This is a genomic window from Allorhizobium paknamense (genome assembly GCF_030815125.1).
GTDB lineage: Bacteria > Pseudomonadota > Alphaproteobacteria > Rhizobiales > Rhizobiaceae > Allorhizobium > Allorhizobium paknamense.
Map to the genome: position 1 here is coordinate 56,937 of NZ_JAUSWH010000013.1, position 54,996 is coordinate 111,932.

Sequence of the window (54,996 nt, forward strand, 5' to 3'; positions counted from 1 at the left end):
GGCATGTTTGCTGCCGAGGTGCTTTATCTGTCCTTCACCACCATCGATAGCCTGCTTGGCACTTCCGGTTTCTTCTTCCTAAGCGGCCTGATCGTTGCGGCTCTGGCCTTTGCCGTGCTCAGGCTGGAGCGGCATTTCAAGGCGCGCCGGGTGCGGGAGGCTCAGTGATGATGTTTACCTATGACCGCCGTAACCGTCTCTTTCGCCTTCTGTCGGCAGCCATTCTGATTGCCGCCCTGGAAACGGTGGCGATCGGCGCCATGATCGAGCATCGCGCCCGCATTCTTCGAAGCGGCGCCGACGTGCTGCTGAAAACCACCGCTGTCGACCCGCGTGACCTGTTGCGGGGCGATTATGTGCTTCTGAATTACGGGATTTCCGTCATTCCGGAGGAGAAGCTGGTCGGAGAAAGGCCGTCAACGCCGGAACGCCTGCCGCTGAATGTGCGGCTGACGGCAGGGGCAGATGGCTTTTATCAGGTGGAGGAGGCGTCCTTCGAGACCTTGCCGGTCCGGTCCGGCAGCGTGATCCTGCAAACGGAGCCCTTCGATTTCATTCCAACCATGCTGACTGCGGGCGGCGTGCTGCATGTGCGCTACGGGATAGAGCGTTACTATCTGCCGGAGGGCGAAGGCAAGGAGATTGAGGCGGCCCGCAACGCCGGTGACGTCACGGTGGATGTGCGCGTTTCTTCTGGCGGGCAGCCGCAGATCCGGCAATTGCGCCTTGGCGGCAAGCCATTGCATAGTGAGCCGCTTTATTGAGGGATTGCCGGTTTTTGCCTGTCATTTTTCCTTTGCGTTGGCAAAGACGGGTGTTATAGAGACGCGCGCTCCGGCGGGGCCATGCAAATGTGCATGCGATCCTGAAGTGTTGCGGGTATGGTGAAATTGGTAGACACGCCAGATTTAGGTTCTGGTGCCGCAAGGCGTGGGAGTTCAAGTCTCTCTACCCGCACCAGGATTGCAGCTTGCGGCCCCTGGGCGATGGAAATGTCCGGTTCAGCGTTCTTTTTTCGCCGATAACAGGCGGAAAAAGGAGGCTGTAACCGGATTTTTCACAAGTGCCGCGACCGGGAAAAGGATTCCGGCGACGTGCTCACACCAACGACGGCTGTCCGGGCACGGTCGCCAAGAGACGAAGGTTTAAAACATGCAGGTTATCGAAACGCTCGCTGAAGGGCTGAAGCGCGAACTGAAGATCATCGTACCGGCTGCCGATCTGGAAGCCCGTGCCAATGAGCGCCTCGCCGAAGTCAAGGACAAGGTTCGCATCAACGGCTTCCGTCCGGGCAAGGTGCCGACCGCCCACGTCAAGAAGATGTATGGCAAGTCCATCATGGCCGAGATCGTCAACGAGATCGTCCGTGACCGTCCGGCCACCATCCTTTCCGAGCGCGGCGAAAAGTCTGCCACCCAGCCGGAAATCGCCATGACCGAGGACGAGGCAGAAGCCGACAAGATCCTGTCCGGCGGCGCCGACCTCGAATTCACCGTGGCTTACGAAATCATCCCGGCCATCGAATTGAAGCCGGTCGATGGTATCAAGGTGACCCGCGAAGTGGTTGATATTTCCGAAGAGGAAGTCAACGAGCAGGTTCTGAAGATCGCGGAAAACGCCCGTTCCTACGAGAAGAAGGAAGGCGCTGCCGAAAACGGCGACCGCGTCACCATGGATTACCTCGGCAAGGTCGATGGTGTTGCCTTCGACGGCGGCAAGGACGAGGATGCGGAACTGGTTCTCGGTTCGGGCCGCTTCATCCCCGGCTTCGAAGAGCAGCTCGTCGGCCTGAAGGCTGGCGACGAAAAGGTGATCACCGTCACCTTCCCGGAAGAATATCCGGCCAAGAACCTCGCCGGCAAGGAAGCCACCTTCGACATCACCGTCAAGGAAGTTGCAGCGCCTGCCGCTGTCGAGATCAACGACGAACTTGCCCAGAAGCTCGGCCTGGAATCGGCTGACAAGCTGAAGGAAATCGTTCGCGGCCAGATCGAAAGCCAATATGGCAATGTGACCCGCCAGAAGGTCAAGCGCCAGATCCTCGACCAGCTGGACGAGATGTACAAGTTCGAAGCGCCTTCCAAGCTGGTTGACGCCGAGTTCGAAAACATCTGGCGCCAGATCAACACCGATCTTGCCCAGTCCGGCAAGACCTTCGAAGACGAAGACACCACGGAAGAAGAAGCCCGCACCGAATACCGCACGCTGGCCGAGCGCCGCGTTCGCCTGGGTCTCGTTCTCTCCGAAATCGGTGAGAAGGCTGGCATCGACGTGACCGAGGAAGAAATGCAGCGCGCGCTTTATGCCCAGCTGCAGCAGTTCCCGGGCCAGGAGCGCGAGATCATCAACTTCTTCCGCAACACGCCCGGCGCTTCCGCTTCGCTGCGCGCCCCGATCTTCGAAGAGAAGGTCATGGACAAGCTGATCTCCGAGATCAACGTCACCGACAAGACGGTTTCCAAGGAAGAGCTGCTGGCCGACGACGAAGACGGCGACGACAAGCCGGTGAAGAAGTCTGCCAAGAAGAAGGCCAAGGCTGAAGAGGCTTCCACCGAAGGCGAAGAAGCCGCTCCGAAGAAGAAGGCTGCGCCGAAGAAGAAGGCTGCGGCCGAAGGCGACGCTGAATAAGCGTTGCAACACAAGGTTTTAAGAGGCCGCCCTTCGGGGCGGCCTTTTGTTTTTCAGTGATAATGCATCTTGTTTTCTGGCATTGTTGAGCCAAGTCTTCACCCAATATGGATTGGGTGAGCGCGTGACGACCGAGATTGAACCGCCGAAAATCAACAGGGCCGTTTTGCAGCAGGTCATCGCCGGATTGAGCGACGGCATCATTCTGCTGGAGCTGGATGGCAGCATTGCCTGGGCCAACAAGGCCGCTCTCGACATGCATCGCATCGCTACCAATGAGGAGCTTGGCGGCGATGTTGCTGGCTATCGCCGCAGGTTTACGCTGCGCTATCGCAACAATCATCTGCTGGACGAAGGGCAGTATCCGCTGGAGCGGCTGCTGGCTGGCGAGGAAATCACCGATGTGACCATTGAGGTCTCGCCCGTTGATCATGACGACGCCTGCTGGGTGCACACGGTTCGCAGCCTCGTCATCGAAGACGCGGGCGCCCGGCCGGACGTGCTGGTGCTGGTCATTCGCGATGAGACGCCGCGCTACGAAGCGGAAAAGCGCTTTGAAAGCGCGTTTAACGCCAATCCTGCCCCGGGTCTCATCTGCCGTCTGGAAGATCAGCGCTTCATCCGCGTCAATCAGGGTTTTATCGAAATGACCGGGCTGACGCGGGAGGACGTGATCGGGCGCACGGTGGAGGAGATCGGTCTGTTTTCCGATTGCGATTCGGGTGAGGATGCGCTGGTGAAGCTTTCCGAGGGCCGGATGATCCGGCATCGCGAGGCGCTGATCCCCATCCCCGAAGGTGATCGGCTGGTGATCGTCGCCGGTGAGCCGATTCCTGTGGGCGAAGAGGCCTGCATGCTGTTCACCTTTGCCGACCTCGACGGACGGCGAAAGGCGCAAAATGCGTTGCGGCAAAGTGAGGAGCGTTTTTCCAAATCCTTCCGGCTGTCGCCCGCGCCCACGGCGATTTCCAGACTTCAGGATTTCGTGCTGATCGAGGTCAACGAAGCTTTTCTGCAACTGTGTGGCCGCAAGCAGGTGGAGGTGGTGGGCAAAAGCGCCGCCGAATTGCAGCTTTGGGAGGATGCGAAGGCGCGCAAACAGCTTGAGCAACATCTGCGGGATAATGTGCCGGTACGCGATGAAGCCATGCGCATGAAGCTGAAGGACGGAAGCCTCGCCGAGTGCCTGGTGTCTGCCGAGCGCGTCGATATCAATGACGAACCTTGCGTGATCTGGGCCATGCAGGATGTGACGGAGCGCCGCCGCACCGAAGACGAGTTGATCGAGGCAATCGAGACTGTGATGGCCGACACATCCTGGTTCAGCCGCACCGTGGTGGAGCGGCTGGCAAGCCTGCGCCAGCCCACCCGCGCCCGGGCCAGTTCCGCCGGTCTTGAGGATTTGAGCGAGCGGGAAAAGGGCATTCTCGCCTTGATCTGCCGGGGCATGAGCGACGCGGATATGGCCGATGCGCTGCATCTGTCGCGCCACACCATCCGCAATCATGTGGCTTCCCTTTACAACAAGATCGGTGTGAACCGCCGTGCGGCGGCGGTGATCTGGGCGCGCGAGCGCGGCTTTTCAGGATCGTCGAGATAAACTGGAGGCAATTTTCGCTTCTCTGCGAAAAAAGGTCAGTATCTACTAACTCGCCTGGTATTTCCTGCTCTCAATATCCACCCTTGCCGCCGCTATCTCCTGATCATGCCGTTGTCGAACACGACGGCACAAACACAAAGGAGATTGACAATGGATAAGAACAGAGTTGAAGGCGCCGTTCGTCAGGTCAAGGGCTCCGTCAAGGAAGCCGCAGGCAAGATCACCGGCAACCGCGAACTGGAAGCCGAAGGCAAGGTCGAAAAGGCCGCCGGTCAGGCACAGAGCACGGTGGGCAAGGCCAAGGACGGCCTTCGCAAAGCCTTTAAATAAACCCAGACCGTTCGCTGCAAATTGAGGGAAGACATGTTTTTTCTGTCAAACGTCCCTGCATTTGCAAGCGGCTTTCCGGCCGAGTGCAGCCTATGCGCTGCACTCGAGGCGCTGCTTGCCTGGACGGAGGGACTGGAGGCCTGCCGCATTCGGGTGGTGGGCGAGGAGGGCAGGATCATCCTGACCGGCGAGGTCAGCTCGAAGAACGCGATGGAAACGGCAATCGTCGTGGCAGAGGTTTTTACCTGCCGGACCGTGGTGGCCGATCTCGCCGTTCGTCCGAGGATTTATGCCGTCCCGTCCCGGGTCCCGCCTGTCCAGGCGGAGTAGAGCATGCGCGTGAAGGTCTTCGGGCTGCGACCTGCGTGAAAGTGAAAGCGCATGGCCGGAAGCCGAGGACAGACAGGCGTTTTGCCTCTGATTGACCATGTTTTCCGCCCATATGCGCTGGGCGGAAAGTCCCGGAGCCTGATCCGGCCCGAGCGATGCAAGGGCCTCATGATTATGCTCAAAACTGAACGTTGGAGTGCGTTTGTCGTTATCCGAGCGAAGAACGCTCTGACACCCAAGAAGAAAGGACCTCACCATGAAGACCTTGATGTTTGTGACCGCTGCCTCTCTGGCTCTTGCTCCTGTCGCGGCTTTCGCCGCCAGCAGCCATCATCCGCATCACCGCGCCCCGCAGAAGGTGGTGGCCAATGAGCCGAAGCAGCGGCTTGGAACGCTGAACTGCCAGATCGACGGCGGCGTGGGCATGCTGATCGGTTCGAAGAAGAACGTCACCTGTGAGTTCCGTCAGCGGTCGGGTAAAGTCGAACGCTATGCCGGTTCGATCGGCAAGCTTGGCCTGGATGTCGGCATCACCGGCAAGACCTATATGAGCTGGGTTGTCGTGAATACGAAGCCGACCAGCGTCGGTGATGGTGCGCTTGCCGGCAGCTATGTCGGTGCTTCTGCCTCCGCTTCCGTCGGTGTCGGTCTTGGCGCCAATGCCCTTGTGGGCGGCAATTCCAAGAACTTTGCCCTTCAGCCCCTCAGCGGTGAAGCCGGTACAGGCCTGAATGTGGCCGCAGGCGTTTCCCGTCTACAGCTGAAGCTTGTCGGCTAATTCCGAACTTTAGAGCGGTTCCGTGTTTCACGGAACCGCTCTAATTTTTTGTTTTGACGCATTTCCGGACAGAAAACCGGTATCCACTTGTCCTGGAAATGCTCTAGAAAAACACCGGGGCGTGTCCCCGGTGTTCTTGTCAGGCAGACGCTTTTTTTGCGGGTAACTCACCCATGCGATTCCAGGCGTCGAGACCCGCAATCTTGTAGGCTTCGGCAAGCGTGGGGTAGTTGAAGGTATTTTCAACGAAATACTCCACCGTGCCCTTCAGGTTCAGCACAGCCTGGCCGATATGCACGAGTTCCGTTGCACCTTCACCGACGATATGCACACCCAGCAGGCGGCGGGTCTTCAGTGAGAAGATCATCTTCAGCATGCCGCTTTCCAGGCCCATGATATGCCCGCGCGAGGTTTCGCGGAAATGGGCAATGCCGCATTCATAGGGAATGCCGCGCTGGCGCACTTCTTCTTCCGTCAGGCCGCAGGTGGAAATTTCCGGCACGGCATAAATGCCGTAGGGGAAATATTGCGGCGGGTCCTGCGCCGGTGCGCGCACCGCATGACGGGCGGCAATGCGGCCCTGTTCCATGGAGGTGGAAGCAAGGCTTGGAAAACCGACGACGTCGCCTGCCGCATAGATATTCGGCACATCCGTCTGGAAGGTCTCGGGATTGACCTTGAGGCGGCCACGGCTGTCGGCAACGAGTCCACAGGCCTCCAGGTTCAGGGTATCGGTGGCGCCGACGCGGCCAGCGGCAAACAGCACCATTTCCGCCCCTAGAACGCGGCCGCTTTTCAGCGTCACGCGCACCTTGCCGCCCTCGTCCTTCTCCACCTTTTCTGCCGTCTGGCCAAAGATCAGCTTCATGTTGCGATCCCGCAGCTGATAGGTGAAATCCTCGACGATTTCCTTGTCGATGAAATCCAGCATGCCGTCACGCGGCTCCACCACGGTCACCACCGTATCCAGCGCGCTGAAAATCGTGGCATATTCGATGCCGATCACCCCGGCGCCGATGACGATCATCGAGCGCGGCACATCCTTGATGTGCAGGATATCGTCGCTGTCGAGAATGGTCTGGCCGTCGAAATCGATATGGGCGGGACGGTAGGGCCGGGTGCCGACCGCCAGCAGGATCGATGTGCCGCGCACATGCACCACCTCGCCATCATCCTTCGTCACTTCCAGCGTGTTGGCGTCCCGAAATTTCGCCATGCCGCGCAATTGCTGGACGCGGTTGCGGTTGAACTGGTGCTCCAGCACGTCCACTTCATGATCCAGCGTGATCAGCAGGCGGCGGCGCAGATCCTCCGCGCTGATCTGCTGCTTGACGCGGTAGGAACGGCCATAAAAGCCACGTTCGCGCCAGCCGGTGAGGTTCAGCACGGTCTCACGCAGCGTCTTGGAGGGAATGGTGCCGGTATGCACCGAAACACCGCCGACATGGCCACCGCGTTCGATAACCAGAACAGTTTTTTCGAGCTTGGCGGCCTGAATGGCGGCCCGGCGACCTGCTGGGCCGCTGCCGATCACGATCAGATCATATTGCTGCATGCGCTTTGTTCCTGTTCATGCCCGAGGGAGGAAATGTCCCGTGCCGAGGCATTTCTAGCAAATCTCTCTAACCTTTTCGTTAGTGCTCATGTTGCATTGCGTCAACAATTAGGATTTTTGCGCCATCGGCATCTTCAGGTGTTGAATCAACAACTGACTGATTTGATTCAATAAATCTGTGTAATCCTTTGGCATTCAATGTTTTTTGACTGTTTCGGGTTCCGGCCAGCTCCCGATGCCGCCTGTCCAGTCCTCAAACAGCTTTGAAAGCCGCAGCACCGTCATGTCGGCGAATCGCGGGCCGACGATCTGCAGGCCGATCGGCATGCCGGAAGCGGAAAAGCCGCAATTGATGTTGGCAGCGGGCTGTTCCGACATATTCCACGGCACGGTGAAGGCTATATGCTCGAAGGGGCGCTCTGGATCGTTGGTCGGCGAAGCCCAATCCGCCGGATAGGACACGACCGGATTGGTGGGGGAGAGCACGGCATCGACGGTGGTGAAAAGCTGCCCGCAGGCCCGGCGCATCTCGAAGGTCTGCCCGAAACCCTGCACGGCTTCCGCGCCGGTCAGGTCCGCCCCGCGCTTTGCCCATTCGTAGATATAGGGCAGGATCTTCTGCCGCCTTTCTTCCGGCAGGGGCGCAATATCGCCCCAGAATTTGGCGCGCCAGAACCTGTCCAGTCCATCCAGCATGGACCGCGTCAGGACCGGCGGGACTTCGATGATCGTGGCACCTGCCGCCTCGAACATCCGGGCCGCCTTTGTTACGGCTTCCTTGATTTCCGGCTCTGCGGGCAGGCCGCATCCGGCATCCAGCATCAGGCCGATCCGCAGGCCTTTGACATCAATGTCGAGATCCATCCAGTCGATCTCATTGGGCGGCAGGCTGGTGCCATCACGCCAATCCGTCCGCGACAGCGTGAACATCGAGAAGGCTGCATCTTCCACCCGCCGCGTCATCGGCCCGGCGCAGCGGCCGACATAATAGGGATCCACGGGAATGCGGCCATGGCTGGGTTTCAGGCCGAAAAGCCCTGTCCAGCCGGCCGGAAGCCGCACGGAGCCGCCGATATCCGTACCGATATGCAGGGGTCCATAGCCAGCCGCCCCCGCAGCCGATGCCCCGGCGCTGGAGCCGCCGGGATTGGTCTCAAGGTTCCACGGATTGCGTGACAGCGGATGAAAGCTGGAAAGGCCGGAGGAGAGCATGCCGTAATCCGGGCAGGTGGTCTTGGCAAAAATCACCGCCCCATCCTCCCGCATGCGGGCAGCCACCGGTGCATCCTGGGCCGCAGGCAAAAGCTCCGTTGCAGCCGTGCCGAGCGGCACCGGCGTGCCCTTTGTGGCGATCAACTCCTTGAGGCTGACCGGTACGCCATCCAGCGGACCGAGCGGCATGTTCTTCACCCAGCGTGAGGTGGATGCGGCAGCCTGCGCGCGCGCCGCTTCCGGATCATAGGCGTAAAGCGCCTGGATCATCGGCTCGAAGGCTGCGATGCGCGCTTCCACCGCCTGCCAATATTCACTGGGAGAAAGCGTCTTGCTCTGAAACAGGGCGCGCAGCGCCGGGATGGTCAGCGTAAGCAGGTCGTCGGAAGCAGAGGTCATGCGGGGCTCGAAAGGTTTGGGGAGGATGGGAGAAGCATTTCCGCCCGGTGACAGGCACTGAGGCGGGAGGGCTGAAGGACGCGCAGCGCCGGCGGCTCCACCGCACAACGCGGTATGGCCAGCGGACAGCGGTCGCGGAAGGCGCAGCCCAGCGAGGTATCGGCGGGCGCATGCCGGGCGGCTGGCGCGCTTCTGCCGCCGAAGCGGGAGATATCCGGCTCCGACTCTGCCAGAAGCCGGGTATAGGGGTGGAGCGGGCTTTGAAACACCGCCTGCGCCGGGCCGCTTTCCACCAAGCGCCCGCGATACATGACGCTGACATGGTCGGCCACGCAATCCACCACCGCCAGATTGTGGGTGATAAACAGAAAAGTGACCCCACGCTGCTCCTTCAGGTCCAGAAGCAGGTTCAGCACCTGCGCCTGCACCGAAAGATCGAGTGCGGATACGGCCTCATCGGCCACCACCAGCTTCGGCTCGGTCATCAGCGCCCGGGCTATGGCGATGCGTTGGCGCTGCCCGCCGGAAAACTGGTGCGGGCGAAGTTTTGCCTGCCCCGCATTCAGCCCGACGGCCTCCAGCAGCGCCACCACCCTGTCGCGGATCTCGGACCGCTTGAGCGGTTTTTCCAGCACATGCAGCGGTTCGGCCAGAATCTGCTCGACGCTCTGGCGGGGATCGAGCGAGCCGAACGGGTCCTGAAACACCATCTGGAAATCGCGACGCTTGCGGCGCAGCTCCTCTTCCTTCAGCCTAAACAGTTCCTCGCCGTCGAAAATCACATCCCCGGAGGTAGGCTGGTCCAGCGCCATGACAATGCGGGCGAGGGTGGATTTGCCACAGCCGCTTTCCCCGACAATGCCGTGGATTGTGCCGCGCTCTACCGTCAGCGACAGATCGTTCAGCGCGCGGGTGACCTGCGGTGTGCCGAAAAACGGGCGGCGGACATAATCCCGCCGCAGCATGCGCAGGTCGAGAAGCGGTTGCGTCTTCATGGCCTTTTCTCCCCGGTCAGGAAGCAGCGGCTGCCGCGCCCGGCCTCCAGCATCCGCCAGTCCGGCTCGGCCATCGTGCAGGCCTCGATGCGGTCGGGACAGCGGTCGGAAAAGCAGCAGCCCGGTGGCAGACGCCGGAAGCCCGGCACCGAGCCTCTGATCGGCTGCAGCCGATGGGAACCCTCCCGGCGGCGCGGCAGGGCGCGGATCAACCCGGCGGTATAGGGGTTGAGTGGCGTTGTCAGAACATCCCGCGTTGCGCCTTCCTCCATCTGCCGTCCGGCATAAAGCACCAGCGTGCGGGCGCACATGCGGGCAATGACGCCGAGATCATGGCTGATCAGGATCAGCGCCATTCGGTTTTCCTTCACCAGTTCCTGCATCAGATCCAGCACGTCGGCCTGCACGGTGACATCGAGCGCGGTGGTCGGCTCATCGGCAATCAGCAAGGCAGGTTTCAGGGCAATGGCGATGGCAATGCCCACACGCTGCCGCTGGCCGCCGGAAAGCTCGTGCGGAAAGGCCTTGGCCTTGTTGGCGGCATCCGGCAGGCGCACACGGTCCAGCAGCTTGAGAGCCTCGGCCCTTGCCGCCTTCCAGCTCAGGCCCCTGTGCCAGACCAGACCTTCGGCAATCTGATCGCCTACGGTCATGGAGGGATTGAGCGCCGTCAGCGGCTCCTGAAAGATCATGCCCATTCGATTGCCGCGCAGGCGGCAGAGCGCATCCTCCTCAAGCGTCAGCAGATCCTGATCTTCGAAACGGATGGTGCCGGTTGCTTTGGCCACCTCCGGCAAAAGCCCCATGAGCGCCAGCGAGAGCAGCGATTTGCCGGAACCGGATTCGCCGACAATGCCAAGCGTTTCGCCGGGGGCGAGGTTGAAGCCGATATCGCGCAAAATGGTGAGCGGCTCTTCCGCGCCAATGGCAATCGACAGGGTGTCAACAGTCAGCAGCGGCTTGCTCATCGGCCAGCCTCCCGGGGGTCGAGGAGATCGCGCAGGCCATCGCCCAGCAGGTTGAAACCGAAGACGGCGAGAGCAATGGCAAGCCCGGGAAACAGCGCCAGCCACGGAGCCTGGGAGAGATAGGTCTGCGAATCCGCCAGCATCTTCCCCCAGCTTGGGGCGGGCGGGGCCAGGCCGAGGCCGAGAAAGCTCAACCCTGCTTCCGTCAGCATCGCAAGCCCAAGCTGGATGGTGGCCTGCACGATGATCTGGTTGGCGATGTTTGGTAGAACATGATCGCGCGTGATGCGGAACTTTCCTTTGCCTGCGGCGCGGGCGGCCAGAATGTAATCACGCGCCCAGATCTGCCGCGCTGCCCCCACCGTCACCCGGCAGAAGACCGGGACCATGAAAACCGCAATCGCCAGAATGGCGGTAAAGCGGCCGGTGCCGAGAATGGCCCCCAGCATCATGGCCGAGAGGATGGGCGGAATGGCGAAGATCACGTCATTGGCGCGCATGATCACCGCCTCTGCAAAGCCGCCGCGCGCGGCGACCGTCATGCCGAGCATCGAGCCGAACGCGCCGCCCAGCGCCACGGCGGAGGCGGCGATGGAGAGCGAATTCCAGGCGCCGATCATCATCATCGAAGCGACATCGCGGCCCAACTGGTCGGAGCCGAACAGCCCGCCGATGAGCGGCGGCTTCAGCTTGTTGAGAATTTGCAGCTTGGCGGGATTGCCCGGCGTCCAGACCAGCGACAGCAGGGCAAAGCCGATGAGACAGATGATGATCGTTCCGCCGATCAGCAGGTTTGCGCGTTTCAGCCTCATGCCGCGCGCCCCCGAAGTCGTGGATCGAGCCAGAGATAGGCGAGATCCACCAGAAAATTGACGATGACGGTGAGGCAGGCAAAGAAAAGCACCACGCTCTGCATGACGATGATGTCGCGCTGCGACAGCGCCTGATAGGCAAGCCGCCCGAGCCCCGGCAGGTTGAAGACATTTTCCACCAGCACCGCACCGGCAATGAGAAAGGTGAATTGCAGCCCGAGAATGGTGATGATCGGCACCAGCGCATTCGGCACGGCGTGACGCCAAAGTGCTGCCCGTTTCGGCAGCCCCTTGGCACGGGCGGTGCGCACGAAATCCTCGTTCAGCACTTCCAGCACGGCGGAGCGGGTCACCCGTGTCAGCACGCCCGCCTGCGGCAGGGCAAGCGCGATGGCGGGCAGGATCAGCGCCTTCAGCGCCGGCCAGAAACCCGCCTGCCAGCCGGGAAAGCCGCCCGATGGCATGAGGCCGAGCGAAACGGAAAAGACCAGCACCAGCAAAAGCCCGACCCAGAAGCCCGGCACGGCAATGAACACCTGCGAGAGTGCGCCCGCCAGATGATCGGCCAGCCGGTTTCGCCGCGAAGCGGACAGGACGCCAAGCGGAATGGCGAGCGCCACGGAGAGGATGACGGCCAGGAAGGCAAGCGGCAGCGTAACCTTCAGCCGTTCTGCCATCAACCCGGCCACCGGCACGCCATAGGTATAGGAGCGCCCGAAATCCCCGGTCATGACGCCACCGAGCCAGGCGGCGTAGCGGGCGATCACCGGCTGGTCGAGGCCCAGTTCCTGCCTGAGGGCCGTCAGCGTTTCCGGGCTGGCCGAAGTGCCGAGCATGATGGCCGCCGGATCGCCCGGCAGCAGGTTCATCACCAGAAAAATCAAGAGTGATACGGCAAGCAGGGTCAGCACGAGGCTGGCCAGCCGCCTTGTCAGCAGAGTTGCCATGTTCACCGGCCTTATACGAAGAGTCACTGAAAATGACAGTTCGTATTCCCTTTTCGACTATCTCAAGCCTCCGATGCAATTGAGATAGTCGAAATCATTTCAAGGCGAGGACGCGTTTGCATCTTCGAGCTTTGGTATCAGTCTTTCCAGCGCACCTTCGAAAGCACGTTGGATGGAATGGGTTCGTCTTTCCAGAGACCGGTCAGCTTGGCATTCCACACGCCGAGTTTCGGCATGACGAAGAGATAAAGTGCCGGGACATCCTCAGCCAGAATGGTCTGCGCCTGACCGTAAAGCTTTTCCTGCTCGCCCGGATCGGTCGTGGCTTCCACCTGTTGCAGAACCTCGTTGAAGGCCGGGTTCTTGTAGTGGAAGTAATAGGGGTCGCGCGCATAGATATCGATATCCATCGGCTCGGCATGGGCAACGATGGTCATGTCGTAATCACCGGCCTTGAACACGTCGGAGACCCATTTTGCCGGAAATTCCGTTGGCTCGATGTTCATTGTCACGCCGATCTCCGCAAACATCGCCTGCATGATTTCGGCGCTGCGCGGCGCATAGGCCATTTGCGGCGTCTTGATGGTGAAGCTGAAACCGTTGGGGTAGCCTGCATCCGCCAGCAGGGCCTTGGCCTTGGAAGGATCATAGCCAAACTTGCCGGTGAGATCGATATAGCCGCGATCATTGGGCGTGTAATGGCTGCCAATCGGCGTGCCGAGACCGGACCATGCGCCTTCGACGATCATCTTGCGATCCAGCGCCATCATCAGCGCCTGCCGCACCCGCTTGTCGTTGAAGGGCTTGCGGTCATTGTTCATGCCCGCCACCACTTTCAGTTCGGTATTGCCGATGACGGTGGTCAGCTTGCTGTCATCCTTGAAGCCTTCCATCAGTTCCGGTGCGGCAAATTCGGGAATGGCATCGACATCGCCGGATTTCAGCGCGGCGGCCTGCGCCTGCGCATCGCCGATAAACCGGAAGGTCACCTTGTCCAGCGCCGGTTTGGCATCCTTGTCCCAGTAATCGGCATTGGCGGCAAGCTCAACCCGGTCGCCCTTGGCCCAGCTTACGAATTTGAACGGACCGGTGCCGATGGGCGTGGTCTTGTTGTCATTGGCGGTTTTAGGGGCGACCATCACGGAGGCGGGCCAGCCCAGCCAATAGAGCAGGCTGGAATTTTTCTGCTTCAGCTTGACGACCAGCCTTGCCTCGTCCGGCGCGTCGATACTGTCGATCTGGGCGAAGAACCGTTTTTGCGGATTGACGGATTGCGCATCGCGCGCCCGGTCGAGGGAAAATTTCGCAACGGCGGCATTGAAGGCCTCGCCGTCATGGAAGGTGACCCCCTTGCGCAGCTTGAAGGTATAGGTCAGGCCATCCGGCGAAATATCCCAGCTTTCAGCCAGTTGCGGAGCGATCTTGCCATCCTCGGTGATCGTCACCAGCCCTTCGAACACATTGGCCCAGGTCACCTGACCGATGGCCACGGGCGCGGCAATGGTGGGATCGAGCCCGGTGGGCTCCACCGACATGCCCAGCACCAGCGAGGTCTTGGCGGCAAAAGCGGAATGGGGGGCTAAAAGGCCTGAAAACAGGATCAGCCCGGCCACGGCGCTGGCCTTGAACAGGCGGCGTCTGGCGGAAAACATGCGCGTCATTGTCATTCCCCTCGATCCGGTTTGCAAAGAGGCACGCCCCTTTCCATCCGATCTTTTCATATCCTACACGTCTGCGGGCGCAATCTGTCGTCGCTTTGCCGCAGCGCACAAAGATTGGCACCAAAGACGGCGATACTCAACCTCGTATTTCATTTTCTGCGATGAGATGAATGTCTCATGCTTCCCTGTCTTCAGAGAGCTGTTCTATAAGATTCGAAAAAAGGGAACAGTTATGCCAGCTTTCAATCTGCGTGTTGCAGCGCTTGCGACGCCACCCATTCCTTCGGTTTTCGGCTGGGGACGCGCCTATGACGGCGCGCTCGGGCCGCTGATCGATCTGTCTCAGGCCGTGCCCGGCCATCCGCCGCATGCCGATCTGCTGTCGGCCTTGGGGGAGGCGGCCGCATCGCCTGCCGCCTGTGGCTATGGCCCCATCGAGGGGGAGGCGGATTTGCGCAATGCCTATTGCCGCCATCTCGCCGCGCTTTATCAGGCGGTGTTCGCGCCTGATCAGCTTCATGTCACCGCCGGGGCCAACCAGGCTTTCCTCTGCGTTGCGCTGGCGGTGGCCGGGGAAGGGGATGCGATTGCGCTGACCAATCCCTTCTATTTCAACAATGATACCACGCTGGCGATGATGGGCATTCGCACCGTCACCGTGTCCTGCACGGCGGATCAGGGCTTCCTGCCGGATCTTGCAGATGCAGAGCGGGTGCTGAAGACGGGCGTGAAGGCGCTGGCGGTGGTTTCGCCCAACAATCCCACCGGCGCCGTCTATCCGCCGGAACTGCTGCGGCAACTGGCGGCGCTCTGCCGGGCTCATGATGCCTGGCTCATCCTCGATGAGACCTATCGTGACTTCCTGCCGCCAGGCTCTGGCCGCCCGCACGACCTGTTCGAAGCCGATGATTGGGGCGATCACCTCATCCAGATCTACAGCTTCTCGAAATCCTTCGCCATTCCCGGCCACCGTCTGGCGGCCATTACCGCCGGGCCGGAGGTGGTGCGGCAGGTGATCAAGGTGATGGACAATTTGCAGATCTGCGCGCCGCGCGCCGCGCAAATCGCGCTCTCCCGCCTGCTGAACGGGCTTGATGACTGGCGCGCCGACAACGCTGCCGAAATTGCACGGCGCACGGCGGCGCTTCGGGAGGCCTTCTCCGGTCTGCCGGATTGGCATCTGGCATCGGTGGGGGCGTATTTTGCCTTTGCGCGCCATCCGTTTAAAGGTGTGCCCTCGGCTCAGGTCGCGGAGCAACTGGCAAAACGGGCAGGGGTTCTCGCCGTTCCCGGCAGCTTTTTCGGCGATGGTCAGGAGGATTATCTGCGGCTTGCCTTTGCCAATGTCGATTGCGCCACGATTGGCCTGCTGCCGGAGCGGCTTTCGGATCCAGGAAAAGTGTGATTGCGGTTTTCCGCCTGGAAAGGCGTAAAAATAAAAGCATTTGAAGGAGAGGTCATGAGTTTCGATCCCGAAAAACTGGAGGCGCTGCGCCGCAAATATGGTGGCGACAACAGCGGCGAAGTGTTCGATCCGCGTTTCAAGCGCGTGGCCAACCAGATTTTCAACAGCAAGGGCACGCGGCTTGCGCCCTATTCCGGTGTGCCGACCTTTCTGTCCGCACCTTACCTGCCCGTGAGCGGCGATGATCCTGATTTTCAGGATTTGCAGGTGGGCATTCTCGGTGTGCCGATGGATCTGGGGGTGACCAACCGCACCGGTTCACGTTTCGGGCCGAGAGCACTCAGAACCGTGGAGCGCATCGGCCCCTATCATCATGTGCTGGATTGCGCCCCCGTGCAGGACCTGCGTGTGGCCGATATTGGCGACGTGCCCTTTGCCAGCCGCTACCGGCTGGAAATGAGCCATGACGATATTGAAAGGCGCATCGGCCAGATGGTGGCGAAGGGGGTTGCGCCGCTTTCGGTGGGCGGCGATCACTCGATAACCCATCCGATCCTGAAGGCGCTGGGCCGCGAACGTCCGGTCGGCATGATCCATATCGATGCCCATTGCGACACCGGCGGCTCTTTCGACCAGACCAAGTTTCACCATGGCGGCCCCTTCCGCAATGCTGTGCTGGACGGCGTGCTGGATCCTACCCGCACCATCCAGATCGGCATTCGCGGCCCGGCGGAATATCTCTGGGAATTCAGCTATGAAAGCGGCATGACGGTCATTCATGCGGAAGAGATTTCCGCCCTCGGCATGCCCGCCGTCATCGCCAGGGCGCTGGAGGTGGTGGGCGATGGGCCAACCTATCTCTCCTTCGACATCGACAGTCTGGACCCCGCCTTCGCCCCCGGCACCGGCACGCCGGAAGTGGGCGGGCTGACCACGCGGGAAGTCCTTGAACTTCTGCGGGGTCTGAAGGGTGTCAACCTTGTAGGCGGCGATGTCGTGGAAGTGGCCCCGCAATATGACGCCACCACCAATACGGCGCAGGCGGGCGCGCAGGTGCTGTTTGAAATCCTGAGCCTGATGGTCTTCAGCCCGTCCATCGGTGGAAGATAAAGGCCGGTCTCTCCGTTACAGCGCCGTGCGTTTTATCCAAACGCACGGCGCTGTAACGCTTTGTTTTAAGCATTTCCGAACGGAAAACCGCAACTACACTTTTCTCGGGACAATGCTCTAAATCAGCCGCAGGCCTCTCAGGCTGGCATGGCCCTGGGCGCCGATGATGACATGGTCATGCACGGTAATGCCGAGCGGCTTTGCGGTATCGATGATCGTCTTGGTCATCTCGATATCGGCGCGCGAGGGTGTCGGATCGCCGGAGGGGTGGTTGTGGACCAGAATGATAGCGGTGGCGGAAAGCTCCAGCGCCCGCTTCACCACCTCGCGCGGATAGACCGGCGTATGGTCCACCGTGCCCTTGCCCTGCACCTCATCGGCAATCAGCGCATTCCGCTTGTCGAGAAACAGGATGCGGAACTGTTCGCGCGTTTCGTAAGCCATGGCGGCGTGGCAGTAATCGATGACGCTCGACCAGGAACTCAGTACCTGCCGCCCCTTGATCTCGCTTTTCAGCATGCGCTGCGAGGCCGTGGCGATCAGCTTCAGATCGAGAGCCACCATGTCGCCAATGCCCTTCACCTCCTGCAACAGGGAAAGTGGCGCGTTGAACACCCCGGCCAGCGTGCCGAATCGATCCAGCAGCGCCTTGGCAATCGGCTTGGTGTCGCGGCGCGGAATGAGGCGGAAGAGGATGAGTTCCAGCACCTCGTAATCGGCCAGCGCATCGTCGCCCTTGTCGCGAAATCTTTGCCGCAAGCGGTCGCGATGGCCGTGGTAATGCTGTTCTTCCGGCTTGGGGGCCGACTTTTTGACCGGCTTGGCCGTGGCTTGCGGTTTCTGGAACTGCTCGGCAAAAAAGCCGCGCTCGTCCTCCTCGAAATCCATCGGGCCATCCGCCCGCTCCTGATCGACAATCGGCAAGGCCTGCTCATCGGCCATGAAAGGAGACCGCGCCATGATGGTCAGCCTCGCAGCGGCGGCAGGCCGGGCCGGTCGAGACCGGCGGGAGAAAGGGTGAAAATTTCGCAGCCTGTGGCGGTAACGCCAACGGCATGCTCATATTGCGCCGTCAACGAGCGATCGCGGGTCACTGCCGTCCAGCCATCGGCCAGCACCTTCACATGCGGTTTGCCGAGATTGATCATCGGTTCAATAGTGAAGATCATGCCTTCCCGGATTTCCGGGCCTTCATCCGGACGGCCATAATGCAGGATATTCGGGGCATCGTGGAAAAGCTGGCCGACGCCATGGCCGCAGAAATCCCTCACCACGCTGCAACGCTCGGCCTCCGCATAGCTCTGGATGGCGGCGCCAATCGCGCCCGTCCGGGCGCCGGGGCGCACCGCGGCAATGCCGCGCATCAGGCATTCATAGGTCACTTCCATCAGCCGCTCGGCGGCGCGCTTGATCTCGCCCACCGGATACATCCGGCTCGAATCCCCGTGCCAGCCATCCAGCAGATAGGTCACGTCGATATTGACGATATCGCCCTCGCGCAGCGGCTTGTCTTCCGGCATGCCGTGGCAGACGACGTGGTTGATGGAGGTGCAGACGGAATAGCGATAGCCGCGATAGTTCAGCGTGGCTGGCAGTGCCCCGTGGTCCATGCCGAAGTCGAACACGAAGCGGTCGATGGCGGCGGTCGTCACGCCGGGCTTCACCATGCCCGCCAGTTCATCCAGGCAACGCGCCGTCAACTGGCAGGCCTTGCGCATGCCCTCGAAGGCATCCGGCCCGTACAGGCGAATTGCGCCGGTGTTTTTCAGCGGTGCGCTGGCGGCCTCGATGTAATTTACCATTCACTGCTATCCCAAGCTGTTTTCAAACCTACTCATATCAAAGGCATAATCGCCTCGTCCATGGCGATTGGTGAAAATGGGATGATTTGGTCGGGTTGGACCCGGCATTTCACCGCATAGGCCTCCACGCCCGCCGCCAGTGCTGCCCGAAACGCGCGCACATAGGCGGGATCGAGATCGCCGCACAGCGCCAGCCTGTCGCAATCCTCCCGCTGCACCACGTAGAGCATCACCGCGCGGGCGCCTTGTCTCGCCACTTGTGCCAAATCTTCCAGATGCCTGGCGCCGCGGGCCGTGACGGTATCCGGAAATTCCGCCAGACCCTTGTGGCGGATGAAATGCACGTTTTTCACTTCCACATAGCAATCCGGCCTGCCGGGGGAGGAGAGTTTGAAATCTATCCGGGACGACTCGCCCATGCGTTGCTCGGCCCTTACCGTTTCATAATGCGCAAGATCACTCACCAGCCCTGCGGCAATGGCCTCACGCGCCAGCCGGTTGGCAAGGGCGGCGTGTACGCCGACCAGTACGCCATCCGCCTCAATCAGCTCGAAAGCATGGGCATATTTGCGCTTTGCCGTATCATGCCGGGAAAGCCAAATGCGCGAGCCTGCCGTGGTGAGGCCGCGCATGGAACCGGTATTGGGGCAGAAACCGGTGATCTCCTCGCCGGTATCCAGCAGAGCGTCAAACAGAAAGCGCTTGTAGCGGCACTTGAGCCGCGCAGGCACGAGCGGCGGTGAAAACTCCATCAGACCCGGGCCAGAACATAGCTTCCCGGCGCATCGGCAATGGCATTCAGCGCGTCGCCGCCGGGCTTTCGGGCGTCCACCCGCTCATTGTCCAGCTTTTCGATCCAGGCCTGCCAATGCGGCCACCAGGAACCCGCCGTTTCACTGGCGGATACCAGCCAGTCTTCGTAGTCCGCAGGCCGTTTCTCTGAGGTCCAGAACTGGTATTTCTGCTTGTCCGGCGGATTGACGACACCGGCGATGTGGCCCGAGCCCGACAGAACGAAGGTGACAGGCCCGCCAAAGCTGGCGCTGCCGAGATAGACCGATTTTGCCGGTGCGATGTGATCCTCGCGGGTGGCGAGATTGTAAATCGGCACTTTCACATCCTTGAGCGACAGCGTCTTGCCGTCGAGCTGCATGCGGCCCTGGCTCAGATTGTTATAAAGATAGCAGTTGCGCAGATAGTAGGAGTGATTGGCCGCCGCCATGCGGGTGGAATCGGCGTTCCAGTAAAGCAGGTCGAACGCGTTCGGATCCTGGCCCTTGAGGTAGTTGTTGACGAAATAGGGCCAAATCAGTTCAGAGGAGCGCAGCATGTTGAAGGCGGTCGCCATTTTCGAGCCGTCCAGATAGCCCTGGCGGCGCATGCGCTCTTCCAGCCCCGTCACCTGCTCCTCATCCACGAAGACCTTGAGATCGCCTGCATAGGTAAAGTCCACCTGGGTGGTGAAGAGCGTGGCGCTGGCAATGCGTTTGTTGCCTTCCTGTGCATGCAGCGCCATGGCGGCGGAAAGCAGCGTGCCGCCCACACAATAGCCGATGGCGTTGACCTCGCGTTCGCCGGTTGCCTTTTCCACGGTGTCGAGGGCGAAATCCACGCCTTCGCGGATATAGGCAAGCCAATCCTTTTCCGCATGGCGCTCATCCGGGTTGACCCAGGAAATCACGAAGACGGTGTGCCCCTGGTCCACGCACCATTTGATGAAGCTTTTCTGCGGGTTGAGATCGAGAATGTAGAATTTGTTGATCCAGGGCGGGCAGATCAGCAAAGGCCGCTTCAGCACCTTTTTCGTGGTCGGTTCGTATTGAATGACCTCGCAGACATCGCTTTGCGCCACCACCTTGCCGGGGGTGACGGCCATATTGCGGCCAACGGCGAATTTGCTTTCATCCGTCTGGCGCATTTTCAGGTCGCCCTTGCCGGCGGCGATGTCTTCGGCCAGCATCTGCATGCCCTTGACCAGATTGGCGCCATGGGTGGACACCGTTTCCCGGAAGGTCTGCGGATTGGTGAAGAGGAAATTCTGCGGCGACAGTGCCGCCGTCAATTGCTTCACGTAGAAGCCAGCCTTGTGGCGGGTGTGTTCATCCAGCCCCTCGGTGTTGTCCACCAGCTTTTCCGCCCAGTCGGAGATAATCAGATAGGCCTGGCGCAGGAAATCGAAGAAAGGATTGCGCTGCCAGTCGGCATCGGCAAAACGCTTGTCTTTCACCGGCTCCGGTGCGGCTGCCGCATCCGTGCCGGAAAGCCGCGACAGGCTCTTCATCCACACGCCGAACAGCGAGTTCATCAGATGCGCCTGGGCTTCGACGGTGCGCTTGGGATCGGCCATCCAGTATTCGGCGACGCGGTTCATGGTCTTCACCATTTCCACCAGCGGTTCGGAGACAGGATCGACAAGCTCGCCCTTTTCCCGCGGGGCGATCCAGACGGAGGCGGCCTTGCCGAGATTCTCCATCGCACGCGCCATGTTCAGCGCCATGGCCTGCGGGTCTTTCACCACATAGGCTTCCATGCTCTGCGGATCGAATCCGGATGTGGTGTTGCCGCCGTTCTCAGCCTTGTCCGTGGCCATGGCTAACCCTCATCCTCCCTTGGTCGTTTTTTGATTTGCTTATACTGATCCTGCCCGAAAGCAGGGCCGAATGCCAGACTTGCAACCGCTGAAAAGCCGCGCAAACGGCTTTCACGCCGCGTAATCGTCTCGCCACCCCACAAAAGCCGGGGGGAATGCTGGGGATATCTTTTGAACCGGAATGCGCCCCTTCCATGGTCGAGGCGGCGGCTCGCCGGATTTTCCACTGAAAACCGGTGGCGGCGTCTTGGAAATCCTGCTTAAATTGCCGAGAGGCCAAAGGGCACGACAGAATCAGTCAAGGGACCGGTAAAGCAGATGAGGGCAACAGCCTCCTTCAACGATAACAAAAGCGCGATGCGTGTGGCCATGGTGATTGCCGGGCTTGCCGTGATGGCCGGTTGCTCCAGCACCAGCCAGACCACGCCGCCGCCTGCCCGCAATGCCAGCCTGAAGGTGAAGGTGGCGGGCGAGGCGGATGGCGCGCGTCCGGGCGCTGCCTATATCACGCCGGATGGTTATCCCGATTTCTCCCGTCCGCTGACGGCGGCGAATGTGCAGATGACCAATAGCGACGCCTCCGATCTGGAAAAGAAGCTGACCGCACTTTCGCAGATGCGCAGCGCCGGACGGATTTCAGAAGCGGAGTATAATCGCCGCGTTCAGGAAATGCGCAAGCTTGCCGCCGATCAGGGTGCCGCCACCGTACCGCCAGCCTCCAAATAAGGCTTGCCTTGCGGCATTTTTGGCCGCAAACCGGCATCAAAACCGCATGACATGCCTTGAGCCGCCGGAACGGCGGAAGCAAAGGTGGCCGTGACGTCAAAAAACCACCGCAAATCGTAGAGATTGCGGTATGGTGCAGCTTCTCCCCGATTTGCCGGACCCGTTTGCGGGGAGATTGTTTTGATAACGGGTCATCCGCAGCCGCAGAGCAAGAGGTGCCTGCGGTTCAACGAGGTCTGAGATGGAAGAGTTTCATAAAGTCCGGCGTTTGCCGCCCTACGTTTTCGAACAGGTCAACCGTTTGAAAGCCAGCGCGCGAGCCGCGGGCGCGGACATCATCGACCTCGGAATGGGCAATCCCGATCTTCCCACCCCGCAGGGCGTGGTGGACAAGCTGTGCGAAGTGGTTCAGGACCCGCGCACCCACCGCTATTCGTCCTCCAAGGGCATTCCCGGCCTGCGCCGCGCCCAGGCCGCCTATTATGCACGCCGCTTCAACGTGAAGCTCAACCCGGATACGCAGGTCGTCGCGACGCTGGGCTCCAAGGAAGGCTTCGCCAACATGGCGCAGGCTATCACCGCGCCGGGCGATGTCATTCTGTGCCCCGATCCTACTTATCCGATCCACGCCTTCGGCTTCCTGATGACGGGCGGCGTCATCCGCTCCATCCCCATTGAGCCGGATGAAACCTTCTTCCCGCCGCTGGAGCGGGCCGTGCGCCATTCCATCCCCAAGCCGCTGGCGCTGATCATCAACTATCCGTCCAATCCGACGGCGCGCGTTGCCTCGCTGGATTTCTACAAGGACGTGATTGCCTTCGCCAAGAAGCACGACCTGATCGTGCTCTCCGACCTTGCCTATTCGGAAATCTATTTCGACGGCAACCCGCCGCCTTCCGTGCTGGAAGTGCCGGGCGCCATGGATGTGGCGGTGGAGTTCACCTCCATGTCGAAGACCTTCTCCATGCCGGGCTGGCGCATGGGCTTTGCCGTTGGCAATGAGCGGCTGATCGCGGCGCTGGCGCGCGTCAAGTCCTACCTCGATTACGGCGCCTTCACGCCTATCCAGGTGGCCGCCACCCATGCGCTGAACGGCGACGGTTCGGATATTGCCGAAGTGCGCAATGTCTATCGCCGCCGCCGTGACGTGCTGGTGGAAAGCTTCGGCAAGGCCGGTTTCGAGGTGCCGCCGCCGGCAGCCACCATGTTTGCCTGGGCGCGGATTCCGGAAAAATTCCGTCATCTCGGTTCGCTGGAATTCTCCAAGCTGCTGGTGGAAAAGGCCGATGTGGCGGTTGCTCCCGGCATCGGCTTCGGCGAGCAGGGCGATGAATATGTGCGCATCGCGCTTGTTGAAAACGAGCACCGCATCCGCCAGGCAGCGCGCAATCTCAAGCGCTTCCTTTCCACAGCGGATGACACGCTGCACAATGTCATCTCGCTCAACGCCCATCGTTGATCTTCCCCCGGGCGGCCCCTTCGCGGCCGCCCTTTTCCTATTGAAATTGCAAAGCATATCAGGATCGTTTCATGGCTGATGCCCTTAAGATCGGCATTGCAGGTCTCGGCACCGTGGGTGCCTCACTGGCCCGCATCTTGCAAACGCGCGCCAATGCGCTGGCTGTTTCCTGCGGTCGCGCCATTACCATTCAGGCGGTCAGCGCCCGCGCCAAGGGCAAGGATCGCGGCTTCGATCTCACCGGCATCGCATGGTATGATGACCCGGTCGAAATGGCGGAAAAAGCCGATATCGACGTTTTTATCGAGCTCATGGGCGGTGCCGAGGGCGCTGCGGCGGTATCCGTGCGCGCCGCCCTCAAGCGCGGCCTGCATGTGGTGACGGCCAACAAGGCGCTGCTGGCTGCCCATGGCGTGGAACTGGCAAAGCTTGCCGAGGAAAAAGGCCTGCTTCTGAATTACGAAGCGGCGGTGGCAGGCGGGATTCCGGTGATCAAGACCCTGCGCGAATCGCTGACCGGCAATCATTTTTCCCGCCTCTACGGGATCATGAACGGCACCTGCAATTACATCCTGACGCGGATGGAAAAGGAGGGCCTGAGCTTTGCCGATTGCCTGAAGGAGGCGCAGCGGCTCGGCTATGCCGAAGCCGATCCGACCTTCGACATCGAGGGCAATGATACTGCGCACAAGCTCTCTATCCTGACCACGCTGGCCTTTGGCAACCAGATTGCCGCCGATCAGATCTATCTGGAAGGCATCAGCAATATTTCCATCGATGACATTCATGCTGCCCGCGATCTCGGTTATCGCATCAAGCTGCTGGGCGTTGCACAGAAAACGGCAACCGGCATCGAGCAGCGGGTGCATCCCACCATGGTGCCGCTCGATTCGGTGATTGCCCAGGTGGATGGCGTGACCAATGCCGTGGCCATCGAATCGGATATTCTCGGTGAGTTGCTGATGGTCGGCCCCGGTGCCGGCGGCAATGCCACGGCCTCCGCCGTGTTGGGCGACGTGACCGATATCGCCAAGAGCCGTCCGGGCGCGCAGCAGGTGCCGGTGCTGGGCCGCCCGGCGCATCTGCTGGAGCCCTATGCCCAGGCCGAGATGACCCGCCACGAGGGCGGTTATTTCATCCGCCTGACCGTGGTGGACCGCACAGGCGTCTTCGCCAGCATTGCCACGCAGATGGCCAATAACAACATTTCGCTCGAATCGATCGTCCAGCATTCCAAGACGCCTGCGGCGGGCGATCAGGCCAAGACCATCATCCTCGTCACCCACGCCACGATGGAAAGCGCCGTTCGCACGGCTGTCGCCGCGATCAAGGGTGAGGGCTATTTGCTGGGCGAGCCGCAGGTGATCCGGATCGAGCGACCGAAGACGGTATAATACCAAGGCTCGAAGATGCGTGAGCCTCCTCGCCTGGAAGGATTTCGAATATGTCAACGGCGTCCGGGGCTTGAGATATTCGTAAAAAGACATGCCAAGGGTTATTTTCAGTGACCCTTGGTCTAAGCCCTCTGCCGGGCGGTCTTGCTTTTCGCCGTCTGGTTCAACATATGCAAGGATATGCCGGAACAACTCGCCGATCCCGTTGAACGTGCCTTTTTGAACGTCGAAGCTTCGGCTTCCGGCCAGCGCTGGATGTCGCGGCTCGATCAGGCGGGGCTGAACCGGGCGCTGGCCATGTCGCAGTCCAAAGGCATTCCGGAACTGGTGGCGCGGGTTCTGGCAGGACGTGGCGTTGGCGTCCACGAGGCGGAAGCCTTTCTCGATCCCACCATCCGCAGCCTGATGCCGGACCCCTCAACGCTGACCGATTGCGATGCCGCAGCCGCGCGGCTGGTGGCGGCCATTGACCGACGGGAATCGGTGGCCATCTTCGGCGATTATGACGTTGACGGTGCGTCTTCATCGGCGCTGCTTTACCGGTTTCTCCGCCATTTCGGCGTGGAGAGTGAAATCTATATTCCGGACAGGATTTTCGAAGGCTATGGGCCAAATGCCAATGCCATCGGCCAGTTGATCGAGCGGGGCGCCAATCTCATCGTCACGGTGGATTGCGGCTCTACCAGCCATGATGCGCTGGCCGAGGCGGCACGGCGCGGCATCGATGTGGTGGTGATCGATCACCACCAGATGAGCCATGAGATGCCAGTGTGCCGGGCGCTGGTCAATCCGAACAGGCCTGACGATCTGTCAGGGCAGGGCCATCTCTGCGCGGCGGGGGTGGTATTTCTGGTGCTGGTGGCGACACAGCGGCTGCTGCGGCAGAAGGGGCATGCCGCGGCACGCTCTCTCGACCTGCTCGCCTGGCTCGATCTGGTGGCGCTCGCCACCGTCTGCGATGTCGTGCCGCTGAAGGGGCTCAATCGCGCCTATGTCGTGAAAGGGCTGATTGCCGCCCGTCATCAGCAGAATGCCGGGCTTGCGGCACTGCTGCGTGTGGCGGGGATCGGCGGACCGGTCACGCCTTATCATTTTGGTTTTCTGGTCGGACCACGAATCAATGCCGGTGGCCGAATCGGTGACGCTGCGCTGGGTAGCCGGCTGCTGACGCTGGACGATGCACCGCAGGCCGAAGAAATCGCCCAGCAACTGGATGATCTTAACCGCCAGCGTCAGGCCATGGAGGCGCAAATGCTGGCCGAGGCCGAGGCTGAGGCCATGGCTGAGTATGGCACGGGTGAGCGCGCCTCTGTCATCGTTACGGCGCGGGAAGGGTGGCATCCGGGCATCGTCGGCCTGTTGGCGGCAAGGCTTAAGGAACGTTTCCAACGTCCCGCCTTCGCCATTGCCTTCGATCCAACGGGCAAGGGAACAGGCTCTGGCCGCTCGATCAACGGCTTCGATATGGGCAAAATGGTGCGCGCTGCCGTCGAATCGGGCCTTCTGGTCAAGGGCGGCGGTCACGCCATGGCGGCGGGCTTGACGGTGGAGCGCGGCAATCTCGGCAGGCTACGCAGCTTCTTTGAGGAGCAGGCCAGCGAGAAAGTCATGGCGCTGGCCGCGAACCGCGCCCTGAAGATCGATGGCGCGGTAGGCGCATCGGGCGCGACGCTGGACCTGATCGATCTTCTGGAGACCGCAGGCCCCTATGGCTCCGGCCATCCGCAGCCGATTTTTGCGGTTCCCGCCCATCGTATTCGCGATTCGCGGCTGATCGGCACGGCGCATGTGAAGGTGACACTGGAAGCCATGGATGGCGCGCGCCTCGATGGCATTGCGTTTCGCGCCAAGGATACCCCGCTGGGTGACCTTCTCTTGTCGCGGCGCGGTGAAAGCGTGCATGTGGCAGGCTGCCTGAGCGCGGAATTGTGGCAAGGCACACGGCGCATCCAGATCCGTATTCTGGACGCTGCTCCCGGCTTCTGAACGAGCAGAATGACGCGTAACCGCGCCTGTCCGGCAGGCCAGTGTTATAAAGGATCAATCCAGTCGGAGAAGGAAGCAGTGGCACGCCCTAGGGGAGTCGAACCCCTCTTTTCAGAATGAAAATCTGACGTCCTAACCGATAGACGAAGGGCGCGTGCTTTGAGGCCGCTTATAGGCAGAGGATGTGACTCGCGCAAGCAAAAAGATGAGGTTTTTCCACAGGCTCATGGATTTTTTTCAGGCTCTGCGTGAAGGCAGTGAACACCACGCGTCACCCAAAGCGTCCGCATTGCTTCTGAAAGTTTCCAAGATTGCTATTTTGGGAAAGGCAGGCAGTGGCACGCCCTAGGGGAGTCGAACCCCTCTTTTCAGAATGAAAATCTGACGTCCTAACCGATAGACGAAGGGCGCGTGCTGCGTGGCGCTCTCATAGTCGTAACCGGCTTGGCCTGCAAGCAGAAAATGACAATGCTGGAATTTTTTTTGGAGGCGTTCTCAGACCACTTCAATGGTCGCAAAAGGCTCGCTGAAAAGCCACTCAGTTTCGAAGTGATGGAGAGAAATGGCACGCCCTAGGGGAGTCGAACCCCTCTTTTCAGAATGAAAATCTGACGTCCTAACCGATAGACGAAGGGCGCGTGGTGGCGCCCTTATAGTCAGCCGTTTTTTTCAAGGCAAGCGCGCTCAGACAAAATTTTACGGAAAAATGACAGGGCCTTGTATTGCCTTGGTTTCTGGTCCCAGTCAGCCCTGGGAAGGAACGCCAAGCCTCAGTTTTTGCGGAATTTAGCCAGGAATTTCTTGAGGAATCCGTCCTTGGTCATGGATTGCTGCTTCGGATCGCCCTCGATCTGCTCCATCTGGCTCACGCCGCCGGAATTGGCTTGAGCCTTCATGGCGGCTGGCATGGTCGCCTGCAATTGCGCCGGCACGCCCTCGCTCATCGGTTGGCCCTGCTGGTATTGCTGCAGCACAGCCTGTTGCTTGGGGCGGACCGCCTGACGGGCCTTATGCGGATCAGGTGCGAGACCAGCCTGAATCTCCGCCTTGGTAGGAGCGCGCATGGGCTGCTGAACAGGTTGCTGTGCCGGAACCATCGCCGTTTCCGGCCTCATCTGCGGATTTTGGGTCTGCACCGGCTGTGCCGGCGGCGACTGCACGCTGAAAACGCTTGCGACAGTGGCCTGAAAACGTCGAGTCGGCATGTTTTGCGGCACGATGCTGGAATTGGCCGCATCGGCCTCGGTCGGCGCTGCGGCATGCGGGGTAGAAACCGGCGCGGCGTCGCTTTGCACATTGGCAGCCAGATTTTCAGCCACCTCGGCAGGCAGAACCACGGGCTTTGCCGGTTTCTGCTGCGCGGTTTTAGGTGCCGCAGAGACGTAAGGGTCGCGATAGGGCTGTTTCAAGCCAGAGGCTGGTTTGGCGGCAGGGGTGTTTGCGGCCACTGCATCAGCGTCCCCAATAGCGCCCTGTTCCAGGGGCGGCAATTCGGCCTTTTGGGTGGTGCAGCCCGCCAGAACGGCGGTGGTTGCCAGAAGAAGTGCGGGCGCGATCCGGCCCTTTGCCTTGGTTTTCGACGTCATGTCCTATCCCATCCAAGCGTATCGGTCGCGGCGCTTGCCGGACCGGGCGGGTGTTTCATGACGCCGAGTGTGCCGGCGCAAGCTTGCGCCAGGCCGGTTTTCAAAGGGGGTGGTCTGTTTTACCAGCTGCCGGTGTTCGGCATGGAGCTCCACGGCTCGGCGGCGGGCAGGGCCTCGCCCTTTTGCAGGATTTCGATGGAAATACCATCCGGTGACTTCACAAAGGCCATGTGGCCGTCGCGCGGCGGGCGGTTGATGGTGACGCCGTTGTCGTGCAGCTTCTGGCAGAAGGCGTAGATATCATCCACCTCATAGGCCAGATGGCCGAAATTGCGCCCGCCCGTATAGGATTCCGGATCCCAGTTGTAGGTGAGTTCGAGGCAGGGGGCCTTGTTGTTCTGTGCGGCTTCGACATCTTCGTCGGCGGCCAGGAAGATCAGCGTAAAGCGGCCTTTCTCGTTTTCGATTCGGCGAACTTCGCGCATGCCCATCAGCGTGCAGTAGAAATTCAGCGAAGCATCGACATCGGTAACGCGAACCATGGTGTGCAGATAGCGCATTGGGGTCTCCTCTTTTGCCGACAGGATATGCATCTCTCCGGCCTCGTCTTCAAGGTGCCACGGTTTCGCCGTCTCGATCCGGTATTCATCCTGTTCAGGGTTCTGGCGGCGCGGATCAGCCTCGAACAAGCTCCATCAGCGAAAACCATGTCGAATAACTGAAACTGGGGCTTGCGCATCAGGGTTAACGGAATGTTAATCTAGGTTTCGGGAATCAGTGTAGCGGTATCCTTTTGGCGTGGTCGAGGGGCGACGGAAAATGGTGGATAGATTTTCATCGAAAGGCCTCGTGGAAATAACCGGGCTTGCGGATGAGCAGCCCATGGACCTCATTGAGATCACGGGCGTGGTGAAGTGGTTTGACGTGGCCAAGGGTTTTGGCTTCATCGTGCCCGATAATGGCATGCAGGATGTGCTGTTGCATGTCACCTGCCTGCGGCGTGACGGTTACCAGACCATTCTGGAGGGCACGCGTATCGTTGCCCTGGTGCATAAACGGGACCGGGGTTACCAGGCGTTCCGCGTGCTGTCCATGGACCAGTCCACGGCGGTGCATCCGTCGCAGTTGCCGCCTGTGCGCACCCATGTGCAGGTGACGCCTTCGAGCGGGCTTGAGCGGGTTCTGGTCAAGTGGTTCAACCGCACCAAGGGCTTTGGCTTCCTGACGCGCGGCGAGGGGACCGAAGACATCTTCGTTCATATGGAAACGCTTCGGCGCTTTGGCCTCACCGAATTGCGGCCCGGCCAGACTGTTCTGGTTCGTTTTGGCGAAGGGGAAAAAGGCCTTATGGCCGCCGAAATTCACCCTGATAATCCGGTGCCTTATGGACGCCCCCACTGAGAGACCATCATGACATCTCTTTCGAAAGGCGCCTTCGGGGCGCTTTTTTTCATATTGGCTTGTCTGAGCATTTCCGCGGCCTCTGCTGCCTTTAAAACAGGGCAGGCTATGATCCAGGATACGTCCGGTGGTCGGCATGTGTTGCAACTGGAATATGCGCTAAGCGCCTCCGAGCGGGCGCAGGGATTGATGAACCGGAAGACGCTGCCCCCCGATCACGGCATGATCTTCGATTTCGGCGAAAGCCGCGAGGTGATGATGTGGATGAAGAACACACCGTTGCCGCTGGATATGTTGTTTATCGATGAAAAGGGTGTCATCCGTCATATTGCCGCAAATACCACGCCTTTTTCGGAGGATATTATTCCTTCATCAGGAAGTGTGCGCTATGTCATTGAACTGAATGGCGGTCGTGCTGCGGCTTTGGGCATTCAGCCCGGAAGCCGCGTGGTGGAGGGCCTTGTGCCACCCCAGTAAATGTCCGTGTTTGAAAAGCCGTCCACTTCATCCACGATAAGAGGTGAAGTGGTGGTTTTTTGCAGTTGCGATTGATGAGTGAACCGTGTATCTCGCTCTCATTCGACGGTAACGGAGTGTAGCGCAGTCTGGTAGCGCATCTGGTTTGGGACCAGAGGGTCGGGAGTTCGAATCTCTCCACTCCGACCACCGGCGAAAGCCTGTTTACTGCATAATTTTCACCTTAAATCGGAATCGATTGAAGGTGAAAATTATGCAGTAGTTTTAAAGTGTTACAGCGTCCTTTGTACGTTTGATAAAACGCACGGCGCTGTAAGGTATGCCGACCAGAAGTTCTGAATGGATTTGTGAAACGGCGTGCTTTAAAACAAAGACGTAAAGCGTGTGATGCAGGTCTCGAAGATCGCTCTACGCTTCGATTGTCGCGGGGAGGCGGCCCCTCTTCGTTAATTGGGGAATGAAGGCATGTCTGCGAAGATCTACCGTCCGGCCAAAACGGCCATGCAATCCGGCAAGGCAAAGACCCATCTGTGGATTTTGGAATTCGACCCCTCCGCGCCGCGCCGGATCGATCCGATGATGGGTTATACAAGCTCTTCCGACATGCTGCAGCAGGTCAAGCTCACCTTTGAGACGCTGGAACAGGCTGAGGCCTATGCCAACAAATATGGCATAGAATACCGTGTCATCCAGCCCAAGGAAGCCATTCGTCAGTCCGTTTCCTATTCTGACAATTTCCGTTTCAACCGCATCCAGCCCTGGACACATTAAGGTCTGATGCTGGTTCAGGGTCTTGCGGCCAGCGGTTTTTAAAGCGCTGGCCGTTTTCATGTTATGACGCGTTTTAAAAGCGGCTCTTTTGCCGCTCACCGGCCCCTTAGCTCAGTTGGATAGAGCAAGTGCCTTCTAAGCACTAGGTCGCAGGTTCGAATCCTGCAGGGGTCGCCAAATATCAAATTCACCGATTGGGGAGCGAATGCTTCACATCACTTGCGGAAGGCCCGTTCACGACCCGATAGCGAGCTTCCACGAGATTATAAATTCCAAACGCAGCCAGCCCGGCTGCAACCACAATGTATACAACAGCTCCAAACGGCAGTTGTCTCAGTGACGACAGGGCATCCGATATACCTCCTGCCTGCTCGGGATCAACAGTGAAGCCAGCATAGGCAAAGAAGAAGCCTGTGATGGCGAAAACCAATCCGCGTGCGACAAGCCCATAAACGCAGACCATGCCGAGAATTCCGTTGGTATCAGGAAGGTGCAGATATCTTTCGAACTTGCGCGACAAGCCTTTCCATGACGTCACAACGCCACCGATGATGAAACCGATGCCAATAGCGGTCGCGACATAGGAGCCGAACGGCTGCGACATGACCCACTGCGCCAGCCCCTTTTCGCCTTCCCCCTCGCTACCCCGTATGCCGGACAGCGCCTGGCTGAGCGCATAGTATGCAAGGAAAACGTAGGTGATCGCACTGCCAAACATCGCAAGTCTGATCACGATTGCCTTCTTGTCTCTTCCATGACCGTCGCTATCAGCCAGCGATTGCGCAAGACGCCAGGCAACGAAACCAAGAAGGCCGATTCCGATGAGGGCTACCCATATTCGCCCGAACGGCTGCTCCAATAATTCCGAAACCGCCGACTTGGTATCGGCCTTGCCTCCAGCTACTCCGGAAAGCAGTGCCAGCCCCGCGACCAGTAGGAAGACAATTCCCCGGGCGACATAACCGGATCTCGCCAAAAGTTCGAACTTTGATCTTCGGGGCATGGTGGCATCCTTTGAAACCTCTCAGTTAGCTGGAAACGCGCCATGCCGTAAAAAGTTGTCGCCGTTCTCATAAACGGGTTTTGTGATGCAGTTTCATCCCGCTCCCGATCCGGAACAAGCTGCCGCCTTGAATGTTGTGATGGTGATAGAGCACATCACGGAGGGTGATTCATGACCAATGTCATCGAAATCAGAAAATCCCGGAAATCGCAGGAGCGGGAGGATATGCCGCCTGCGGGGCCGCATGCGCGTCCTGAGCTGACGGACAAGGAAAAGACGCCCGGAACGGGTGCATTGCCGGAAGACAGCCAGGAAGATGTAACGCCGGGCTCGGGTTAACGCTCAGCTCTTTATAAATAGCTTCAGGGAGAACATCATGGCTGAAACCGAAGCGCGCCAGCTGGCCGATGAATATTTGAGGCGCGGTGGCCAGCGCAAGGTCAAGATCGACGACAATATCACCGATGTCCGGGAGTGGGATGATGAGCCGCCTGAGGCGGAGCGTTTCTGGAAGGACAATATCGCGCCTCTGGCCGATAAGAAACGCAGGGAAATCGAACTTTTGCTGCCCACCATCAACGCGCGCTGACGGACGGACCAAGGGAAAGGCATAGATATCATGCCGCGCGTGCGGTTTTGCTGAAAATAAAGGTGGTGTCCGAGCGTGGCTTCGCTTGCTCAAGGTCAATAACGATGGGCCAGTTGCGCAGGAAGCGCAGGGTTAATCCAGTCGAGGAATGGTTCACTGAAAGGGCGATATCGCCGATATATCGCTCAACGGACTCGCAGCCGAACAGGACCGGGGTGCGAACCGACAACTCATAACCGTTGGAAAAGACAAGACGGGTGCCCGCCTTTCCCATTTCAATCGTTTCTATTGTGCTGCCCACCAAGTTTGCCAGATTCATCTTTCGCTCACGCCGTCGCTTGAGTTTGGCTGTCCCTACAAAGGACAGCCGGCTCTTGCTGGCTGCCCCACCCCGGCGACATCCACGCCAAAGGTTCCCCACATTCTTTTTGACTTTCCCGAACGATCAGGAAAATGCTGAAAGCGCTTCTTTCGGCGAAACGCTTGACTGCTTTCAAGTCGCATACTCAAAACGTGCTTTTGGCTTCTGCGCTTTTTCTTCAATACGATTCCGAACGTCGGCTGCCTACTGCACCCGATCGATCTTCTGAAAAAGTATTACTGATGCACAAATGAATAACTTGGAAATATCCCTCTAAACAAGAGGGGGCGTATGACCAAACTTGGGACGATTATATTGCGCTCCCATTAACCTAAAGAGCTAACCGTAGTTTTTTGATTCTTTGACGCAACTTGTTTCGATATTGTGCAATCAAAACACGAACTGTCCCAAAATGGCAATTATCTTGAGGTGCGTTCTGGAAAGACTTGATTCGGATGGCAGCAAACACCGCTTTCTCACGATGCGAGGAAACGACAGCGGGTTCGCATAAAAACCAAGGGGTTAAGGCTGATGTTCTTCGACTAGGCGGGGCAAACGATGACGGGCTTTCGCAACCCATAAAAAACCCGGGGTCAAGCCCCGGGTTTTATCATCACAAAAGGGTGATATGGTTAAGTTTAGAGCATTTCCAGAAAAACTGGAACCCGGTTTTCCGTCCGGAAATGCGTAAAAACGAAGATTTAGATCGCTCAATGTTTCCGTGAAACATTGAGCGATCTAGTGCAGGATCTGGCTCAGGAAGAGCTTTGTACGCTCGTGCTGCGGGTTGTCGAAGAATTCCGCAGGCGAGTTCTGCTCGACGATCTGGCCTTGGTCCATGAAGATGACGCGGTTAGCAACCTGCCGGGCAAAGCCCATTTCGTGCGTGACGCAGAGCATGGTCATGCCTTCTTCCGCAAGGCTCACCATCGTGTCCAGAACTTCCTTGACCATTTCCGGATCGAGCGCCGAGGTCGGTTCGTCAAACAGCATGATCTTCGGCTTCATGCAGAGTGCGCGGGCGATGGCCACGCGCTGCTGCTGGCCGCCGGAGAGCTGGCCCGGATATTTATTGGCCTGTTCCGGAATCTTGACGCGCTTCAGATAGTGCATCGCGATTTCTTCGGCGTCCTTCTTCGGCATTTTGCGAACCCAGATCGGTGCAAGTGTGCAGTTTTCCAGGATCGTCAGATGCGGGAAGAGGTTGAAGTGCTGGAATACCATGCCGACTTCACGGCGCACTTCATCGATTTTCTTCAGGTCATTGGTGAGTTCGATGCCATCAACAATGATGTTGCCGCTCTGATGCTCTTCCAGGCGGTTGATGCAACGGATCATCGTGGATTTACCGGAGCCGGACGGACCGGCGATGACGATACGCTCGCCACGCATGACTTTGAGGTTGACGTCCCGCAGAACGTGGAAATCGCCATACCACTTGTTCATGTTGATCAGCTCGACCGCCACATCGGTATCGGAAACGGAGAGCGCCTTGGTTTGTGCTTCTGCCATGATTTAGTCCTTTAATGTTTGTGGCCAGTGTCGAGATGCCGTTCCATGAACTGGGAATAGCGCGACATGCCGAAGCAGAAAACCCAGAAGATGACACCCGTGAAGATATAGCCGGTGACGGGCGTCGTCGGGGTAGCCCATGCGGGATCTGCCTGATTGAGGTTTGCAATGCCAAGAAGGTCGAACATACCGATGATGGAGACCAGCGATGTGTCCTTGAACAGGCCGATGAAGGTGTTGACGATGCCCGGAATGACCAGCTTGATCGCTTGCGGCAGAATGATAAGCCGCATTTTGTGCCAGTAGCTCAGCCCCAGCGAATCAGCACCTTCGAACTGCCCCTTCGGAATTGCCTGAAGGCCGGCGCGGATGACTTCAGCCATATAGGCCGAGGCAAAGATGGACACACCGATCAGCGCGCGCAGCAGCTTGTCGAAGGTCCAGCCATCCGGCAGGAACAGCGGCAGCATGACGCTGGCCATGAACAGCACGGTAATCAGCGGTACGCCGCGAATGACCTCGATGAAGGTCACGCAGAGAATCTTGATCACCGGCATGTTCGAACGGCGCCCCATCGCCAGGATGATGCCGACCGGCAGCGATACGACGATGCCGAAATAGGACAGGATGAGTGTCACCATCAGTCCGCCCCACAGCTGCGTTTCCACATGCGGCAGGCCGAAGCCGCCGGTGAGCAGGAAGAACGAGACGAGCGGCAGTGCAATGAACAGCGCCAAGGCGTTCCAGCCCTTGAAAGGGGCTTTCGGCATCAGCATAGGCACCAGCAGCACCGCGAACATTGCCATGACCAGCAAGACACGCCAGCGTTCGGGCTCAGGGTAACGCCCGAAGATGAACTGCTGGAACTTTGCGCCGATAAAGGCCCAGCATGCGCCGGATTGCCCGTCGGGCAGCACGCCGCCCTGGGCAATGGTCGAGCAAGCCGCGCGGTCGGTGCCGACCCAGACGGCATCGATAAATAGCCATTGCACCAGTTGCGGCAGGATGTAGGCGAGCGCTGCGATTGCAAGCAGCGTCAGCACGACATCTTTTGGCGTTGCCAGCAGGTTGGCGCGCAGCCAATGCGAAAGACCCCGCGTCTTTTGCGGGGCAGGGCGGGCCGACGTCATTTCACGGCGGACATAAGCAGGATTGTGGATCGACATGATCTTACCTCTCCACCAGAGCCATCTTGGCATTGAACCAGTTCATGAACACGGCCGTGGTGAGCGACAGGCTGAGATAGATGACCAGCCACAGCAAGACGATTTCCAGGGCCTGGTTCGTCTGGTTCAGCATCGTGCCGCCAACCGAGACGATATCGGAGAAACCGACCGCGACGGCAAGCGAGGAGTTCTTGGTCAGGTTCAGATACTGGCTTGTCAGCGGCGGGATGATGATCCGCATGGCCTGCGGAATGATCACCAGCCGGGTGGTGACGCCGGAGCGCAATCCAAGGGCGTTTGCAGCTTCTGTCTGTCCTTTTGGCACGGCCCTGATGCCGGCGCGGACGATTTCCGCAATGAAGGCTGCGGTATAGAAGGAGAGCGCCAGGAAAAGCGATATGAATTCCGGCCCCACCACGGTGCCGCCCGTCAGGTTGAACTTCCCGAGAATCGGGTAATCGAACGTTAACGGTGCGCCGAGAACAAGAAATACCGCCAGCGGCAGAAGAATGATCAGACCGAGCGCGGTGAGGCCATGCGGAAACTGCTGACCTGTCTTCGCCTGTCGTTTTTTCGACCATCTGGCCACAAGGACCGAAGCGATGATCGCAACGATCAGAGCCAAGCCTACGAACAGGCTGCCGTCGCCCCAGATCGCCTTGGGTATATAGAGACCGCGATTGTTGAGAAAGCTGTCGAAGGGCAGCGCTACCGATTGGCGTGCCTGCGGCAGAATGGCAATAACGCCCTTGTACCAGAACAGGATGACCAGCAGCGGCGGAATATTGCGGAAGATTTCCACATAGGTTTGCGCAAGCTTTGCGATCAGCCAGTTTTTCGAAAGGCGAGCAATGCCCACGATGAAGCCGATGATCGAAGCGGCGATAATGCCTAAAACCGCAATCTCGATCGTGTTCAGAATGCCGACGAGCAGAGCCCGCCCATAGGTGCTGTCGCTGGAATAGGCGATCAGCGACTGACCGATATCGAAGCCGGCCCGGCCTTTGAGAAATTCGAAACCGGAAGCGATATTTGCCTTTTCAAGGTTATGGATCGTATTGCTTGTCACCATCCATACAAAGGCAACAAGCGCTACGATGGTGATCACCTGATACAGAATGCCGCGAAACCGCGGATCGTACAGCAAGGATCCCGATGATGTTTTGCTTGGCGAATGCGAACTGAGCGCCTGGCCTGCCATTAAACCCTATCCCCTATTGCTCTTGAGAGCTTTTGCCGTTCACTCCGGGATGTCCTGGTCTTTATGGTTTTGAACCGGAATGGACCGAACTCGCCGGGTCACGGCTTTTTATTTTGCTCTTGATACTCAGAAGGCGGGCTTTCACCCGCCTTCCCAGTTCCATGCGGACCGATTTAGCGAATCGGCGGGGCGTATTGCAGGCCGCCCTTGTTCCACAGGGCGTTGACGCCGCGCTTGATCTTCAGCGGAGAGCCTTCGCCGACGGTACGGTCGAATACTTCACCGTAATTGCCGACCTGCTTGATGATGTTGTACGCCCAGTCGTTGCCGACGCCGAGGTCCGTACCGATCTTCGTGCCTTCTTCAACACCCAGGAAACGCTTGATTTCCGGGCTGCCGTTCACCTTCATGTCATCGACATTCTTGGAGGTCACGCCCAGTTCCTCGCCGGTCACCATGGCGTAATGAACCCATGAAACCAGGTGGAACCACTTGTCGTCGTTCTGGCGAACAGCCGGGCCAAGCGGCTCCTTGGAGATGATTTCCGGCAGAACGACGTTTTCGTCCGGGTTCTTCATCTTCAGGCGGATGGCGTAGAGACCCGACTGGTCAGTGGTGTACACGTCGCAGCGGCCTGCATCGAAGGCGCTGGTGGCGTCGGTTTCCTTTTCGAACACAACCGGGTTGTACTGCATGCCATTGGCCTTGAAGTAGTCGGCCATGTTCAGTTCGGTCGTCGTGCCCTGCTGGACGCAAACGGAAGCGCCCGAAAGCTCGGTCGCGGACTTCACGTTCAGCGACTTCTTCACCATGAAGCCCTGGCCATCGTAATAGTTGACCGAACGGAAGTTCATGCCGGCATTGTCGCGGCCGATCGTCCAGGTGGTGTTACGCGTCAGAACGTCGATTTCACCGGAGGTCAGCGCCGAGAAGCGGTCCTTGGCGGAAAGTGCGGTGAACTTGGCCTTCTTGGGGTCGCCGAAGATGGCGGCAGCAATACCGCGGCAATAATCGACGTCGATACCGGACCAGTCACCCTTGTCATCCGGATTCGAGAAGCCCGGTACACCCTGGCTTACGCCGCAGGTTACGAAGCCCTTCGCCTTAACATCGGCGAGCGTATCTGCCGAGGCGGCGGAAGCCCAAAGTCCGGCGACCGCAGCGCCCATTGCAACAGACAGGAGCGTCTTTTTCATTTATCCCAACCTTTTATCCATTTATATTTATTTAATCCCGGGCGAATGGATTATTCGCACATCCCTCCTCCGCCGCCGGGTGCTGGTCCCTGAAAACCAGCTGGAATGCATCACAGTCGTAAATGGATTGATGGTCAAGACTTTATGGGTGGAAATTGCGTCGAAAAGCGGCAATTTTCTATTTTTGCCTATAATTTGGTCTTTTTTAGCGAATTGTGGCAATTTATTGGTCAAAAATTAGTCACAGAATAACAGTTTTGAACCTTCCTATGTCGGTAAAGTTGAGCGGCGGTAATTCCGCGTGTGCTGATGCTTGACCGGGCGGATATGCAGAGGCAAAACGCCTGGGTCTTACGCGTTTTTATTGAAGGTTTTCTGCATGTCTGAAAAAAACGACTGGCTGGCTGAGGCCGGCGATAGTACCCGGCTTTGCCATCTTGGGCATGATCCCTTCAGTTATCATGGTATCGTCAATCCGCCGATTACGCGGGCATCCACGATCCTGTTTCCCGAAGCAAAGGGCATGGAAAACCCCACGCAGAAATACACCTATGGAACGCGCGGGACGCCAACGACCGATGCGCTTTGCGATGCGATCAATGCGCTGGAGGGCTCTGCTGGCACCATTCTGCTGCCGTCGGGCCTCGCTGCGATCACCATTCCCTTTCTTGCCTTCCTGTCGCCCGGCGATCATGCGCTGATTGTCGATTCGGTCTATGGGCCTGCCCGCCACTTCTGCGATACGATGCTGAAGCGTATGCAGATTGAGGTGGAGTATTTCGATCCGGCTTTGGGTGAGGGCATAGAGCGGCTGATGCGCTCGAATACGAGGCTCGTGCATCTGGAAGCTCCCGGCTCCAATACTTTTGAAATGCAGGATGTGGCTGCCATGTCTGCGGTGGCCCACCGCCATCATGCGGTGGTGACCATGGATAATACCTGGGCAACGCCGCTTTATTTCAAGCCGCTGGATCACGGGGTGGATATCTCCATGCATGCGGCCACCAAATATCCTTCCGGGCATTCGGATATTCTCATGGGCACCGTATCGGCCAATGCCGCACACTGGGAGCGGTTAAAGCAGGCCAATGGCGCGCTCGGGCTCTGCGGTTCGCCGGATGATTCCTATATGATTCTGCGCGGCTTAAGGACCATGGCCGTGCGCATGGCCCATCATGACCGGAGTGCCCGGGCCATTGCCGCCTGGCTGGAGGGAAGGGATGATGTGGCGCGGGTCTTGCACCCGGCGCTGGAAAGCTTTCCTGGCCATGCGCTTTGGAAGCGTGACTTCAAAGGAGCGGGCGGTATTTTTTCCTTCGTGTTGAAGGCTGCGGACAAGGCGGAGTTCAAGGCAAAGGGGCGCGCTTTTCTCGATGCCCTGCAACTCTTCGGGCTCGGCTGGTCCTGGGGCGGATATGAGAGCCTCGCGGTGCTGGTCAATCTCTCCGATCGAACGATCTGCAAGGCGCCCGAGGACGGTCCCGTCATTCGTCTGCAGATCGGCCTTGAGGATGTCGAGGACATTATTGCCGATCTCGAACGTGGCTTTGCCGCCGTGAAGGCGCTGGCATAGGCATTGATTTTACCCAGGTCATGCTTTGGCATGACCTGGGCAAATCACGAAGCGCGGTAGCCGTAGAGCCAATCCAGATCCCGGGCGAGACTATCGCCGGACCGCAGGGCCAGCACCAGATCCCGGCCCAGTCTGAAGGGCCCGTTGGCGTGATAGGCAAAGCGGTTCAGCGCCCCGCGATTGCGCACCTTGGCAAGGCGCTGCTGGCGTAATGTCTCGAATGCCAGAATGCCTTTCGTCGGGCCGGTCGCGCAGACCTGTGCGGCCAGTTCAAATGCGTCCTCGATGGCCATGGCTGCACCCTGAGCCGAAAAAGGCATCATGGCATGGGCGGCATCGCCGATCAGTACCAGATCCTTTTCATCATTGTGCCAGCGTCCGACCCCGGCCTGGAAAAGTGGCCAGAATGTCGGGGAGGGGGCGGTCAGCAGCATCTGTCGCAGGCCCTTGTGCCAGCCGCTGAAGGCGCGATCCAGCAGCGCGAGCTGGGTTTCGTCCGACCGTGCCGCCCAGCCCTCACCGGGATCGACGCCGGCGGCGATCGCCACGATGTTGAAGGCCTTGGCCTCGGTCAGGGGATAGGCGACGACATGGGCATGGGGCCCGAGATAGGCCGTCACGCCGCGACGGTCGAGAAAATCCGGGGCGTCGGTCTCGGGAATGGTGACGCGCCAGGCAATATTGCCGGAAAAGGTGATGTCGGGCGCTCCGGCCACGAAATTCCGGAGCTTCGACCAGACGCCATCGGCGGCCACCAGCAGATCGGGCCTGCTGCCCGTCAATCCCTGCCGCAGCACTTGCGCATCCGGACTTTCCACGCGCTGGTCCAGCACAAGCTGGCAGAGCGGGTTATGGGTGACTGCTTTCACCAGCACCCTTTGCAGGGTGGCGCGATGCAGCACGGCATAGGGCGCACCCCAGCGGCTTTCCGCGTGGTGACGCACGGGAACGCCTGCAAGTTTTTTCAGGCTCTGGCCGGAGCGCAGAACCACCTCTTCCGGCTCGAACCAGACAGCACGCAGCGGCTCCAGCAGGCCCAGCTGATCGAGGATGCGGGTCACGTTCGGGGAAAGCTGAAGCCCCGCGCCCACCTCTTCAAGCTGGGTGGTTTTCTCATAAATGCGTGAGGCTGCACCTCTCTGCGCAAAACAAAGAGCTGTCGTGAGGCCGGCGATACCGGCCCCGACAATTGCCAGATTCTCGAGGGTCATGACGGTCGCTGCCGCTGAACGGTCAGGCGGCCTTGACGTGATAGACGCAGCCCGGCGGGTTGGTTTCCGTCGGCTTCAGCGCGCTGTTATAACGGTAGAGCGTGGAGCAATAGGAGCAGACCTTTTCGTTCTCGTCACCGAGATCGATGAAGATATGCGGATGATCGAAGGGTGCGGAAGCGCCCGTGCACATGAATTCCTTCACGCCGATCTCAACGACCTGGTGTCCGCCGTCGTTCTGGAAATGGGGAATGGAATGAGCGGCCATGATCCTACCTTACACTTCGAATACGCCAATGAATTGCGCGGACCTTAATCACATTTGACGCGAAAGTGTAGAGGCAATAGAGAAGCTCGCGCACAGTTTTCTTGCGGCATTTTCGCACCCGCCGCCCAGATCCGGACGATGTGATGAACCTCAACGCTCCCGAATTTTCCAGTTTCCGGCATGACGGTTTGCAGCTTGCCTATTTCGACGATGGTGACCCGGCCGGGCAACCCGTTCTGCTCATCCATGGCTTTGCCTCCAGCGCCACCGTCAACTGGGTACATCCCGGCTGGCTGAAAACCCTGGGCGATGCCGGGTATCGGGTGATTGCCATCGACAATCGCGGGCATGGTGCTTCCGACAAGCCGCGCGATCCGGAGCTTTATCATCCCGAGACGATGGCGGGCGATGCGGTTGCGCTGCTCGATCATCTCGGCCTGCCTGATGCGCACATCATGGGCTATTCCATGGGCGCGCGCATTTCCGCCTTCCTGGCGCTCGGCCATCCGCATCGCGTGCGCTCGCTCGTGCTGGGCGGGCTGGGGATTGGCATGTGCACCGGCGTCGGTGACTGGGATCCGATTGCCGATGCCTTGCTGGCGCCTTCGCTGGACGATGTCACCCATGAACGGGGCCGCATGTTCCGCGCTTTTGCCGAACAGACGAAGAGTGACCGTCACGCCCTTGCTGCCTGCATTAGCACCTCGCGCGATCTCCTGACGCCGGAACAGATGGCGCGGATCGACGTCCCGGCGCTGGTTGCCGTCGGCACGAAGGACGATATTGCCGGTTCGCCGCAGGAACTGGCCGCGCTGATGCCACAGGCCCGCGCGCTGGATATCCCTGGACGTGACCACATGCTGGCGGTGGGCGACCGGGTGTTCAAGAAGGCGGTGCTGGAGTTTTACGCCGAACTGGCTTGATCATTCCCCCTTGAAGACCGGCGCGCGTTTTTCTCGAAAAGCGGCGCGCCCTTCCTGGTAATCGGCGCTTTCGAAGGTGGCGGCGCCGAGAATGGCGGCTTCTCGCAGCAGGTCCTCATCCTTTGCCTCGCTGGCCCTGAGCGCCAGCTTGGCGGCGAAAATGGAAAGCGGAGCATTGGCGGCAATGGTCTCGGCCAGTTTGACGGCCTCGGCCTCCAGCGTGTCCGCGCTGGTGATGCGGGTGAGAAAGCCGGAAGCCATCAATTCCGATGCCTTGAAGGCCGCCCCCGTATAGAGCAATTGCCGGGCAAGCTGGTGCCCGAACCCTTTCATCAGATCCTCGACGGCATCGGCAGGATAGGCAAGGCCGAGCCGGGCGGCAGGGACGGCGAAGACGGCGGTCTCATCGCAAAGCCTCAGATCGGCGGCCGCCGCAAGTCCGAGCGCTCCGCCGTAACAGACGCCGCGGATGGCGGCGATGACCGGGACCCGAACCTCGCGGATGGCGGCAAAGGCGGCGCTGTTTTCGGCTTCGTAAATCCGGGCCTGGGCGGCATTGGCCCGCACGGCCTCGAATTCGGAAATGTTGGCGCCGGCGCTGAAATCCGTGGTGCCGGCGCCGGTGAGAATGATGGCGCGGCTGCCCTGGTCCGTCAGCCATTCCATGGCATCGGGAATGGCGCGCCACATGGCCTGTGTCAGCGCATTCTTGCGCCGGGGATTGTCGATGATCAGCGCGCCTATTCCATCCTGGCTCGCCGTCTTGATGGCGCCTTCCGCGAAGACTCTGGCTTTTCGCATGCTTAACCCCATCTGGTATCGGTGCTCGATGATCTATATAATAGGGCGCACTCGTTAATCAGGAGCCTTAGATGGCCGCAAAAACCGAACTCGTCCAGCGCGACCATATCAAACAGATGGATCCGATCTGGGATAGCCTTCGCTCCGAAGCCCGTCTTGCCGCCGATCACGATCCGGTGCTGGCCGCTTTCATGTATTCTGCCGTGCTGAACCATCGCTCGCTTGAGGATTGCGTTATCTATCGCATTTGCGAGAGGCTCGATCATCCCGATCTGCAATCGGTGCTGCTGCAGCAGACCTTCGAGGAGATGCTGCGCGACTGGCCGGAATGGGGCGCGGTTCTGCGGGTCGATATTCAGGCTTACTATGATCGCGATCCGGCCTGCACGCGGTTCATGGAGCCGGTGCTCTACTTCAAGGGCTTCCATGCCATTCAGACGCATCGCCTGGCCCACTGGCTGTGGATGAAGGGACGCCGCGATTTTGCCCTTTACCTGCAAAGCCGCTCTTCCAGCGTGTTCCAGACCGATATCAATCCGGCAGCGCAGGTGGGACGCGGTATTTTCCTCGATCACGCCACCGGTCTGGTGGTGGGGGAGACGGCGCGCATCGGCGACAATGTCTCCATCCTTCATGGCGTGACGCTTGGCGGCACGGGCAAGGAGGGGGCAGATCGCCATCCCAAGATCGGCAACGGCGTGCTGATCGGGGCGGGCGCCAAGGTGCTTGGCAATATCGAGATCGGCATGTGCAGCCGGGTTGCCGCAGGGTCCGTGGTGCTGAAGCCGGTGCCTGCCGGCATGACCGTTGCCGGCGTTCCGGCAAAGATCGTCGGCGAGGCAGGCTGTGCCGAGCCTTCACGCAGCATGAACCAGTTTGTGCTGGCGGACGAGTGAGATCACGCCCTTTTGAAGGGCGTTCGACACCCCACCGGGTCTTTGCGTAAGCCCGTCCTTGGACGAAGTGAAGATTATGCTTTGAAACAAGACTGTTAAGTCATTTGCGCCCGGTTCGGCGGGGCGAAATGGCCTCTGACGGGTTTACATTCTCTCCGGGACCGTGCCACAAGCAGCGGCGCAAGGCGTCCCGCCATCGGGTGCGGATGCTTCAGACGATTGATCCCGGCACTTGCGGCGGCGTTAAAGACCGGGAACCGTTGCACGGGGGAGTGCGTCCTGTGTTTCGAAGCGGAATTCCAAACCCGCTGCATAATTCGGTGCTCAAGTCGATTTCGATGTCCGCAATTATGCAGTCGCCGCATCGATTGAACTTGACCTTGCCCCTCGGCGGGCCGGGGACCCATGATGGAGAGATGTGTGAAAGCAGATGAAATCAAGAAGCTGGACGCCTATTTCAAGCGGACGTTCAACAGCAACATGGCCGTGAAGGCTCGCCCCCGCAAGGACGATTCCGCCGAGGTCTATATCGGTGACGAATTCCTGGGCGTTGTCTTCAAGGACGATGAAGACGGCGATCTCTCCTACAATTTTTCCATGGCCATCCTCGACGCCGACCTTTGAAAAAGGTTGTAGAGGCGTGGCGAGAATTTCGCCGTGACCTTATCCTGTTAGGGCCGCAGGTGCTGCGGCCCTTTATTATTATGAAATTCAAAATCAACTTAAAAGAGATTTTGCGCCGCACAAATTCGCTTGACCTTTTTTACGCACCTGCCCTAAAGTCAGCCCGCCAACGAGGAAAAGGAGTGCTGGCATGTTCAACTTCGAAGAAGCGAACAAGAAAGGGAAGGAGGCTGTGGACGCCATGGTCAAGAACTATTCCGAAGTCGCCAAGGGGCTTCAAGCGATTGCTGTCGAAGCATCCGAATATTCGAAGAAGTCCTTCCAGGATCTGGCCACCCATGTGGAGAGCCTTTCGGGAGTGCGCAGCATCGAGACGGCCATGGAGCTGCAGGTAAACTTCGTCAAAAGCTCCTATGAGTCCATGGTTGCCGAAGCCACGAAGATGACGGAAATGTACGCCGATCTGGCCAAGACCGCCTACAAACCTTACGAGGCCCCGGTCGCCAAGGCGCCCGTGCCGACGCCTGCCGCCCATTGAAGGGTGTGAGACGATTTTCCGCTGACGGATATCGATTTTTCAATATTTTTTCCGGCCGCCCTTGCGCGGCCGGCTTGCATTTGGCCGGCCAGCACACCATTTGAGGTTTCGGTTATAAAAATTGAACGGCAAGCCCTGTATCCTTTTGCGGCAGGAAGCCCCGTTTTACCAGTAAAAATCAGGGGTCTTGCTGCTGCTGATTTTTCAACGGACGCTGTGTTCTGCGTATTTTTGAGCCGAAAAGCGGCTTGAGTCCCCTCCAACCCATGCCATCCACGCGAAAAACCCGTTTCGCAACCGGACAGTTGCCATGCTTGTGGCGGCTTTCTTTTTCAATTCTGTTGGCACTTGCCTGCGATGGGCTTAAAATTCTGGGAAAATGGACTACTTTAGACGTGAGAGGTCCAGCCATAAGGATTCGCCTTGGAGCAGGGCAATGCCTGGACGTCGGGAGAATGGACGGAAATGATCGCAAGACCGGTCGTCATGCAGAACCAGAATGGCGGTGAGACCCCGGGGCGGGGCACCTCCGTCATTACACGCACCAAGCCAAAGACCAAAAAGCCAAACTTGTATCGCGTGCTGCTTTTGAACGACGACTACACGCCCATGGATTTCGTCATCCACATTCTGGAGCGTTTCTTTCAGAAGGACAGGGAAGCAGCAACCCGGATCATGCTGCATGTACACAATCACGGGGTAGGGGAATGCGGCGTCTTCACCTATGAGGTCGCCGAAACCAAGGTAAGCCAAGTCATGGACTTCGCACGGCAGCACGAACACCCGCTGCAATGCGTCATGGAAAAGAAATGAGGATCTGACCGTGCCAACATTTTCTCCCAGCCTCGAAAAGGCACTTCACCAGGCACTCACCTATGCCAACGAGCGGCACCATGAGTATGCCACGCTCGAACATCTGCTCCTGGCGCTGATTGATGATGCGGATGCGGCAGCCGTGATGGGTGCCTGCAATGTCAATCTCGACGCCCTGCGCAAGACGGTGAGCGATTACGTCGATAACGAACTGGCCAATCTGATCACCGGCTATGACGAGGACTCAAAGCCCACCTCGGGCTTCCAGCGCGTCATTCAGCGGGCCGTCATTCATGTCCAGTCCTCAGGCCGTGAGGAAGTGACGGGCGCCAACGTGCTTGTTGCCATCTTCGCCGAAAGAGAAAGCCACGCCGCCTATTTCCTGCAAGAACAGGAGATGACACGATACGATGCTGTGAACTATATTTCTCACGGGATCGGCAAGCGGCCCGGTGCCTCGCAACCTCGCCAGCCGCGCGGCTCTGAGGACGAAAGCGAGACGAAGCCCGCGCGCGAGCAGGAGGAAGGTGCCGCGAAGAAGCAGCAGGATGCTCTCAAGGCCTATTGCGTCAACCTCAACGACAAGGCCCGCACGGGCCGGATCGATCCCCTGATCGGCCGGCATGATGAGGTCAACAGAACCATCCAGGTTCTGTGCCGCCGCTCCAAAAACAATCCGCTCTACGTCGGCGACCCCGGCGTGGGTAAGACCGCGATTGCCGAGGGGCTCGCCAAGCGCATCGTTGAAGGCAAGGTGCCGGAAGCGCTGGCCAATGCCACCATCTTCTCGCTCGACATGGGCACGCTGCTCGCAGGCACCCGCTATCGCGGTGACTTCGAGGAGCGCCTGAAGCAGGTGGTGAAGGAGCTTGAGGATTTTCCGGGCGCGGTGCTGTTCATCGATGAGATCCACACCGTCATCGGTGCGGGTGCGACATCGGGCGGGGCGATGGATGCCTCGAACCTGCTGAAGCCGGCCCTGTCCTCCGGCGCCATCCGCTGCATCGGCTCGACCACCTACAAGGAATATCGTCAGTTCTTCGAGAAGGATCGGGCGCTGGTCCGCCGCTTCCAGAAGATCGATGTCAACGAGCCGTCGATTGATGATGCCATCGAAATCATGAAGGGCCTCAAGCCCTATTTCGAGGACTATCACAAGCTGAAATACACCAACGAAGCGATCAAGACCGCCGTCGAGCTCTCGGCTCGCTACATCAGCGACCGCAAGCTGCCGGACAAGGCCATTGACGTGATCGACGAGACGGGTGCCGCGCAAATGCTGCTGCCTGCCTCCAGACGCCGCAAGCTGATCACCGAGAAGGAGATCGAAGCGACGATTGCGACCATGGCCCGCATTCCGCCGAAGACGGTGTCCAAGGATGACGAGATGGTTCTCGCCAACCTGGAGAAGGAACTGCGCTCGGTGGTCTATGGTCAGGACAAGGCCATCGAGGCGCTGGCAACCGCCATCAAGCTGGCGCGTGCCGGGCTGCGTGAACCGAACAAGCCGATCGGCTCTTACGTCTTCTCCGGCCCGACGGGTGTCGGCAAGACGGAAGTGGCCAAGCAGCTTGCGTCTTCGCTGGGCGTGGAACTGCTGCGCTTCGACATGTCGGAATATATGGAACGGCATACGGTTTCGCGTCTGCTGGGCGCACCTCCCGGCTATGTCGGCTTCGACCAGGGCGGCCTCTTGACCGATCAGGTCGATCAGCATCCGCATTCCGTCGTGCTGCTGGACGAAATCGAGAAGGCGCATCCGGACATCTACAACATCCTGTTGCAGGTCATGGATCACGGCTCGCTGACCGACCATAACGGCAAGAAGATCGATTTCCGCAACGTCATTCTGATCATGACGACCAATGCGGGCGCATCGGAAATGGCGAAGTCGGCCATCGGCTTCGGCTCCTCCAAGCGCAGCGGTGAGGATGAGGAGGCGTTGAACCGCCTGTTCACGCCGGAATTCCGCAACCGTCTGGATGCGATCATTCCGTTCGCGCCGCTGCCGACGGAGGTCATCCATCAGGTGGTGCAGAAGTTTGTCATGCAGTTGGAAGCCCAGCTTTCCGAGCGTGGCGTGACCTTCGATCTTGCGCCGGAAGCCGTGGCATGGCTCGCCACCCGCGGTTACGACGAAAAGATGGGCGCCCGTCCGCTGGGCCGTGTCATTCAGGAATATATCAAGAAGCCGCTGGCCAATGAGATCCTGTTCGGCAAGCTCAAGAAGGGTGGCGTCGTCAAGGTCGGCACCGAAATGAAGGATGGCGTGGAAGAACTGTCGCTGGAGGCGATTGCCGACCAGACGCCAGTGAAGCCGAAGGCCGAAGCCGAAGTGGTGCATGACGATCTGCCGGAAGACGGCGAGGTGATGACCAAGCCGGTGAAGGCCCGCAAGCCAAAGGCGGAAGCCAAACCTTCCGACGATACGCCGGATGCCGTTGCCGAAAAGCCTGCGAAGAAAAGCGCTGTGCCGAAGGTGTCGAAGAAGAAGTGAGACTTCTTTTTTAAGTTGCATGCCGGGTATGAAGATACCCGGCATTTAAAAGCGCATTACCGAGGATCTGCTCGGCCAATGCGCTTTTCCTTTATGTGAGTTGCTCAATGTCGTTATCGCAGACGGAAGAGTCGCAAACCCATTGGTTCCTCATGGGCATGCGCGGCCTCTTCAGCCTTCCCGCCATGATTCTTATGGTGTCCTTCATCGGCTTCAGCGCCTTTGCATTGGAATCCGGCGTCAGCCGTGAGGAAGCGATGTTCATGACTGCCATCGTCTGGGCGCTTCCCGCCAAGCTCATCCTGATCGGCATGATGTCGAGCGGCGCCAATCTTCTGGCCTGCTTTCTGGCCGTCTGCCTCTCCTCGATCCGGATGATGCCGATGGTTGCCTCTCTGGTGCCGGAAATGCGGGGGCGCCGCACGCCCACCTGGCTGCTGCTCTTCCTCTCGCATTTCGTGGCGATTACCGCCTGGGTCTATGCCATGGGCAATCTGAAAACGGTGCCAAGGGAAGGGCGCGTGGCCTTCTTTGCCGGCTTCAGCCTGACGCTGGTGGCCATTAATACCCTTCTCGTCGGCCTGTGTTACGGTCTGGTCTCCACCTTTCCGCCGCTGGTGGCCGCAACGCTGTTCTTTCTCACGCCGGTCTATTTCGTGGCTTCCATCTGGGCCACGGCCCAGCATTCGGTGGTCAAGGTGGCGTTCATTATCGGCATTGTCAGCGGGCCGCTGCTGGCGCTGGTCGCCCCCGGTTTCGACATCCTCATTGCCGGTCTCGGCGGCGGCACGCTGGCCTATCTGCTGGATCGCCATGTCATCCGCGCGCGCCGGGGCAAAAGGGTTGAAGCATGAGCGGGGAACTCTGGACCTATGTGGTGATCATCATCGCCGGTTGGCTGGCGACCGATATGTGGCGCTGGCTGGGCGTGATCGCCGGAAACCGGCTGCAGGACGATTCCGAAGCACTGCACTGGGTGCGTGCCGTCGCAACCGCGCTGGTCATGGCGGTGACGGCAAAGCTCATTGTCTTTCCCACGGGGGAGTTGGCCGGGTCGCCACTCTGGCTTCGGCTTGCCGCCACGGGCCTAGGCTTTGCGGCCTTTCTGCTTCTCGGCAAGCGGGTGATCGTCGGCGTCGTCGTTTCGCTTGGTACTCTGGCCTTAGGCCTGGCCCTCCTTTGAAATCATGGCCTCAGCCACCAGCCAGTCCCGCATAAGCTGTGCCTCAGGCGAAGGATTGCTCCGCTCCACCAGCCAGTACCCCTGATCCTGATCGCTGCCCTCATCGAAGAGCAGGATCAGCCTGCCGTCTTCGATATCCCTGCGGATCAGCGCCAGGGGGCAAAGCCCCACGCCAAGCCCCGCCAGAAGCGAACTGCGCAGCAGGTTGAAATCCGCAAACATCGGCCCCTGCTGCGGCGATGCCTCGACCCCAACCTTTCGGAACCAACGGCTCCAGCTTGCCGGGGACTTGTCATGCAGGAGCGGGGCGGTGAGCAGATCTCGCGGCTGATCGAACGGGCCATGCGCAGCGATGAACTCAGGCGAGGCCGCAGGGCGGGTTTCACCGCTGATCAGCAGCACGGCATCGGGCGAGGGTTGCCGCCCATGGCAGATCAGCAGATCGGTTCCGGCCTGTTCGGCGCTCTGCGCATCAGCGGAATAGCTGATGGAAACCTGCAGGTCGGGATGGCGTTTTTGAAAATCCGGCAAACGCTCCCCCAGCCAGTGATTGACGACGGAAGGCAGGCAGGACAGCGAGACATGGTGGCTGCGGGCCGGTTTGCGAAGCCGTTCCGCCGCCGTGGCAATCATGCCGAGCCCCGCGGAAACCTCCGTACCAAAGGCCCGGCCTGCCTTGGTCAGCGTTACGCCCCTTGCTTTGCGCGCAAACAGCGGCTGCCCCAGCCAGTCTTCCAGCGCGCGCACATGCTGGCTGATGGCCGCTGAAGTCGTGCCAAGCTCTTCGGCGGCGCGGGCAAAGCTTTCCAGCCGGGCAGCCGCTTCAAACGCCCGGATCGCGGCAAGGGGAGGCAGTTTCATGGCTCATGGGTAAGTCATACTTAGCCTGACCGCAAGGAGAAGCGCTCTTGTCCGGCGCTGAAATATCCGCAGATTGGTGACAATCTCGCAGTTAGAGCATTTCAGTGTTTCACGGAAACATTGAAATGCTCTAACTCTTTGTTTTTACGCATTTCCGGACGGAAAACCGGTTCCCACTTTTCCTGGAAATGCTCTATCTTTCGGAGTTCGCTCATGACTGCCATTGCCTCTGTTCCTGCCGATGCAGACCGCCGCCGGGCTGTAAAGCCTGTGCTGGTTTATCCGAACGGCACCTTGACCCCGCCCGATCTTTCGCTGCTTGCCGAGGCCAAAAAGGGCATGGAAAAGATTGATGAGGTGATCGTTCCGCCGCGTGATGGCCGCTGCTTTTCGGTTCCGAAAGGGCATTTCTTCCGCATTGTCAGCATTGAAGGCCCGCAGGTGGGTGATCTCAATCTATGGAACGCCCATGATCTGACCGAGCGCTTCTTCAGCGGCAAGACACGGGCGCTGCACGCCACCCATGTCTCCGTCGGGCACCGGCTGTGGAGCAATCTGCCCTCGCTGCGACCCATGGCGACGATCACCGAGGATACGCTTTCCTGGTACGGTTTCGATGCCGATGGCGGCGGTATTCACGACGTCATCGGCACGCGCTGCGATCCCTATACCAACAAGCTGCTGAGCGGCGGCGATTACCATCATTGCTGCCATTCCAACCTCTGCAACGCGCTGGCCGCCGCAAGGGGGATGAGCTTCCGCGAGGCAGAGCCGCATGTGCATGATGTGCTGAATGTCTTCATGTGCACCGGCTTCACCCGCGATACGCACCAGTATTTCATGAAGGCCAGCCCCGTCCGGCCCGGTGATTATCTGGAAATGTTTGCGGAAATCGATCTCCTCGGCGGCCTTTCCGCCTGCCCCGGCGGCGATTGCAGCGCCTCGCATTCCAGCGATGCCGCAGCCTGCTATCCGTTGAAGGTGGAGATTTTCCGCCCGGGTCTGGAGATGTTGAAGGACTGGCCGTTTCCTGAGCGCAATGCATACGTGCCGGGTTGAAAATCAAAAAGGGGGCGTTCGCCCCCTTTCATACCTCAAAGGCAGGCCTTGATCTTCTCGGCATTGGCTTTCAGCACCTCGATATCTTCCATGCCGCCGGTATGGGGTTTCAGCGGTTGGCCATCATGCCGGGGGATAACGTGGAAATGCAGGTGAAACACGGTCTGCCCCGCCGCAGGCTCGTTGAACTGCGCCACGTAAACGCCGTCGGCTTCGAAGGCGTCCTTGGCGGCGACGGCAAGCTTCTGTACCACGGGAATGAGCTTTGCCAGCACGGCGGGGTCGGCGTCCAGCAGGTTGCGGGAGCCTTGCTTGGGAATGACCAGCAGATGACCCGGCGCCTGCGGCATGACGTCCATGAAGGCCAGCGTATCCTCATCCTCGTAAAGCTTCACGGAGGGGATTTCGCCCTTCAGGATCTTGGCGAAAATATTGTTCGGATCATAGGCCGTGGTCATGGAAAACTCCTCTGTCGATCAAAGGAGTTAAGCCGGTTTTTCAAGCGGGATCAAGCCTTTCCGGCTATTCTTTCACCTGTAGCTCACCCTTGCGGAAGGGTGTATGCTCTTCCAGATAATCGCCCATGCGTTCTACATCCTCGCGCTCGCGGGCGAGGTAGTCGGCAATTGCGCGCCTCAGCCCCGAATGGGTGATGAAATGGGCGGAATGGGTGGTGACGGGCTCATAGCCGCGTGCCAGCTTATGCTCCCCTTGCGCCCCGGCCTCTACCTTCTTCAGGCCCTTGGCCAGTGCAAAATCGATGGCCTGATGGTAGCAGACCTCGAAATGCAAAAAGGGATGATCCTCGATACAGCCCCAGTGCCGCCCGAACAGCGTGTCGCCGCCGATGAAGTTGATGGCGCCGGCCACGTAGCGGCCATTGCGTTTCGCCATCACCAGCAGAATATCATCGGCCATGCGCTCGCCGATCAGCGAATAGAAGCTGCGGGTGAGGTAGGGCCGCCCCCATTTGCGGCTGCCGGTATCCATATAGAAGGTGAAGAACTGGTCCCAGATGTCTTCCGTCAGGTCCTTGCCGGTCAGCCAGTCGATGGAAAGACCGTTTTCCAGGGCGGCGCGGCGCTCCTTGCGCAGGTTCTTGCGCTTGGAGGAGGAAAGCTCGCCCAGGAATTCCTCATGATTGGCGTAGCCGCGATTGATGAAGTGAAACTGCTGGTCCGTGCGGTGCAGAAAATCGGCATCCTCGAAGCTTGCAAGCTCGCAGTCCGGCAGAAAGGTGACATGCGCCGAAGACACCTCCAACTGCCGCGCCACTTCCGCCAGCCCGCCCGCCAGTGCCGCACGGGCGCTGTCCGCGTCGATCTCCGGCGCAATCATCAGCCGGGGGCCGGTGGCCGGTGTGAAGGGAATGCTGGCCTGAAGCTTGGGATAGTAACGCCCGCCCGCCCGCTCCAGTGCATCGGCCCAGCCATGGTCGAAGACATATTCACCCTGGCTATGGCTTTTCAGATAGCAGGGAATGGCCCCCAGCAGGCTGCCCGCCTCGTCTTCCATCAGGATGTGATGGCCAAGCCAGCCGGTTTTCGCGGTGGCGGAGCCCGATTCTTCCAGGCTGCTCAGGAATTCATGGGTGTTGAAGGGATTGTAGACGCCGCCCGCATGGGTTCTGGCGGCGCCTGAAAGCCTGTTCCATCCGGCCCTGTCGATCTCGGAAAAGGATTTCGCGACCCGGATGGTAACCTCTTGGCGCATGCCTTCCCCTTTTCAGGCTCGGACCTCGCGCGGATCGAAGCCCTCGAACGTCATCTGATCCGCATGAGTATAGGTATGGCGCATCATGTTTTCATCCCTGACGGTCCAGGTAATCACCGGAATGTTTTTCCGCCGCTGAGCCTCGATGAAGCTGTTGGGCAGATGCGCCACGCAATAGGAGATGAAATCCAGCCCTAGTTGCATGGCCTCGTCATGGGCAAAGAAATCCTCCGGCTTTGCGCCCTCCGCGGTCAGGCCCACGGGGTAGGGGCAGTCCAGCGCCTTCAGTTCTTTCAGCAGATGATGGTCGAAGCTCATCAGCGCCACCTTGCCCTGATAGCCGGAAAGCACCTCCAGCACATCTTCGACAAAGCCGTCATCATCGCCTTCGCGGCCCTTGAGTTCGATGACCAGCGGCACCTGACCCTTGACCGTGTTCAGCATGTCCTTCAGCGTCGGCACCTTGTCGGCTGTGCCGCCAACCGCCATCAGCTTGAGTTCGGCGGAGGTGCGCGCCCGCACATCGCCGGGAATGCCGCACAGCCGCGCCATGTCGTCGTCATGGAACACCACCGGAACGCTGTCGGAGGCGTATTGCAGGTCGCATTCTATGGCGTACCCCGCCTCGATCGCCTGCTTGGCGGCAGACAGCGTGTTTTCCCACACCGTCTTGTTCAGGTCATGCAGCCCGCGATGGGCAACGGGGACGTTCTTGATCCAGCTTGCGTCGGTCACAGGGCAATTTCCAGGATGGCATCGATTTCAACGGCGGCATTGAGCGGCAGGGCGGCCATGCCGACGGCGGCGCGCGCATGCTTGCCCGCATCGCCCAGCACATTGGCAATCAGGTTGGAGGCGCCGTTGATGACGAGATGCTGCTCGACAAAGCCCGGTGCGGACGCGACGAAACCGTTGAGCTTGATGACGCGGGTAATGCGCGACAGGTCTCCGCCAAGGGCAGCCTTTGCCTGGGCGAGAATATTGATGGCGCAAAGCTCCGCAGCGCGCTGGGCGCCTGCGACATCCACATCCTTGCCGACAAGGCCGGTCACGCCAACCTTGCCGTCTTCCATCGGCAGTTGACCGGAAAGATAAAGCAGATTGCCGCTGATGACATAGGGCACATAATTGGCGGCGGGGGCTGCTGCCTGGGGCAGGGTGATGCCCAGGGACTGAAGGCGGCTGTCTATCGTGTCGGACATGATCATTCCCGATTTGCATTCCAGAGGAATCGTGGTGATAACTTGAAGAGGAAGCGGAACCGCCTCGCTTTTGACAGATGCGGACTTATATCATTTCGCCAGCAGGGTCATAGCGTTTGACGGACAACCCTGCCGGAACAAAATCAGGATTTCCGAAAACGCGATCCCGGTTTTCGGATAAAAATCCTGCCAAGACAAGAGAACGTGATAGTCAATCCTGAAGGCTTGCCTATCAAGGTCGTATGACAGGAGAATGTGCATGCCGCAGGCGACCCTGGCCCTTTTGCTCGCCCTTTCGGGAAGCGTGGCCGCCACCCCGGTCAATCTCGACCCGAAGGCGGCGGCAGGCGAGCTTGCGCCGCACCGCGCCACCTATGACATCACCCTCAAGCGCGCTTCCGACCAATCGGGAGTCGAGGGCATGAGCGGTCGCATGGTCTATGAATTCAACGGCTCCTCCTGCAGCGGCTATACGACGAACTTCCGATTCGTCACCAAGATCGAGACGGGCGACGATGTCAGCGTCACCGATCAGCAGGTTCACACCTTCGAGGACCCCGCCGCCCAGCGCTTCGATTTCGAAAGCAAGTCCTTTACCGATGACAAGCTCGATAAGGACGTAAAGGGCAATGCCAACCAGAAGCAGGGCGGCATCAGGGTCGAAATCAAGCAGCCGCAACGGCGTGAGGTGGAACTGGCCAGCGCCCGCTTCCCCGCCCAGCACATGCTGGACATTCTGGCCATGGCGCGCAAGGGCACCCGCTTCCTGGAGGCGCGCGTCTTTGACGGCACGGAAGACGGCGATAAATCCTATCTCACCACAACAGTGGTGGGTGCGCCCGAGAGAAACGGCGGCGAGCGTAGCGATCCCCTGAAGGGCGCCA

The 54,996-nt window shown here is 59.5% G+C and carries 57 protein-coding genes and 6 tRNA genes (2 of these 63 running past the window's edge); 32 read left to right on the plus strand and 31 right to left on the minus strand.

All coding sequences use genetic code 11. The annotated features are described in order from the left end of the window. The 8 genes from QO005_RS17730 to QO005_RS17765 form a co-directional block, all read left to right on the plus strand. Window positions 1-168, plus strand: partial view of a DUF2157 domain-containing protein gene (locus tag QO005_RS17730; RefSeq protein ID WP_307159395.1) — the final stretch only. 930 nt of this gene lie to the left of the window's left edge; only the last 168 of its 1,098 coding nucleotides appear in the window; its start codon lies beyond the left edge, outside the window; it ends in the stop codon at window positions 166-168. Next, window positions 168-764: a GDYXXLXY domain-containing protein gene (locus QO005_RS17735; RefSeq protein ID WP_370878101.1), complete on the plus strand. Its 597-nt coding sequence runs from the start codon at window positions 168-170 to the stop codon at window positions 762-764. The genes QO005_RS17730 and QO005_RS17735 overlap by 1 nt, the downstream gene beginning before the upstream one ends. Before the next feature lie 111 nt (window positions 765-875). After that, window positions 876-960, plus strand: a tRNA-Leu gene (locus QO005_RS17740). Window positions 961-1,152: 192 nt separating this feature from the next. Continuing rightward, window positions 1,153-2,628, plus strand: coding sequence for a trigger factor (gene tig, locus QO005_RS17745; protein ID WP_307159396.1), 1,476 nt, complete (start codon window positions 1,153-1,155; stop codon window positions 2,626-2,628). Between the two features lie 124 nt (window positions 2,629-2,752). After that, window positions 2,753-4,228 carry a PAS domain S-box protein gene (locus QO005_RS17750; protein ID WP_307159397.1) on the plus strand — a complete coding sequence of 492 codons (1,476 nt, stop codon included), beginning with the start codon at window positions 2,753-2,755 and terminating at the stop codon, window positions 4,226-4,228. 150 nt (window positions 4,229-4,378) lie between these two features. Beyond that, a complete protein-coding gene (locus tag QO005_RS17755) occupies window positions 4,379-4,558 on the plus strand; it encodes a CsbD family protein (protein ID WP_307159398.1) in 180 nt (59 codons plus the stop codon). Window positions 4,559-4,591: 33 nt separating this feature from the next. Continuing rightward, window positions 4,592-4,888 carry a BON domain-containing protein gene (locus tag QO005_RS17760; protein ID WP_307159399.1) on the plus strand — a complete coding sequence of 99 codons (297 nt, stop codon included), beginning with the start codon at window positions 4,592-4,594 and terminating at the stop codon, window positions 4,886-4,888. A 256-nt stretch (window positions 4,889-5,144) separates the two neighbouring features. Beyond that, the gene (locus tag QO005_RS17765) at window positions 5,145-5,666 is read left to right on the plus strand and encodes a DUF992 domain-containing protein (RefSeq protein WP_307159400.1); all 522 of its coding nucleotides are present in this window, start codon (window positions 5,145-5,147) and stop codon (window positions 5,664-5,666) included. Window positions 5,667-5,805: 139 nt separating this feature from the next. On the opposite strand, the gene sthA is transcribed toward QO005_RS17765, so the two are convergent. From sthA to QO005_RS17800, 7 genes are all read right to left on the minus strand, one after another. Further along, window positions 5,806-7,221: a Si-specific NAD(P)(+) transhydrogenase gene (gene sthA, locus QO005_RS17770; protein ID WP_307159401.1), complete on the minus strand. Its 1,416-nt coding sequence runs from the start codon at window positions 7,219-7,221 to the stop codon at window positions 5,806-5,808. A 195-nt stretch (window positions 7,222-7,416) separates the two neighbouring features. After that, window positions 7,417-8,832 (minus strand): amidase, encoded by a 1,416-nt coding sequence (locus QO005_RS17775; RefSeq protein ID WP_307159402.1) that lies wholly within the window; start codon window positions 8,830-8,832, stop codon window positions 7,417-7,419. After that, complete coding sequence (locus QO005_RS17780; RefSeq protein ID WP_307159403.1) at window positions 8,829-9,827, minus strand: oligopeptide/dipeptide ABC transporter ATP-binding protein; 999 nt, start codon at window positions 9,825-9,827, stop codon at window positions 8,829-8,831. The genes QO005_RS17775 and QO005_RS17780 overlap by 4 nt, the downstream gene beginning before the upstream one ends. Then, window positions 9,824-10,795 (minus strand): ABC transporter ATP-binding protein, encoded by a 972-nt coding sequence (locus QO005_RS17785; protein ID WP_307159404.1) that lies wholly within the window; start codon window positions 10,793-10,795, stop codon window positions 9,824-9,826. The genes QO005_RS17780 and QO005_RS17785 overlap by 4 nt, the downstream gene beginning before the upstream one ends. Further along, a complete protein-coding gene (locus tag QO005_RS17790) occupies window positions 10,792-11,607 on the minus strand; it encodes an ABC transporter permease (RefSeq protein ID WP_307159405.1) in 816 nt (271 codons plus the stop codon). The genes QO005_RS17785 and QO005_RS17790 overlap by 4 nt, the downstream gene beginning before the upstream one ends. Next, entirely contained in the window at window positions 11,604-12,554 is a 951-nt protein-coding gene (locus tag QO005_RS17795; RefSeq protein WP_307159406.1) for an ABC transporter permease, read from the minus strand. Before QO005_RS17795 ends, QO005_RS17790 begins: the two co-directional genes overlap by 4 nt. A 137-nt stretch (window positions 12,555-12,691) precedes the next feature. Beyond that, entirely contained in the window at window positions 12,692-14,221 is a 1,530-nt protein-coding gene (locus QO005_RS17800; RefSeq protein WP_307159407.1) for an ABC transporter substrate-binding protein, read from the minus strand. A gap of 226 nt (window positions 14,222-14,447) precedes the next feature. Between QO005_RS17800 and QO005_RS17805 the strand changes: the two genes are divergently transcribed. Together QO005_RS17805 and speB are read left to right on the plus strand one after the other, a co-directional pair. After that, the gene (locus tag QO005_RS17805; RefSeq protein WP_307159408.1) at window positions 14,448-15,620 is read left to right on the plus strand and encodes an aminotransferase; all 1,173 of its coding nucleotides are present in this window, start codon (window positions 14,448-14,450) and stop codon (window positions 15,618-15,620) included. A gap of 54 nt (window positions 15,621-15,674) precedes the next feature. Continuing rightward, window positions 15,675-16,730 (plus strand): agmatinase, encoded by a 1,056-nt coding sequence (speB, locus tag QO005_RS17810; RefSeq protein ID WP_307159410.1) that lies wholly within the window; start codon window positions 15,675-15,677, stop codon window positions 16,728-16,730. 117 nt (window positions 16,731-16,847) lie between these two features. Here the strand turns inward: speB and radC are convergent, their stop codons facing one another. The 4 genes from radC to QO005_RS17830 all read right to left on the minus strand — a co-directional run bounded on the left by radC (window position 16,848) and on the right by QO005_RS17830 (window position 21,122). Next, the gene (gene radC, locus QO005_RS17815; RefSeq protein WP_307159496.1) at window positions 16,848-17,618 is read right to left on the minus strand and encodes a RadC family protein; all 771 of its coding nucleotides are present in this window, start codon (window positions 17,616-17,618) and stop codon (window positions 16,848-16,850) included. Between the two features lie 77 nt (window positions 17,619-17,695). Beyond that, window positions 17,696-18,532: a type I methionyl aminopeptidase gene (map, locus tag QO005_RS17820; RefSeq protein ID WP_307159411.1), complete on the minus strand. Its 837-nt coding sequence runs from the start codon at window positions 18,530-18,532 to the stop codon at window positions 17,696-17,698. Window positions 18,533-18,564: 32 nt separating this feature from the next. After that, on the minus strand, window positions 18,565-19,284 hold the full coding sequence (sfsA, locus tag QO005_RS17825; RefSeq protein ID WP_307159412.1) for a DNA/RNA nuclease SfsA: 720 nt from the start codon (window positions 19,282-19,284) through the stop codon (window positions 18,565-18,567). Beyond that, a complete protein-coding gene (locus tag QO005_RS17830) occupies window positions 19,284-21,122 on the minus strand; it encodes a PHA/PHB synthase family protein (protein WP_307159413.1) in 1,839 nt (612 codons plus the stop codon). The genes sfsA and QO005_RS17830 overlap by 1 nt, the downstream gene beginning before the upstream one ends. 318 nt (window positions 21,123-21,440) lie before the next feature. On the opposite strand from QO005_RS17830, the gene QO005_RS17835 reads away from it, so the two are divergent. From QO005_RS17835 to recJ, 4 genes are all read left to right on the plus strand, one after another. Continuing rightward, window positions 21,441-21,848 (plus strand): hypothetical protein, encoded by a 408-nt coding sequence (locus QO005_RS17835; RefSeq protein WP_307159414.1) that lies wholly within the window; start codon window positions 21,441-21,443, stop codon window positions 21,846-21,848. A 241-nt stretch (window positions 21,849-22,089) separates the two neighbouring features. Continuing rightward, window positions 22,090-23,307 carry an LL-diaminopimelate aminotransferase gene (locus QO005_RS17840; RefSeq protein ID WP_307159415.1) on the plus strand — a complete coding sequence of 406 codons (1,218 nt, stop codon included), beginning with the start codon at window positions 22,090-22,092 and terminating at the stop codon, window positions 23,305-23,307. Window positions 23,308-23,378: 71 nt separating this feature from the next. Further along, window positions 23,379-24,701 (plus strand): homoserine dehydrogenase, encoded by a 1,323-nt coding sequence (locus QO005_RS17845; protein WP_307159416.1) that lies wholly within the window; start codon window positions 23,379-23,381, stop codon window positions 24,699-24,701. Between the two features lie 180 nt (window positions 24,702-24,881). Further along, window positions 24,882-26,687, plus strand: coding sequence for a single-stranded-DNA-specific exonuclease RecJ (gene recJ / locus QO005_RS17850; protein WP_307159417.1), 1,806 nt, complete (start codon window positions 24,882-24,884; stop codon window positions 26,685-26,687). Between the two features lie 79 nt (window positions 26,688-26,766). On the opposite strand, the gene QO005_RS17855 is transcribed toward recJ, so the two are convergent. From QO005_RS17855 to gloA, 5 genes are all read right to left on the minus strand, one after another. Next, window positions 26,767-26,841 (minus strand) — tRNA-Glu (locus QO005_RS17855). Between the two features lie 182 nt (window positions 26,842-27,023). Further along, window positions 27,024-27,098 (minus strand) — tRNA-Glu (locus QO005_RS17860). Between the two features lie 152 nt (window positions 27,099-27,250). Further along, window positions 27,251-27,325 (minus strand) — tRNA-Glu (locus QO005_RS17865). Window positions 27,326-27,457: 132 nt separating this feature from the next. Then, window positions 27,458-28,273, minus strand: coding sequence for a hypothetical protein (locus tag QO005_RS17870; protein WP_307159418.1), 816 nt, complete (start codon window positions 28,271-28,273; stop codon window positions 27,458-27,460). Window positions 28,274-28,392: 119 nt separating this feature from the next. Next, the gene (gene gloA, locus QO005_RS17875) at window positions 28,393-28,833 is read right to left on the minus strand and encodes a lactoylglutathione lyase (RefSeq protein WP_307159419.1); all 441 of its coding nucleotides are present in this window, start codon (window positions 28,831-28,833) and stop codon (window positions 28,393-28,395) included. 259 nt (window positions 28,834-29,092) lie between these two features. Here gloA and QO005_RS17880 point away from each other — a divergent pair, with 259 nt between their 5' ends. The 5 genes from QO005_RS17880 to QO005_RS17900 all read left to right on the plus strand — a co-directional run bounded on the left by QO005_RS17880 (window position 29,093) and on the right by QO005_RS17900 (window position 31,099). After that, on the plus strand, window positions 29,093-29,674 hold the full coding sequence (locus tag QO005_RS17880; RefSeq protein WP_307159420.1) for a cold-shock protein: 582 nt from the start codon (window positions 29,093-29,095) through the stop codon (window positions 29,672-29,674). 108 nt (window positions 29,675-29,782) lie between these two features. Then, complete coding sequence (locus QO005_RS17885; protein WP_307159421.1) at window positions 29,783-30,151, plus strand: DUF192 domain-containing protein; 369 nt, start codon at window positions 29,783-29,785, stop codon at window positions 30,149-30,151. Between the two features lie 112 nt (window positions 30,152-30,263). Further along, a tRNA-Pro gene (locus QO005_RS17890) sits at window positions 30,264-30,340 on the plus strand. Window positions 30,341-30,616: 276 nt separating this feature from the next. After that, window positions 30,617-30,922 (plus strand): ETC complex I subunit, encoded by a 306-nt coding sequence (locus QO005_RS17895; protein WP_307159422.1) that lies wholly within the window; start codon window positions 30,617-30,619, stop codon window positions 30,920-30,922. 100 nt (window positions 30,923-31,022) lie between these two features. Beyond that, a tRNA-Arg gene (locus QO005_RS17900) sits at window positions 31,023-31,099 on the plus strand. 10 nt (window positions 31,100-31,109) lie between these two features. Here QO005_RS17900 and QO005_RS17905 read toward each other — a convergent pair. Continuing rightward, the gene (locus QO005_RS17905) at window positions 31,110-31,925 is read right to left on the minus strand and encodes a DUF1206 domain-containing protein (RefSeq protein WP_307159423.1); all 816 of its coding nucleotides are present in this window, start codon (window positions 31,923-31,925) and stop codon (window positions 31,110-31,112) included. A 171-nt stretch (window positions 31,926-32,096) separates the two neighbouring features. Here QO005_RS17905 and QO005_RS17910 point away from each other — a divergent pair, with 171 nt between their 5' ends. Together QO005_RS17910 and QO005_RS17915 are read left to right on the plus strand one after the other, a co-directional pair. Then, complete coding sequence (locus QO005_RS17910) at window positions 32,097-32,264, plus strand: hypothetical protein (protein ID WP_307159424.1); 168 nt, start codon at window positions 32,097-32,099, stop codon at window positions 32,262-32,264. A 37-nt stretch (window positions 32,265-32,301) separates the two neighbouring features. Next, entirely contained in the window at window positions 32,302-32,514 is a 213-nt protein-coding gene (locus tag QO005_RS17915; protein ID WP_307159425.1) for a hypothetical protein, read from the plus strand. Between the two features lie 28 nt (window positions 32,515-32,542). On the opposite strand, the gene QO005_RS17920 is transcribed toward QO005_RS17915, so the two are convergent. The 5 genes from QO005_RS17920 to QO005_RS17940 all read right to left on the minus strand — a co-directional run bounded on the left by QO005_RS17920 (window position 32,543) and on the right by QO005_RS17940 (window position 37,950). Then, window positions 32,543-32,833, minus strand: a complete 291-nt coding sequence (locus QO005_RS17920; protein WP_307159426.1) for a hypothetical protein — start codon at window positions 32,831-32,833, stop codon at window positions 32,543-32,545. 780 nt (window positions 32,834-33,613) lie between these two features. Further along, on the minus strand, window positions 33,614-34,387 hold the full coding sequence (locus tag QO005_RS17925; protein WP_307159427.1) for an amino acid ABC transporter ATP-binding protein: 774 nt from the start codon (window positions 34,385-34,387) through the stop codon (window positions 33,614-33,616). Between the two features lie 11 nt (window positions 34,388-34,398). Next, window positions 34,399-35,553, minus strand: a complete 1,155-nt coding sequence (locus QO005_RS17930) for an amino acid ABC transporter permease (protein ID WP_307159428.1) — start codon at window positions 35,551-35,553, stop codon at window positions 34,399-34,401. A 4-nt stretch (window positions 35,554-35,557) separates the two neighbouring features. Next, the gene (locus tag QO005_RS17935; RefSeq protein ID WP_307159429.1) at window positions 35,558-36,754 is read right to left on the minus strand and encodes an amino acid ABC transporter permease; all 1,197 of its coding nucleotides are present in this window, start codon (window positions 36,752-36,754) and stop codon (window positions 35,558-35,560) included. 173 nt (window positions 36,755-36,927) lie between these two features. Beyond that, on the minus strand, window positions 36,928-37,950 hold the full coding sequence (locus QO005_RS17940) for an amino acid ABC transporter substrate-binding protein (RefSeq protein WP_307159430.1): 1,023 nt from the start codon (window positions 37,948-37,950) through the stop codon (window positions 36,928-36,930). Window positions 37,951-38,329: 379 nt separating this feature from the next. On the opposite strand from QO005_RS17940, the gene QO005_RS17945 reads away from it, so the two are divergent. Next, window positions 38,330-39,523: a cystathionine beta-lyase gene (locus QO005_RS17945; RefSeq protein WP_307159431.1), complete on the plus strand. Its 1,194-nt coding sequence runs from the start codon at window positions 38,330-38,332 to the stop codon at window positions 39,521-39,523. A 44-nt stretch (window positions 39,524-39,567) separates the two neighbouring features. On the opposite strand, the gene QO005_RS17950 is transcribed toward QO005_RS17945, so the two are convergent. Both QO005_RS17950 and QO005_RS17955 read right to left on the minus strand, forming a co-directional pair. Further along, entirely contained in the window at window positions 39,568-40,734 is a 1,167-nt protein-coding gene (locus QO005_RS17950; RefSeq protein ID WP_307159432.1) for an FAD-dependent monooxygenase, read from the minus strand. A 22-nt stretch (window positions 40,735-40,756) separates the two neighbouring features. Further along, the gene (locus tag QO005_RS17955; protein WP_307159433.1) at window positions 40,757-41,002 is read right to left on the minus strand and encodes a zinc-finger domain-containing protein; all 246 of its coding nucleotides are present in this window, start codon (window positions 41,000-41,002) and stop codon (window positions 40,757-40,759) included. Between the two features lie 143 nt (window positions 41,003-41,145). Between QO005_RS17955 and QO005_RS17960 the strand changes: the two genes are divergently transcribed. Then, window positions 41,146-41,925, plus strand: coding sequence for an alpha/beta fold hydrolase (locus tag QO005_RS17960; protein ID WP_307159434.1), 780 nt, complete (start codon window positions 41,146-41,148; stop codon window positions 41,923-41,925). Here QO005_RS17960 and QO005_RS17965 read toward each other — a convergent pair whose 3' ends face one another. Then, window positions 41,926-42,726, minus strand: a complete 801-nt coding sequence (locus QO005_RS17965) for an enoyl-CoA hydratase-related protein (RefSeq protein WP_307159435.1) — start codon at window positions 42,724-42,726, stop codon at window positions 41,926-41,928. A gap of 71 nt (window positions 42,727-42,797) precedes the next feature. Here QO005_RS17965 and cysE point away from each other — a divergent pair, with 71 nt between their 5' ends. The 7 genes from cysE to QO005_RS18000 all read left to right on the plus strand — a co-directional run bounded on the left by cysE (window position 42,798) and on the right by QO005_RS18000 (window position 49,277). Further along, window positions 42,798-43,622, plus strand: a complete 825-nt coding sequence (gene cysE, locus QO005_RS17970; RefSeq protein WP_307159436.1) for a serine O-acetyltransferase — start codon at window positions 42,798-42,800, stop codon at window positions 43,620-43,622. A gap of 420 nt (window positions 43,623-44,042) precedes the next feature. Further along, window positions 44,043-44,246 (plus strand): DUF3126 family protein, encoded by a 204-nt coding sequence (locus QO005_RS17975; protein ID WP_307159437.1) that lies wholly within the window; start codon window positions 44,043-44,045, stop codon window positions 44,244-44,246. Between the two features lie 190 nt (window positions 44,247-44,436). After that, window positions 44,437-44,784 carry a phasin family protein gene (locus tag QO005_RS17980; RefSeq protein ID WP_307159438.1) on the plus strand — a complete coding sequence of 116 codons (348 nt, stop codon included), beginning with the start codon at window positions 44,437-44,439 and terminating at the stop codon, window positions 44,782-44,784. A gap of 465 nt (window positions 44,785-45,249) precedes the next feature. Beyond that, complete coding sequence (gene clpS, locus QO005_RS17985; RefSeq protein WP_307159497.1) at window positions 45,250-45,597, plus strand: ATP-dependent Clp protease adapter ClpS; 348 nt, start codon at window positions 45,250-45,252, stop codon at window positions 45,595-45,597. Window positions 45,598-45,607: 10 nt separating this feature from the next. Beyond that, a complete protein-coding gene (gene clpA / locus QO005_RS17990) occupies window positions 45,608-48,094 on the plus strand; it encodes an ATP-dependent Clp protease ATP-binding subunit ClpA (RefSeq protein ID WP_307159439.1) in 2,487 nt (828 codons plus the stop codon). Window positions 48,095-48,201: 107 nt separating this feature from the next. After that, on the plus strand, window positions 48,202-48,948 hold the full coding sequence (locus QO005_RS17995) for an AzlC family ABC transporter permease (RefSeq protein WP_307159440.1): 747 nt from the start codon (window positions 48,202-48,204) through the stop codon (window positions 48,946-48,948). After that, window positions 48,945-49,277, plus strand: a complete 333-nt coding sequence (locus QO005_RS18000; RefSeq protein ID WP_307159442.1) for an AzlD domain-containing protein — start codon at window positions 48,945-48,947, stop codon at window positions 49,275-49,277. The genes QO005_RS17995 and QO005_RS18000 overlap by 4 nt, the downstream gene beginning before the upstream one ends. On the opposite strand, the gene QO005_RS18005 is transcribed toward QO005_RS18000, so the two are convergent. Together QO005_RS18005 and QO005_RS18010 are read right to left on the minus strand one after the other, a co-directional pair. Next, complete coding sequence (locus QO005_RS18005) at window positions 49,257-50,138, minus strand: LysR substrate-binding domain-containing protein (RefSeq protein WP_307159443.1); 882 nt, start codon at window positions 50,136-50,138, stop codon at window positions 49,257-49,259. The genes QO005_RS18000 and QO005_RS18005 overlap by 21 nt on opposite strands. Window positions 50,139-50,239: 101 nt before the next feature. Next, complete coding sequence (locus QO005_RS18010; protein WP_307159444.1) at window positions 50,240-50,362, minus strand: hypothetical protein; 123 nt, start codon at window positions 50,360-50,362, stop codon at window positions 50,240-50,242. Here QO005_RS18010 and QO005_RS18015 point away from each other — a divergent pair. Then, complete coding sequence (locus QO005_RS18015) at window positions 50,352-51,197, plus strand: urea carboxylase-associated family protein (RefSeq protein ID WP_307159445.1); 846 nt, start codon at window positions 50,352-50,354, stop codon at window positions 51,195-51,197. The two genes, QO005_RS18010 and QO005_RS18015, sit on opposite strands and share 11 nt — an antisense overlap. A gap of 35 nt (window positions 51,198-51,232) precedes the next feature. On the opposite strand, the gene QO005_RS18020 is transcribed toward QO005_RS18015, so the two are convergent. The 4 genes from QO005_RS18020 to QO005_RS18035 form a co-directional block, all read right to left on the minus strand. Next, window positions 51,233-51,655, minus strand: a complete 423-nt coding sequence (locus QO005_RS18020; protein WP_307159446.1) for an HIT family protein — start codon at window positions 51,653-51,655, stop codon at window positions 51,233-51,235. A 64-nt stretch (window positions 51,656-51,719) separates the two neighbouring features. Beyond that, window positions 51,720-52,910 (minus strand): GNAT family N-acetyltransferase, encoded by a 1,191-nt coding sequence (locus tag QO005_RS18025; protein WP_307159447.1) that lies wholly within the window; start codon window positions 52,908-52,910, stop codon window positions 51,720-51,722. A gap of 12 nt (window positions 52,911-52,922) precedes the next feature. Continuing rightward, window positions 52,923-53,645, minus strand: coding sequence for a glycerophosphodiester phosphodiesterase (locus tag QO005_RS18030; protein WP_307159448.1), 723 nt, complete (start codon window positions 53,643-53,645; stop codon window positions 52,923-52,925). After that, window positions 53,642-54,112: a RidA family protein gene (locus QO005_RS18035; protein WP_307159449.1), complete on the minus strand. Its 471-nt coding sequence runs from the start codon at window positions 54,110-54,112 to the stop codon at window positions 53,642-53,644. Before QO005_RS18035 ends, QO005_RS18030 begins: the two co-directional genes overlap by 4 nt. A gap of 259 nt (window positions 54,113-54,371) precedes the next feature. On the opposite strand from QO005_RS18035, the gene QO005_RS18040 reads away from it, so the two are divergent. Further along, window positions 54,372-54,996, plus strand: the 5' portion of a protein-coding gene (locus QO005_RS18040; protein ID WP_307159450.1) for a cell envelope integrity EipB family protein. The gene runs 200 nt beyond the window's last position; only the first 625 of its 825 coding nucleotides appear in the window; the start codon lies at window positions 54,372-54,374; its stop codon lies off the right edge, out of view.

Coding starts and splice junctions, on each gene's coding strand:
- QO005_RS17955 (WP_307159433.1), bottom strand. CDS start 41,002: ATGGCCGCTCATTCCATTCCCCATTTCCAGAACGACGGCGGACACCAG.
- QO005_RS17940 (WP_307159430.1), bottom strand. CDS start 37,950: ATGAAAAAGACGCTCCTGTCTGTTGCAATGGGCGCTGCGGTCGCCGGA.
- QO005_RS17765 (WP_307159400.1), top strand. CDS start 5,145: ATGAAGACCTTGATGTTTGTGACCGCTGCCTCTCTGGCTCTTGCTCCT.
- sthA (WP_307159401.1), bottom strand. CDS start 7,221: ATGCAGCAATATGATCTGATCGTGATCGGCAGCGGCCCAGCAGGTCGC.
- QO005_RS17945 (WP_307159431.1), top strand. CDS start 38,330: ATGTCTGAAAAAAACGACTGGCTGGCTGAGGCCGGCGATAGTACCCGG.
- QO005_RS17870 (WP_307159418.1), bottom strand. CDS start 28,273: ATGACGTCGAAAACCAAGGCAAAGGGCCGGATCGCGCCCGCACTTCTT.
- tig (WP_307159396.1), top strand. CDS start 1,153: ATGCAGGTTATCGAAACGCTCGCTGAAGGGCTGAAGCGCGAACTGAAG.
- QO005_RS18000 (WP_307159442.1), top strand. CDS start 48,945: ATGAGCGGGGAACTCTGGACCTATGTGGTGATCATCATCGCCGGTTGG.
- recJ (WP_307159417.1), top strand. CDS start 24,882: ATGCCGGAACAACTCGCCGATCCCGTTGAACGTGCCTTTTTGAACGTC.
- QO005_RS18010 (WP_307159444.1), bottom strand. CDS start 50,362: ATGGCAGTCATGAGCGAACTCCGAAAGATAGAGCATTTCCAGGAAAAG.
- QO005_RS17920 (WP_307159426.1), bottom strand. CDS start 32,833: ATGAATCTGGCAAACTTGGTGGGCAGCACAATAGAAACGATTGAAATG.
- QO005_RS17980 (WP_307159438.1), top strand. CDS start 44,437: ATGTTCAACTTCGAAGAAGCGAACAAGAAAGGGAAGGAGGCTGTGGAC.
- QO005_RS17915 (WP_307159425.1), top strand. CDS start 32,302: ATGGCTGAAACCGAAGCGCGCCAGCTGGCCGATGAATATTTGAGGCGC.
- clpS (WP_307159497.1), top strand. CDS start 45,250: ATGATCGCAAGACCGGTCGTCATGCAGAACCAGAATGGCGGTGAGACC.
- QO005_RS17835 (WP_307159414.1), top strand. CDS start 21,441: ATGAGGGCAACAGCCTCCTTCAACGATAACAAAAGCGCGATGCGTGTG.
- QO005_RS18005 (WP_307159443.1), bottom strand. CDS start 50,138: ATGAAACTGCCTCCCCTTGCCGCGATCCGGGCGTTTGAAGCGGCTGCC.
- QO005_RS18035 (WP_307159449.1), bottom strand. CDS start 54,112: ATGTCCGACACGATAGACAGCCGCCTTCAGTCCCTGGGCATCACCCTG.
- cysE (WP_307159436.1), top strand. CDS start 42,798: ATGGCCGCAAAAACCGAACTCGTCCAGCGCGACCATATCAAACAGATG.
- radC (WP_307159496.1), bottom strand. CDS start 17,618: ATGGATTTCGAGGAGGACGAGCGCGGCTTTTTTGCCGAGCAGTTCCAG.
- QO005_RS17795 (WP_307159406.1), bottom strand. CDS start 12,554: ATGGCAACTCTGCTGACAAGGCGGCTGGCCAGCCTCGTGCTGACCCTG.
- QO005_RS17845 (WP_307159416.1), top strand. CDS start 23,379: ATGGCTGATGCCCTTAAGATCGGCATTGCAGGTCTCGGCACCGTGGGT.
- QO005_RS17755 (WP_307159398.1), top strand. CDS start 4,379: ATGGATAAGAACAGAGTTGAAGGCGCCGTTCGTCAGGTCAAGGGCTCC.
- QO005_RS17735 (WP_370878101.1), top strand. CDS start 168: ATGATGTTTACCTATGACCGCCGTAACCGTCTCTTTCGCCTTCTGTCG.
- QO005_RS17805 (WP_307159408.1), top strand. CDS start 14,448: ATGCCAGCTTTCAATCTGCGTGTTGCAGCGCTTGCGACGCCACCCATT.
- sfsA (WP_307159412.1), bottom strand. CDS start 19,284: ATGGAGTTTTCACCGCCGCTCGTGCCTGCGCGGCTCAAGTGCCGCTAC.
- QO005_RS17950 (WP_307159432.1), bottom strand. CDS start 40,734: ATGACCCTCGAGAATCTGGCAATTGTCGGGGCCGGTATCGCCGGCCTC.
- QO005_RS17775 (WP_307159402.1), bottom strand. CDS start 8,832: ATGACCTCTGCTTCCGACGACCTGCTTACGCTGACCATCCCGGCGCTG.
- QO005_RS17910 (WP_307159424.1), top strand. CDS start 32,097: ATGACCAATGTCATCGAAATCAGAAAATCCCGGAAATCGCAGGAGCGG.
- QO005_RS17905 (WP_307159423.1), bottom strand. CDS start 31,925: ATGCCCCGAAGATCAAAGTTCGAACTTTTGGCGAGATCCGGTTATGTC.
- QO005_RS17840 (WP_307159415.1), top strand. CDS start 22,090: ATGGAAGAGTTTCATAAAGTCCGGCGTTTGCCGCCCTACGTTTTCGAA.
- gloA (WP_307159419.1), bottom strand. CDS start 28,833: ATGCGCTATCTGCACACCATGGTTCGCGTTACCGATGTCGATGCTTCG.
- QO005_RS17995 (WP_307159440.1), top strand. CDS start 48,202: ATGTCGTTATCGCAGACGGAAGAGTCGCAAACCCATTGGTTCCTCATG.
- QO005_RS17885 (WP_307159421.1), top strand. CDS start 29,783: ATGATCCAGGATACGTCCGGTGGTCGGCATGTGTTGCAACTGGAATAT.
- QO005_RS18020 (WP_307159446.1), bottom strand. CDS start 51,655: ATGACCACGGCCTATGATCCGAACAATATTTTCGCCAAGATCCTGAAG.
- QO005_RS17780 (WP_307159403.1), bottom strand. CDS start 9,827: ATGAAGACGCAACCGCTTCTCGACCTGCGCATGCTGCGGCGGGATTAT.
- QO005_RS17925 (WP_307159427.1), bottom strand. CDS start 34,387: ATGGCAGAAGCACAAACCAAGGCGCTCTCCGTTTCCGATACCGATGTG.
- QO005_RS17785 (WP_307159404.1), bottom strand. CDS start 10,795: ATGAGCAAGCCGCTGCTGACTGTTGACACCCTGTCGATTGCCATTGGC.
- QO005_RS17830 (WP_307159413.1), bottom strand. CDS start 21,122: ATGGCCACGGACAAGGCTGAGAACGGCGGCAACACCACATCCGGATTC.
- QO005_RS17965 (WP_307159435.1), bottom strand. CDS start 42,726: ATGCGAAAAGCCAGAGTCTTCGCGGAAGGCGCCATCAAGACGGCGAGC.
- QO005_RS17960 (WP_307159434.1), top strand. CDS start 41,146: ATGAACCTCAACGCTCCCGAATTTTCCAGTTTCCGGCATGACGGTTTG.
- QO005_RS17895 (WP_307159422.1), top strand. CDS start 30,617: ATGTCTGCGAAGATCTACCGTCCGGCCAAAACGGCCATGCAATCCGGC.
- QO005_RS17935 (WP_307159429.1), bottom strand. CDS start 36,754: ATGGCAGGCCAGGCGCTCAGTTCGCATTCGCCAAGCAAAACATCATCG.
- QO005_RS17790 (WP_307159405.1), bottom strand. CDS start 11,607: ATGAGGCTGAAACGCGCAAACCTGCTGATCGGCGGAACGATCATCATC.
- map (WP_307159411.1), bottom strand. CDS start 18,532: ATGGTAAATTACATCGAGGCCGCCAGCGCACCGCTGAAAAACACCGGC.
- QO005_RS17760 (WP_307159399.1), top strand. CDS start 4,592: ATGTTTTTTCTGTCAAACGTCCCTGCATTTGCAAGCGGCTTTCCGGCC.
- speB (WP_307159410.1), top strand. CDS start 15,675: ATGAGTTTCGATCCCGAAAAACTGGAGGCGCTGCGCCGCAAATATGGT.
- QO005_RS17880 (WP_307159420.1), top strand. CDS start 29,093: ATGGTGGATAGATTTTCATCGAAAGGCCTCGTGGAAATAACCGGGCTT.
- QO005_RS17800 (WP_307159407.1), bottom strand. CDS start 14,221: ATGACAATGACGCGCATGTTTTCCGCCAGACGCCGCCTGTTCAAGGCC.
- QO005_RS17930 (WP_307159428.1), bottom strand. CDS start 35,553: ATGTCGATCCACAATCCTGCTTATGTCCGCCGTGAAATGACGTCGGCC.
- QO005_RS18025 (WP_307159447.1), bottom strand. CDS start 52,910: ATGCGCCAAGAGGTTACCATCCGGGTCGCGAAATCCTTTTCCGAGATC.
- QO005_RS18015 (WP_307159445.1), top strand. CDS start 50,352: ATGACTGCCATTGCCTCTGTTCCTGCCGATGCAGACCGCCGCCGGGCT.